Genomic DNA, 54,993 nt, shown 5'->3' with positions numbered 1-54,993 from the left:
CGGCTCCTCCCCCGCGTACAGAGCACGGAGCTCCCCCGCCAGGATCTCCAGCGACCAGCCGTCACCGGCGATGTGGTGCAGGGCCACCAGCAGGACGTGGTCGTCGCCGGCCAGCCGCACGAGCAGGGCGCGCACGGGCGGTTCTGCGGCGAGATCGAAGGGCCTGGCCAGCTCGGCGCTCAGGAGCTCACGGGCCGCCGCCTCGTCCGGGGCGCTCACGCGGCGCAGCTCCACCTGCCCGGTGCCGGCCACCTCGACGCGAGGGCGGCCGTCGGGGTCGGCGCAGAATCGGGTACGCAGGATCTCGTGCCGGTCCACGACCGCTTCGAGTGCTCGGCGCAGCCGTGCGGCGTCGAGGTCCCCGCGCAGGCGCACCACGAGGGGGATGGTGTAGGCGGCCGTGCCGGGGGCGAACTGCTCCATGAACCACAGGCCCTCCTGGGCGTGGGTCAGGGGGATGTCCGCGCCGGCGGGGCGGCGTGGGATCGCGGTCGGCTTGCCGTTCGACCTGCGGCGCAGGCGTTGCTCCAGCAAAGCTCGTTTGGTGTCTGAGAGGTGGGCTCCGCCTGAGGCCGGCTCCGTCGAGGTCGCCAACGACCGCCTCACTTTCAGTGGTGAACGTCACATTAACGGGATTTGCTCACACCGCGCCGGTGAGGTCAAGCGGGTGACGCCATGAGCTGTACGACGCCAGAAAGGTCGCCGCCGCGTCGTCCGGTTGGCAGAATCCCGGCCATGGGTGCTGCCGGGAGCCGCATGGCCGTGCGAGCCTTTCTCCGAGACGTCGATGAGGCCGTGTCCGATCCGCCCCGCCCAGGGCCATGCGGGGAGCGGTTGCTCGCGGCGGCTCAGCGTCAGCTGAAGGCTCTCGGCACGTCGAGGTGGGCGCCTGTCGGCTCGGCCAGTTGCGCGACCAGCGTCGCGGGCTTCAGCGACGTCGACATGCTCGCCGTCTTCGCTGATCCGATCCGTCACGGCGCGGCCGACACGGTCCTGCCGTACTCGATCGAACAGCTCCTGGAGGCCATGGCGGCGGACCGGCCGCCGCCAGGGCCCATCAGGCCGCGGAAAGCCTACGACCTGTTCGCCGACCGCCTGGAGGCCATGGGCCCGATGTCCGGCTTCGGCCCGCTGAGACGCGCCTTCCCCGCGGTCCACTTCCCTTCGCTCACCGCTGAGCCGTCCATGGAACTGGTCCCTGGTTGCGAGGCCGACTTCCTGTGGGACTCTCCGGTGACCGCGCCCAGCTCCGGCCTGGTCGAGGTGGCGTTCCCGGCCACGGAGGATCGCTGGCTGGGCACCTCACCGGCACTGCACGAGCGCACACTCGACGCCAGTCCCGGCGGCGTCGACTACACCTGCAGGGAGGCCATCCGCATCATCAAGCTGATCAAGTACCGGCGGTCGATCCCCGTCCTGTCCTACTTCCTTGAGCTGTTCGCGCTGAGGTGGCTGGAAGGATCGCACGCGTTCGACGCCGAGAGCATCAGCCAGATCGTCGAGCAGGCCGACCTCGGCTGGCACACCAGACTTCCGGTGGGCCACCTGATCGACGACATCCCGGCGCTGCTGTCCGCGCTCGCCGGCCAGTTGGGCCGTGCGGCCGCGCAGGGTCGTCAGCTGCGGATGATCGACCTGACCACCCCGGAGCGGGAAGGGACCGTCGAAGCCTGCGACGCGACCCACGCGGTGGGCGCGGCGGAATCGTTCGAGGCCGCCGCCACGCTGGCGCACCGGGCGCGTGCCGCGGCAGACCGTGGCGACCAGGCGGCCGCGCTGTCCGCATGGAGAGAACTGCTCCGGCAGGGTGGCGTCTCCGCTTCCGAGGACGAGCCCGGTCGTTCCGGGTGAGCGTCACGCCGATGATCCCCCGCTAAGGGCTCGCCGGTTCGGCCAGGCGGCGCCGATGTCCTTCGGCCGTATCCGCGAAGTCCCGTTCGTCGTTGCCGCGGTAGTGCCGGTAGAACCACTCGGGGACGCGGCTGATGTCCTGCCGGGTGCGCAGGATCCCGTCCTGGATGTCGCGGGCCAGTTCACGCAGCCTCCGCCATTCGGCCTCGTCGATCTTCCCGGGACGTGCTTTCCGCAGCTCCGCGGTGACGAGCTTGAGCAGCCGCTCGCGCTCGGTGGCCAGGCGTTCCTGGCTGTACCAGGTTTCCAGGGCCAGTTGGTAAGCGGCCAGGGAGGGGACGAAATAGCTGACGACCACGTCCGTCATCGTGACCCCGGCGACGATCCCGGCCAGGACGCCGATGACGCACCACACGATCGCCGCCGCGAGCACGAGGCGGCCGTAGCGGCGGCGCAGCCGCGCGTCCCAGGCGAGGTTCTGCTCCTGGGCGATCAACACGTCATACGGATGGTGCACGCGATCCGTGGGGTCGTACCAGCCATCGGTGACCCGCCGATCCTTCGTGCTGCCCGGTTTGAGCTTGCGGGCCAGGCGCGAGACGTCGGGATCCGCGATCGGCTCGCCGGCGACCGCGCCGCGCCAGGGCAGGTGGAACAGGGCGGTGTCGAACATCTCCTGCAGCAACGCCCCCTGGTTGGCAAGCGAGGCCACCACCAGCCGCAGCGGGATGACGGAAATGAGAAACCACAGGAATCCGACGATCGCCACAGGGGTACGGCCGATCCCCGTCAGCGTGGTGACCACCCCTCCGGCCGCCATGGCGGCCGCCATCACCGCGCGCAGCGCCTCAGCCAACTGCCCGCGCTGGTGGCTGGCCGCGGCCGCGCGCTGTAGGCGCAACATGTCCTGGTCGAGCTGGCGCTGGTCGATCGCCCGCGCAGGCACGCCCCGCGGCGGGTTCTGGGGGCTGGCGGAAGAGCGCGTCATTCGACCGTCCGATCGCCGGATCCGCCGCGGTGTGGAGCAGGCATGCGCCCATTGTCGGCAACCGGCGAGACGCTTCCAAGTGACGAGGGCATGGCCGCTCTCACCGGTGCGCAGCCGCTCCGGCCGCCCGTGGCGTCGCCCCGTCCATCGCTCAGGGAGGCGATCCGGTGAAGTGCGGCAGGACCAGCTCGGTCAGTGTGGTGACGTCGTCGTCGGCCATCGGCTCGCCGGTCATGCCCATCCTGTGGAGCAGGGTTCCGACGACGACGTCGATGAAGAAAAGGACCCGGTTCTCCGGCTCGCCGAGCGCCTCTTGGAGGGCGATCCTGTAGGGGTCCTGCAGTCGGGTGGACAGGATTGCGCGCAGGGCCGGATCGCTGACGGCGTCGCTGAAGACGCCGGCGAACGCGTCGCCCACGCCGGGTTCGGCGATCTTCGCAGCGATCCAGCGGATGGCCGAGGACATGAGCTCGGCGCGACCGGCGCCTTCCAGTGGAATCGGGCCGAACGCGTCAAGGAGGCAGTCCACGATCAGCGCGCCCTTGGTCGGCCAGCGGCGGTAGATGGTCGTCTTGGCGATGCCGGCCGCGGCGGCGATGCGGTCGACGGTGGCCCGCGCGTAGCCGAGTTCGTGGACGGTGCTCAGCGTGGCGGCGAAGACCACGGCGTGGACGCCGGAGCGTGGGCGACCGGGCGGTCTGGCGGTCATGGCTCCCAGGATAGCCATTTGCGCTACTGTTAGTATCGATACTTCAGGTAGCGAAACACCAAGGAGCTGACATTGAGCGAGATCACCGATACGGAGCGGCCGCCGCTGGGCATCCGGTTGCTGCGTGCGCTGGGGAGGGAGCCGGACTGGCCGGCCATCACGGACGAGGAACTGGTCGCCTACCGCGAGGCGGAGAACCGCAAGCGGGCATCCCGCCTGGCACGGGTGATCACCGGCTTTCCCGACCGTGGCGCCGGCATCCGGTGGCAGGAGGTGGCGCTGCCCGGTCGTGACGTCCCGGTCCGGATCTACCGGCCGGTGGGCGCCGACCGGGCCGACCTGCCCCTGGCGCTCCACGTGCACGGAGGCGGGTTCGTGGGCACGGCGGCGCAGTGCGACTGGGTGAACAGCCACCTTGCCGCGCGCCTGCCCGCGATCGTCGTCTCGGTCGAGCACCGCCTCCTCGACCCGCGGACACCGCTGTCGGCAGCCGTCGACGACGGCTGGGACGTGCTCCGGCACGTGCTGGAGCACGCCGCCCGATGGGGGGTCGACCCGGCGCGGACCGCCGTCTTCGGGGAGAGCACCGGCGCGATGGTCGCCGCCCTGGCCGCGATCCGGGCCCGGGAGTCCGGGCTGGTCCTGAGGGCGCAAGTGCTGGTCAACCCCGCTGTCGACCTGACCTCGACCATGTTCGACCACGCCTCGATCACCCGGCATGCCCACAGCCCGACCCTCAGCCTGCCGCAACTGCGGTTGCTCCACCGGTTCGCCGTTCCGCCGGGAACCGATCCTCGTGCGCTGTCGCCGCTGTACGCCGATGATCTGGGCGGACTGGCCCCAGCGCTCGTGGTGGTGCCGACCCTTGACCCACTGGCCGATCACGGCCGCGCTTACGCCGAAAGACTGCGAGCCGCTGGGACACCCGTGCGGCTCACCGAACATCCCGGGGCGACACACGCGTTCCTCAGCATGCCGGGCGTGGTGCCGCAGGCCAAGGCCGCACGGGCGGAGATCGCCGGGTTCCTCCGGGACTCCCTCGTCCGATGACCGGCACTTGGCAGAGGACGGCCACGCTGGAGCCGGGCCGGCTGGCCTTCACCGGCGACGTCGGAACCACCGAACCGCACGCGCACGCCGCCCTCCAACTCGCCCTCAACGAGGGCCACCGCTTCCACCACCTCAAAGAGGCCGGTGTCGGCGACGTCAACTTGGGGCTGTTCACCCTGGTCTGGGACCACTTGCTCGGCACCTTCTCCTACGACCCCGCCCGCCGCTTCGCCTCCGGCCAGCTCGCCGAACCCTTCCAAGCCTCCGGTGCGTGCCACACCGAACCGTCACCGCCGGAGCGGACGGCGACGTAGGACCGGGGTCCCGGCATCAACCGATCGGTTGATGCCGGAATCCACCATCTCGCTTCCCGTCCGGACGATCCGTCGCCCCGGCCGCCGCGCGATTCTCAATGCATGCCAACACACCAGGAGCCCGCACTCCGCACCGCCGGACTCCGCAAAGTCTTCGGCGACCACGTGGCGGTCGACGACATCGACCTCACCGTCCCGGCCGGCTCCTTCTACGGCCTGGTCGGCCCCAACGGCGCGGGCAAGACCACCACCCTGGCCATGGCCGTCGGCCTGCTCCGTCCCGACGCCGGCAGCGCCGAGATCTTCGGCGTGGACGTGTGGCGTGACACCGTCCAGGCCAAGGCGCTGATCGGCGTGCTGCCCGACGGGAACGCCATGCCGGAACGGCTCACCGGCCGCGAAGCCCTCACCTACCTCGGCCTGCTGCGCGGCCTGCCCCCCGCCGTGGTCGCCGAGCGCACCGACGAGCTCCTCCAGGTCCTCGAACTGGACTCCGCCGAGCGGACGCTGATCATCGAGTACTCGACCGGCATGCGCAAGAAGATCGGCCTGGCCGTCGCCCTGCTGCACGCCCCCCGCCTGCTCGTCCTGGACGAGCCCTTCGAGGCCGTCGACCCCATCTCCGCGGCCACGATCAGGACCATTCTGCGCAGGTTCGCGGGCAACGGCGGCTCAGTGATCATCTCCAGCCACGTGATGGCTCTCGTCGAGCAGATCTGCGACCACGTGGGCGTCATCTCCGACGGCCGGGTCGTCGCCGCCGGGCCGCTCGCCGACGTGCGCGGCGCCGCGACCCTTGAAGACGCCTTCGTCGGCCTCGTCGGCGCCCGCACCGGAGGAACGGAGGGGCTGGCATGGCTCACCTCCTGACCCCCGGCCCGGCCGCCATGGCTCAGCACATGATCCGCATGCGGCTGGCGCTCATGCGCAACTCCCTGCGCGGCGACGACGCCACCAACCTGTACGCCGGCGTCTCGTTCGGGCTGCTCCTGGCCCTCGGAACGATCGCCGTCGCCGTGCTGTGGCCCGCCTACCTGCCCCTCACCCTGGCCGTGTGGCTCTCCGGCTGGATCTTCGGCCCCATCTTCATCGGGGGCGGCAACGAGGCCCTGCGCCCCGAATACTTCTCCATGCTCCCGGCCAAGCCGGGCCGGATCGCCGCCGCCCTGCTCGCCGGCGCTTTCGCGGGCCCCGCGCCCGCGGTCAATCTCATCGCCCTGCTGTCGCTGCCCGTGTACGGGTGGCGCTTCGGCCCGGCCGGAGTGCTCGTCGGCCTGGTGGCGGCGGTCACCACGCTCGTCACGATGGTGATGATCTCCCGCGTCGTCGTGGCGCTCATCGGCCTGTTCGTCAGATCCCGTGCCACCGCGGCCGCCGTCGGCATCGTGACCGGCACCGCCATCGCCCTGTGCAGCAACGGCTGGGCACCCGTCGTAGCCATGGGTGTCACCGACACCGACGCCTGGTCCGAGGTGTTCGTCCGCGTCCTGCCCTCCGGATGGGGCGTGGCCGCCATCGAGGCCTCCTGGCCCCTCGCCATCGCCATCCTGGTCGCCAACGCGGGCGTGATCGCCCTCCTCCTGGCCGCCTGGGCGGTCCTGCTGTCGCGGCGCGTCGTCTCGGCCGCACGCGGCGGTGTGCCGCCCCGCCGCGGCACGCCCCGCCCCTTCCCGGCCACCAGCGGCGCCCGCGCCGTCGCCGCCAAGGAGCTGCGCGCCTGGTGGCGCGACCTCGTCCGCATCCAGCTCCTCGCCACCGCCTTCTCCTACGCCATCGTCACCCCTCTCCTGCTCATCACCATCGACGTCTGGGTCATGGTCCCCTTCGCGGGGCTCATCGCGATCGTGATGGCGGCCGCGTCCTCGGCCAACCTCTACGGCGCCGACGGGACGGCCCTGTGGCTCACCCTCATGACCCCCGGCGCGGAACGCGCCGACGTACGCGGCCGCCAGCTGGCCTGGCTGCTCATCGTCGGCCCGGCCGCCGTCGCCCTCTCCCTGGCCGGAACCCTCGTCAGCGGCGAGACGTGGGCCTGGCCGTGGGTGCTCGGCCTGCTTCCCGCCCTCCTCGGCGGCGGCGCCGGGATCATCGTCCTGCTCGCCGTCACCTCGCTCGTCCCCGGCACCGACCCGCACAAGCGCGGCGGCAACCCGCTCAGCACCGGCGCCGACGAAACCGCCGAGACCAGCCTGGCCTGGCTCGTGCTCTGCGCGGTCCCCGCGACCGCCCTTCCCGCGGCCGGCGCCATCCTCCTCAACCCCTGGGCCGGCGTCGCCACCGGTGTGCTGACCGGAGCCCTCGGCGCCTGGGGACTCGGCAGGATCGCCTACCGCAGACTTGAGAACCACGGGATCGACCTGCTCAACCTCATGAAGCACGGCCCGGCGCCCCAAGCCGACAAACCCACCACCGCGGACCTCCCCATCCAGCACCGCATCGGGGTCATGATCTGCTACACCATCGCCTGGCTCCCCCTGTTCCCCCAGGGACTCGTGCCCATGGTCATGAAGATCTTCGGCATCGACAACCCCGTATGGTTCCTGGCCCTGCATCTCCCGCCGATCTGGCAATGGCCCGTGATCATCTTCATGATCGCCCTGGGGCTGCTCATGTACGGCTACGCCATCCTCATCCCCATGCGCCTAAGCTCGTCCTCGTCGGCCACCAGCAGCTGAGCCGCACCCCGTACGCGAGAGGAGGGCATCGCCCCGGATGAACGACCCCTTCCCGCCCTCCACCTGGGAGCGGCGCTTCGAGCGCGCCGTCGAGGTCATCCCCTACGTCACCCTCGCCGTTTCCCTCGTCATCAGCCTGGCCTCACCCGACCAGCCCGAAGGCGGGATCCCCCGCACCCTCGCGCTCACCGCCCTGGCCCTCGCCTGGATTCTCGGCGTCCGCACCCTCCTTCCCGCCGCCGTGCGCGGACGGAGGGTGGCCGTCACCGTTCACTTCGCCGGCGTCCTGTCCACGGCCGCGCTGCTGGCCTTCCACGACCCCATCTTCGTCATCTACTGCATCTCCGGCTTCTTCCTGGCGGCCAACTTCGCCCCCTCCAAGTGGACCTTCGCCGCCGTCGCCGCCACCTCCGTCGTCCTGTACGGTTCGACGCTCGACTGGACCCAGGCCACCGTCCAGCTCATCGCCTTCCACGTGGCGATCGTCGCCGTGCAGACCGTCGCCATCGGCGGCGGCCACATCCTCGGCATCAGGATCGAGGACCGGCAGCGCAAATACCGCAAAGCAGTCAGCGACCTTCAGACGGCCCTGGAGGAGAACGCCGACCTGCACGCCCAGCTCCTCACCCAGGCCCACCAGGCCGGCATCCTCGACGAACGCCAGCGCATGGCACGCGAGATCCACGACACTCTGGCCCAAGGACTGACTGGCATCATCACCCAGCTGCGCGCCGCCCAGCGCGTCAAGGACTCCGGCACCCACCTCGAACTCGCGCTCGACCTCGCCCAGGACAGCCTCACCGAGGCCCGCCGCTCCGTCGCCGCCCTCCAGCCCCGCCAGCTGGAGGAAGCCCACCTCCCCGAGGCCATGACGACCCTGGCCCGCAACTGGACCCAGACCACCGGCGTCGACCTGCACGTCGAGGTGACCGGCGACCGCGTCCCCCTCAGCCCCGCCATCGAGGTCACCCTCTTCCGCGTCGCCCAGGAAGCCCTCGCCAACGTGGCCAAACACGCGGGCGCCACCCGCGCCGGCCTCACCCTCTCCTACACCGGCCCGGTCGTCCTGCTCGACATCCGCGATGACGGCACCGGCATCCACGACCCCGGCAGCAGAGGATTCGGTCTCAGCAGCATGCGTCAGCGCCTGCGCGGCGTCGGCGGCTCCCTCGAGATCGAGAGCACGCCCGGCGAGGGCACCGCCGTCAGCGCCACCGTCCCCGCGCTCCAAGGAAACGTGCTGTGATCCGCCTCCTGATCGTCGACGACCACCCCATCGTCCGCGACGGCCTGCGCGCCGCCTTCGAAGCCGAGCCCGACATCGAGGTCGCCGGCGAGGCCGCCAACGGCCGCGAGGGCATCGACCGCGCCGCCGCACTCGGGGTCGACATCGTCCTCATGGACCTGCGCATGCCCGAGATGGACGGCGTCACCGCCATCACCGCCCTGCGCCGTTCCCACCCGCACATCAAGACCCTGGTCCTGACGACGTTCGACGGCGACTCCGACGTCCTGCCCGCCATCGAAGCCGGCGCCACCGGCTATCTCCTCAAGGACGCCCCCACCGACGAGCTTCTGCGCGCGGTCCGCGCCACGGCCGCCGGCGAGCCGGTCCTATCGCCCTCCGTCGCGGGCCGTCTGATGGGCCAGGTGCGCAGACCGGTCAAGGCCGCCCTTTCCGACCGCGAACTCCAGGTCCTCGCCCTCGTCGCCGACGGCGCCTCCAATCGCCAGGCGGCCGCCAAGCTCTTCATCAGCGAGGCGAGCATCAAGACCCACCTGCTGCACATCTACGACAAACTCGGCGTCCGCGACCGCGCCGCCGCCGTCGGCGAGGGGTACCGGCGAGGTCTGCTCAGTTAGCGGCGGGCTCAGTCGTCGGTGAAGACGGGAAGCACGGGCGGGGCGTAGCGGGCGCCGGCCTCCGGGTCGCCGGTCGACTGGGTCAGCAGCAGCCGCGTCGTCCCCAGGAGATGATCGCGCATGGCCTGGGCCGCCCCCTGCTCGTCCCGGGCCTGGATGGCCTCGAGAATGCGCTCGTGAACCCGCCAGATGTCCCACAGAGTCCGCGTCTTGGTCGTGGACAGGCCGCGCGCGGCCATCTGCGCCCGCATCGTCGCGACGGACTGGGTCACCCGCGTGTTGCCCGCGGCCTCCAGGATCATCTCGTGGAAGGCCACGTCCTCCTCCTGGAAGAGCCGCTCGTCCCCGCTCTCGCAAGCCTGCCGCATCCGTTCGAGCGCCTTGGAGAAGGACGCCATCTGGTCGTCGGTCATCATGGTCGCGGCGCGGTAGGCCGAGGGGACTTCGAGCAGGTAGCGCAGCGTGTAGATCTCTTCGATGTCGCGCGTGGCTATCTCGAGGATCCGGACGCCCCGGCTCCGCTCGAACCGGACCACGCCGTGCGTGGCGAGCTGCAGCAGGGCCTCACGGACGGGCGTCCGCGAGACCCCCAGCTGGGCGGCGATCTCCACGACGGAGTGCAGCGTGCCAGGTGCCAGCTCACCCGTGACGATGGCCCGGCGGACCGCTTCGAAGGTCTGGGCCGCCAGCGACGTCTGGTCCGTCGAGATCTGCTCCATATGGACATGGCTCCCGGTCAGTCGGTCCGCGCAGCGCCAGAACGCCGTGGTCGGCCGAGACGATATCACTCAGGACGAAGATGTGGCATGCGGCATGCAACGCCGCCGGTCAGAGGAACGACAGGTCCGCTCCCTCGCTGGCCGGCAGGACCGTCTGCGCGTACAGTCTGCGCCACCCCCGTGCGGGCAGCTCGGGCGGGACGAAGTCCGCGCGCCGGCGCTCCAGCTCGTCCTCGTCCACGAGGAGGTCGAGCCGCCGCGCCGCGACGTCCAGCCTGATGAGGTCGCCGTCGCGGACGAGCGCGATCGGTCCTCCGGCGGCGCTCTCCGGGTCGCAGTGCAGCACCACGGTGCCGTAGGAGGTGCCGCTCATCCGCGCGTCGGAGACCCGCACCATGTCCCTGATCCCGGCCTGGGCCAGCTTGGCGGGGATGGGCAGGGCGCCCGCCTCGGGCATGCCCGCCGCGATCGGCCCCGCGTTGCGCAGCACCAGGACGTGGTCCGGGGTGACGTCCAGGTCCGGGTCGTCCAGGATCCGCTGGGCGTCCTGCGCCGAGTCGATGACCAGGGCCGGCCCGGTGTGGTTCATCAGGTGCGGGCTCGCGGCCGCCGACTTGATGACCGCTCCCCTCGGCGCGAGCGTGCCCTGGAGCACCGCCAGGCTGCCCGCCGCGCCGAGCGGGTCCCCCAGCGGGCGGATCGTCGTCTGCCAGTCCTCGCGCGCCGGGCTCTCGTCGATCAGCGAGCCGAGCGGCTTGCCGGAGACGCCGACGGTCTCCCGTTCGAGCAGCGGTTCGAGGACCTTGAGCAGGGCCGGCAGGCCGCCCGACCGGTGGAAGTCCTCCAGGTATCCCGATCCGGCGGGCTTGCAGTCGACCAGGAACGGCACGTCGGCGCCGATCACGTCGAAGTCCTTGAGCGTGAGGTCCACTCCGGCCCGCCGCGCGACGGCGATCAGGTGGACCAGCGCGTTCGTCGATCCACTCATCGCCGAGAGCACCCGGACGGCGTTGCGGAAGGCGGCCGGGGTGAGGATCTCGCGCGGGACGGGGCCTCCCGACCGGGCCAGTTCGACGGCCCGGCGGCCGGTCTCGGCGCCGTGCCGCAGGCGGGCGCCGGTGGCGGCCGGAGGGGTGGCGCCGCCGGGCAGCATCATGCCGAGGGTCTCGGTGAGGCAGGCCATGGTGGACGCGGTGCCCATGACCGCGCACGTGCCCGCGGTCGACACGAGCTCGTTGCGGACGCCGGTGATCTCGGACTCGTCAAGCTCGCCGCCCCGGTGCCGGCCCCAGAAGCGGCGGCAGTCGGTGCAGGCGCCGAGGCGCTCGCCCTGCCAGCTGCCGGTCATCATCGGCCCGACCACTTCGAGCAGGACCGGCTTGTCGGAGGAGGCGGCGGCCATGAGCTGGGCCGGCACCGTCTTGTCGCACCCGCCGAGGAGGACCGCGGCGTCCATCGGCAGGGCGCGGATCATCTCCTCGGTGTCCATCGCGAGCAGGTTGCGGAACAGCATCGTCGTCGGGGAGGTGAGGATCTCCCCGAGAGAGATGGTCGGGAAGTCCATGGGCAGGCCGCCGGCTTCCAGGACGCCGCGTCTGACGGCTTCCAGCAGGGCCGGCATGTCGCGATGGCAGGTGTTGTAGTCGGACTTGGTCACCGCGATGCCGATGATCGGCCGGTCGAGCGCCTCGTCGTCGTACCCGCTGGAGGCCAGGAAAGCACGCCGTAGGTAGGTGCTGAAACCGTCGTCGCCGTAGGACGTACGGCTCCGGTCGATGGCCGACTCAGTCGGTCGGGCGGGCATGGGGACCTCCGGGGGTCTGGCAGGTTCGGGAGAAGGGGGCCGGCAGGGTCACGGGCGCAGCGGCATGGCGAGCGGGCGCATCGGGGCGCCGGTCGCGCCGCGCAGCTTCATGGCGGCGACGACGAAGGCGAACTCGTAGAGCCGTTCGGCCGAGATCTGCTCGCAGTCGACGACCTCCATGATGGGGACGCCCGCCTCCCCCAGGAGATAGGTGTGGACGACCTGCCAGTTCTCCTCGTCCGCGCCGGGCATCTGCTCCAGGGCGAGGGTGTCGCCGCCGATGACGGAGGCGCCCATCCGGGCGAGGAACTCGGCCCCTTCCAGGTTCAGGCCTGGGCTGTTGTCGATGTAGGCGTCGATCGCGGGCCAGGCGCGCATCCGGCCGGTGCGGATCAGCGCCACGTCGCCCGGACGGAACTCGACATTCTGCCGCCGCATGGCCTCGCGCAGGTCGTCCGCGCCGATCCCGTGGTTGTCGGGCAGGATGTCGGTGTCGTACAGGGCGGCGATGTCGAACAGCACCCCGCGGGCGATGATCGGAGGGATCTTCTCCGCGCCGCACTTGGTCCAGTGCCGGGAGCTGATGTGCTCCTCGGCGGAGAACCCGTTCCAGATCTTGCCGTTGTAGCCGAAGTGGTTCAGGGTGTCGATGTGCGTCCCGCAGTGGGTGTACATCGAGATGGCGTCGCCCGAGTAGGAGACCAGCTCGTTCTGCTCGCGGCCCACTCCGGTGATGTCGTCGAGGACCGTGCCGGCGGGGGTGTGCGTCATCCACTGCTGGAAGTTCGGGTCGCCGGCCTTCGTCCACGAGGGCATGCCGACGAAGTAGTCCACCGACAGGTCGATGACGCTGCCGCCGTCCGCCCGGCTCAGCACCTCACGCGACGCCTCGGGGGTGATCAGGTTGAGCATGCCGATCTCGTCGTCGGGACCGAAGGGGCTGCGGGTGACCTCGCGGAACTCCGCACAGTAAGCCGCGATCTTGTTCCTGGTCGCTTCGCTGATGAGCGCTGGTCCACACATGGTGATGTCGGCCTTCCTGTTCGATCCGGTTACTGGCCCGAGGCCATCGGGCGGGTGAGCTCGCCGTACATCTCGGGGCGGCGCCCGGCGAACACCGGCAGCTCGAACTCGCCCGGCTTCTTGATCAGCCGTTTCGTACGGGCGGCCCGGACGTCGATCGACGCCCCGAACAGCCCTTCGTCCTGGCCCGCGTCGGCCAGCACCTCTCCGGAGGGGGCGATGATCTGGCTTCTGCCCATGAAGCGGGTGCCGGCCTCGGCGTCGGCGCGGTCGGCGACCGCGAGATAGACGAGGTTCTCCAGCGCGCGCACCCGCGTCATGTGGTCGGCGAGCATGTCCGACCCCATGGGCCAGTTGGTGGGCATCGCGATGAGGTCGGCGCCCTGGAGCGCGAGCTCGCGGGCCGATTCGGGGAAGCGCAGGTCGAAGCAGATCATCACGCCGACCCGGCCGAAGGGGGTGTCGGCCACCCGGGGCGCGGCGTCGGCGCCCGGGTCGACGAACCGGTCCGCGCCGAGGTAGGGCAGGTGCTGCTTGCGGTAGCGGCCGATGATCCCGGAGGGTCCGAGCACCAGGGCCGAGTTGTAGACCCGCCCGTCCGCCTCCTCCAGCAGGCCCACCACCGCGTGCACGGAGGTCTCCGCGCAGGCGCGCACGATGCGGCCGATCCTGGGGTCGGCGGCGCCGATCGCGGCGGCGCGCGTCTCGGCGCGGGAGTCGAACAGGTAGCCGGTCAGCACGCACTCGGGGAAGACCACGAGCTGGTGCCCGCCCGCCGCGCCGGCCCGCAGGGTCTCGATGACCCGCTCGACGTTGGCGGCCACGTCTGTCCGGTCGACGCTGATCTGAGCGACCCCGACCTGGACGCCGCTTGCGGTAGGTGAGCCGGTCAACGTGCCATCCCTCGGGTCCGGTGGTGAGTGAATACCCGGCAGAGTGGCATGCAGCATGCAGCACGTCAAGTCGTTGACATGCTGCACGCTGCATGCAATGGTGACCCGACGAATCGGACATTCCGTGGGAGAGGGGCTGAGTTGTGCCAGAAGTAGTGATCGTCAGCGGTGCCGGAGGCGGCATCGGCGCCGCCACAGCGCGCGAGTGCGCGGCGGCCGGCGCGTCCGTTCTCCTGACGGATCAACGCGTCGAACCCGTGGAACGGCTCGCCGCCGAACTCCGTTCCAGCGGACACGACGCCCTGGCACACGGGCTGGACGTCACCGACGAGGACGCGGTCGCCGAAGCCTTCAAGATCGCCACCGACCGGTGGGGACGCCTCGACGGCCTGGTCAACTGCGCCGCCACGATCGTGGCCAAACCCCTGGTCGAGACCACCCTCGACGAGTGGAACCGGGTCATGACGGTCAACGCGACCGGCACCTTCCTGCTGTCCAAGCACGCGGTGGCCGCGATGCTCGCCCAGGGGACCCCCGGGTCGATCGTCAACCTCTCCTCGATCTCCGGCACGGTCGGCCTGCCCGGCCAGGCCGCCTACTGCGCCTCCAAGGGAGCGGTGCTGCAGCTGTCGCGCCAGATCGCCGTCGACTACGCCGCCGCCGGGATCCGCTGCAACGTCGTCAGCCCCGGATCGGTCGCCACCGAGCAGCTGGCCACCTACCTCGGCTCCCAGCCCGATCCCGACTCCGCCCGGCAGCGGCTCATCGCCGGCCACCCGATCGCCCGCCTGGCGGACCCCCACGAGGTGGCCAAGGTGGTCACCTTCCTGCTGAGCTCCGCCGCCAGCTTCGTGACCGGCGCGGACGTGGCCGTAGACGGCGGCTACACCGCCATCTGAGCACGGACCCGCGGTCCCTGCAGATTTCCAGAGAGGTACTCGTAAATGTCTCGGCGTACGACCTCGCCGCCGGCCAAGCGCGCCGGACCTGGTGGACTGATCGATCTGCGTCGCCTCAGGGCCGGTCGCTTCTCCTCCATCTGGCTGATCACGCTGCTGCTCTTCGCCGCCAGCCCGCTCATCTCGCCCGGCAGCCTGTCCGGATCCGCGGTGCTGTCCATGCTGCCGTTCGCGGCGGTGATGGCGATCGCCGCGCTCGGTCAGACCCTCGTCGTCGCCCACGGCGGCATCGACCTGTCGGTGCCCGGCGGGATGGCGCTGGCCGCGGTGCTCGCCACCAAACTCCCCGCCGCGTCCGGAGTCCCCGTCTGGGCGGCCGTCGGGCTCGCCCTGGTCGCGGGCGCGCTGGGCGGGCTGATCATCGGTTTCGCCGTGGTCCGGCTGTCCATCGCGGCGTTCGTGGCGTCCCTGGCGGTCAACTCCATCCTCATCGGCGTGGTCCTGCAGGTCTCCAGCGGCTTCCCCGCCTCCGCCAGCGCCGCCCTCAGCGCGTTCGCCGTCGGATCGGTCGCCGGCATCCCGAACCTGCTGCTGGTCGCGGTCGTCGTGGTCGGGCTCGCGCACTGGATCATCCGCCACACGGTGCTCGGCCGGCGCTTCATCGCCGTCGGCGCCGGACGGCCCGCGGCCCGGCTGCTCGGCCTGCCCACCGGCTCCTACGAGATGGGCGCGTACGTGGCGGCGGGCATCTGCTACTCGCTGGCCGGAGTCCTGCTCGCCGGCTACCTGCGCACGCCGGACATCCTGCTCGGCAACACCTACCTGCTCCCCACCATCGCGGCCGTCGTCCTCGGCGGAAGCCTGCTGTCCGGCGGCATCACCAACCTGGCCGCCACCGCCGTCGCCGCGCTCTTCCTCACCCAGCTGGACCAGGTGGTGCTCGCCGCCGGCGCCTCCACCGCCACCCAGCTCCTCGTCCAGGCCGCCGTACTCGCGCTGAGCGTGGTGGCCCGCGGCGTGCCGTGGAGCGCCGTCCGCGCGCGGCTGACCACCCGCGCCCCCGACCCCGCCTCCACGCTGCCATCGCGCTAGCCGACCAGGCACCCCTCACCAGTGTCCCCCAGACAGGAGAACCCCATGACCTCCACCAGAGCCCGCTTCCGGGCCCGCGGCTCGGCCGCCGTCCTGGCCCTCGCCCTCGGCGTGTCGGCCTGCGCCGGCGGGCCGGGCGCCGCGGACAACGCCACCGAGGGCGGCGTCGAGGCCGTCTACGACAACGCGGCCAAGATCGGCGACGTCTCCCAGCTCCGCCCCATGTCCGACTTCTGCGGCACCAAGCCGGTCAAGGTCGCGCTCGCGGACGGCACCGGCGACAACGCCTTCCGCAAGACGGCCCGCGCCGAGTTCGAGGACGAGGCCGCCAAGTGCCCCAACATCACCGTTCTGCCCTACGCCGACGGCCAGAACAACCCGCAGAAGGCGATCAGCGACATCAAGGCCCTGGTCGCCCAGGGCGTCGAAGCCCTCGTGGTCTTCCCCGACGCCGGCGAGGCGCTGCTGCCGACCCTGCGTGAGGCGTACAAGGCCGGCGTGCAAGTGGTGCCCTGGACGGCGAACCCCGGCGGCAAGCCGGGCGTGGACTACACCACGTTCGTCGGCCACAACACGGTCAACGACGGCGTCACCTGGACCCGCTGGATGTGCGACGCCCTCGGCGAGAAGGGCGGCAACGTCGTCTTCCTCGGCGGCACCCCGGGCAACACGCAGAGCATCACCGAGATGATCGGCATCGAGAAGGAGCTCAAGGAGAACTCCGCCTGCGGGAACGTCAAGCTGCTGAACGAGCCGGGCAAGCCGGTCGACACCAACTGGAACCCCGCCCAGATGCAGAAGGTCGTCGCCGGGCTGCTCACCAAGTACCCGACCATCGACGGCGTGATCACCGACTCGGGCGACGCCTCCCTGGGCGGCATCCGCGCCTTCCTCCAGGCCGGCCGGCCGCTGCCGAAGTGGACCGCCAACGACAACAACGGCTTCGCCTGCGCCTGGGAGGAGAACGCCGACAAGCACCCGACCTTCCAGACCGTGACCGTGTCGGCGCGTACCTGGATCATCCGTCTCGCGCTGCGCAAGGCCGTCGCCGCGCACCAGGGGATCGAGAACGACGAGCCGGAGATCATCAACATCCCGATCTTCGAGGACACGCTCGACGAGACGAAGCCCCCGAAGTGTGACCCCGACCTTCCCGCCAGCGCTGTCCTGTCCTCCGAGCTCACGCCGGAGCAGCTCAAGCAGGCCTACAGCTGATCACTTGTCGCCTTCCGCCGGGCACCCGCCCGGCGGAAGCGATGAGCCGAGTGAGGAGTGATCCTTCACATGGTCGATTCGACAGCCGGACTGGTCCTCCGCGGGGTGACCAAACGCTTCCCCGGCGTCGTCGCGCTCGACGCGGTCGACTTCGAGGTGCGCCCCGGCGAGATACACGCCCTGGTGGGAGGTAACGGCGCCGGGAAGTCCACCCTCATGGCGGTGGCGTCCGGAGCGCTGGCACCCGACGCGGGCACCATCGAGATCGCGGGCGAGCCGATGCGGCACCTGTCCCCGATCGCCGCCCGGGAGCAGGGCCTGGCCATCGCCTTCCAGCACCCGGCGCTTCTCCCCGACCTCACCGTCACCGAGAACCTCCTGCTGAGCGTGCCCAAGCGGCTGCGGCCGTCGTTCGGCGACGCTCAGGACTGGGCCAGGGAACGGCTGCTCCCCATGGGCATGGACATCGACCCGGCCGCCGTGGCCGGCCGGTTGACCCTGGCCGAGAAGCAGGCGCTGGAGATCTGCGGGGCCCTGGCCTGCGAGCCCAGCGTCCTGATCCTCGACGAGCCCACCGAGCCGTTCATGGTGGCCGAGATCGACAGGCTGTTCGAGCAGGTACGCAAGGCCGCCGCCGGCGGCATGGCCGTCGTCTACATCAGCCACCGGCTGCCCGACGTGATGGCCCTGTCCGACCGTCTCACCGTGCTGCGCGACGGCCAGATCCGCGGCACCTTCCTCGCCTCGGAGGTGACCGAGGAGGAGATCATCACCCGCATCGCGGGCCGGGAGATCGACGCGCTGTTCCCGCCGCGGCCCTCCTCCGTCGGCGACGTCGTCATGGAAGTACGCGATCTGCGCTCGGACCGGCTCCGCGGGATCACCACCACCCTCGCCCGCAACGAGGTCCTCGGCCTGGCCGGCGTGGAAGGCAACGGCCAGCGCGAGTTCATCCGCGCGCTCGGCGGAGCCGACCCCGTCACCGGCGGCCGCGTCACCGTCGCCGGCCGGCCCGTGGAACTCGGCAGCCCCCGCCGCGCCCGCCGGGCCGGCGTGGTCCTCATGCCCCAGGAACGGCACGTCGAAGGCGTCGCGACCGTCCTGTCGGTCAAGGAGAACCTCGGCGTCGCCGCCACGAACCAGACCGCCTCAGCCGGGGTCGTCAAGGGATCGGCCGAGAACGCCCTGGTGGCCGAGGAGATCCGCCAGCTCGGCATCAAGGTGGCCTCGCCCGACTCCGCCGTGGAGCACCTGTCGGGCGGGAACCAGCAGAAGGTGGTGCTCGGCCGCTCCCTGCTGTCGGACCCCAAAGTGCTGCTGTGCGACGAACCCACCCAGGGGATCGACGTCGGCGTACGGTCCGACATCTACCACCGGCTCCGGTCCACCGCCGAGTCGGGGACACCGGTGGTCGTGCTCAGCTCCGACAACGTCGAACTCGCCGGGCTGTGCGACCGCGTGCTCGTGTTCTCCCGAGGGCGGGTCGTCCGCGAACTGACCGGCGACGAGATCTCCGAGCACGCCATCACCGAGGCGTCCCTCACGGCGGCGACCTCGGCCCAGAGCGAGGAGGCCGCCGGACCGGCCCGGCGCAAGGGCCCGCTCGACAGGTTCCGCCGCCTGCTCTCCAGCGAGCAGGCGCCCAGCCTGTTCCTGGCGGCCGCGATCGTCCTGCTGGCCCTGGTGAGCGCCACCAGGAGCGAGCGCTTCCTGTCCGAGTTCAACATCGCCAGCATGCTCGGCCTGGCGGCGCCCGTGCTCTTCCTCGCCGCCGGACAGCTCATCGTCATGCTCACCGGAGGAATCGACCTGTCGGTCGGCCCCCTGAGCGGGACCCTCGTGGTCATCGCCTCGTTCTACGTCCTCGACGGGTACGGAGCCGGGTGGTGGATCCTCGGATTCGTGCTGATGTTCCTCGCGGCGGCCGCCGTGGGACTGGGCAACGGGATGATGGTCAGATACGCGAGGGTGACACCGGTGGTCGCCACCTTGGTCACCTACACCGCGCTCCAGGGATTCTCCCTGGTCATGCGCGACTCGCCCGGCGGATCGATCTCCAGCACCGTCACCGAGGCGCTCGGGGCGCGCATCGGCCCGATCCCCTACGCGGTCATCGTCGGCGCGGCCGTCCTCATCGCGCTGGAAGTGATGTCCCGGCGTTCGATGATGGGCCTGCGCCTGCGGGGCGCCGGCTCGTCGGAGCACGCCGCGCGCAACCGGGGAATCCCGGTGACCCGCGTCCACCTCGTCGTCTACGTCGCCAGCGCGCTGCTCACCATGCTCGGCGCCCTGCTGCTGATGGCGCAGATCGGCGTGGGCGACCCCACCGCCGGCGTCAGCTACACGATGGCCAGCATCACCGCCGTCGTCCTCGGCGGAGCCTCCATCTTCGGCGGCCGGGGCAGCTTCATCGGCGTCCTGTTCGGCGTCGTACTCCTGCAGGTCATCCAGAACACCACCGTGTTCCTCGGCCTGTCGCAGGCATGGCAGTACTGGATGCTCGGCCTCATGGCGCTGGCCGCCACGGCCATCTACTCCCAGGTCCGAGCCGCCCGAGCGTAAGGAGGATCGTCCCGTTCTCCCCCTTCAGGGGGCTTGCTGACCTGCTTCTCGTGTGACCTCTGAAAGGACGAGTGTGATCATGGCTGGGACTTCGGACGCCGCGCTCCGCGAACGGGCGCGCCGGGTCATTCCAGGCGGGATGTACGGACATCAGCGGGCGGGCCTGTTCCCGGAGAACTTCCCGCAGTACCTCTCCCACGGCGAAGGGGCCCTGATCCGCGACGTCGACGGCCGTGAGTTCGTCGACCTGCTCTGCGGATACGGGCCCATCGTCCTGGGCTACCAGCACGCCGGGGTCGAAGCCGCCGCCGCGGCCCAGCGGCGGCGGGCCGACTGCCAGAACGCCCCCTCGGCCAGAATGGTGGAACTGGCCGAACTGCTGGTGGACGTCGTCGACCACGCCGACTGGGCCTACCTGGCCAAGAACGGCACCGACGCGACGACCACCTGCCTGACCATCGCCCGGGCCGCCACCGGCAGATCCGTCATCCTGGTCGCCCGGGGCAGCTACCACGGAGCCGCCCCCTGGTGCACCCCCGGACTGGCCGGGGTGCTCCCGTCGGACCGCGCCGCCCTGCGGTACTTCGAGTACAACGACCACGCGAGCCTGCGGGCCGCCGTGGACGAGGCGGGCGACGACCTGGCCGGCATCATCGTCACCCCCTTCAAGCACAACGACGGCGAAGACCAGGAACTGGCCGACCCGGCGTTCGCCCGCGAACTCCGCCAGGTGTGCGACTCCAGGAACGCGGTGCTCATCCTGGACGACGTCCGCTGCGGATTCCGGCTGAACTTCGGCGGCAGCTGGGAGTCCCTGGGGATCCAGCCTGACCTCAGCGCCTGGGGAAAGGCGGTCAGCAACGGCTACACCGTCTCGGCGGTCCTCGGCGTCGAAACCCTCCGGGACGCCGCCACCAGCATCTTCAGCACGGGCACCTACTGGTTCGCGGCGGTGCCCATGGCCGCCGCCATCGCCACGATCAACGCCATCCGCGACGAGGACGGCATCGCCAGGATGGAACGCGCGGGCGAACTGCTCAGAAGCGGCATCGTGGAGCAGGCCAAGGCCCACGACCTCGCCATCTCCTACACCGGGCCCGCGCAGATGCCCTACTTCCGGTTCCTGGCCGATCAGGACTTCGAACGGATGATGCACTTCTCCCGCGTCGCCCTCGACAACGGCGTCTACATCCACCCGAGGCACAACTGGTTCGTCAGCGTGTCGCACACCGACGAGATGGTGGCCCGGGCGCTCTCCGGCACCGAGGCCGCCTTCCGCGCGGTCCGCGACCGGTTCGGCGACGGGTGAGCCCTCCGGGGCTCGCGGGCGTCAGGCGGGCCGGCCCGCCTTGCCCGTCTCGCGGAGCATCAGCAGGCCGGTGACGGCCACCAGCGCCGAGGTCAGGCCGTGGATGCCGAACGCGGCGGCCACCGAGCCGTGGTGGGCCAGCACGTTGGCCATGTCGCCGAACGGGATGACGGCCATCGTCAGCAGGACCCAGCCCAGGGCCCGGCGCTGGCCCGTCACCAGCAGGACGCCCAGGACCAGGCCCGACCCGATGTCGCGGATGCCCTTCAGGATCAGGAAGCCGCCGCCGTCGCCCGAAGGCCAGTCCGGCAGGCCGAAGGTCGGGGCGGACGTCTCGGGGGTCAGGACGTAGGACACCCCGATGTAGAGGATGAACAGGGCACCGGCGGCGGCCAGGACGGTGTTGACGTTCTTCAGCGACATGGTTCTTCTCCTTTGACGTGCCGACGCGTCCAGGCTGCTCCCGGGTGTTTGGAGGGTGCTTGGAGCCGGTTTGGAAGCCTCCTCGTACGATGTACGGATCATGGTGTTCATTCGGGTGCTGGGCGAGTTCGCCGCCGAGGTGAACGGTGAGCCCGTCCACCCCGGCGGGCCGCGGCAGCGGGGCGTGCTGGCGCTGCTGGTGGCGGCGCGCGGGCAGGTCGTGCCGGTCGACCGGATGATCGAGGACCTGTGGCGCGGGGAGCCGCCCGCGCGGGCGCTGATGTCCTTGCAGGCGTACGTGTCCAACCTGCGCCGGCTGCTGGAGCCGGGGCGCCCGCCGCGCGCGCCGGCCCGGCTGCTGGTGAGCGCGCCGCCCGGCTACGCGCTGCGGCTGCCGCCGGACTCGGTGGACGCGTGGCGGTTCGAGGACCTGCTCGACCAGGCCCGTACGGTCACCGACCCGCGCGCCGCCCGGGCACGGCTCGCCGAGGCGCTGGAGCTGTGGCGGGGACCGGCGTTCGCCGAGGTCGCCGACGAGCCGTGGGCCGCCGCCGAGACGGCCAGGCTGGACGAGCTGCGCCTGGTCGCCGCCGAACTGCACGTCGCGGCGGGCCTGCGGACCGGCGACCCCGCGACGGTGGTGCCCGAGGCCGAGCGGCTCACCCGCGGCGAGCCCCTGCGCGAGGAGGGCTGGCGGCTGCACGCCCTGGCGCTGTGGAGCAGCGGCCGCCAGGCCGACGCCCTGGCCACCCTCCGCCGCGCCCGCCGCCTGTTCGCCGAGGAGCTCGGACTCGACCCCGGCCCGGACCTGACGGCACTGGAGGAGGCCATCCTCACCGGACGCACCGACGTCCTCCGCGCGACCGTACCCCTGCCACCGCAGTCGCCTCCCCCACCGGAGATGTCTTCGTCACCGCAGATGCTTCCGCCACTGTTGACTGCCCGGCCATTGTTGACCGCTCCGCTTCCGCCGACGGTCACCCTCCCCGGGACGGCCCCTATCGCCGAGGCGTCGTTCGTCGGGCGTGAGGCGGAGCTGTCAGCGCTGGTCACGGCCGCCGAACAGGCCGCAGCCGACGGAGCCCGCGTCGCCCTTGTCACTGGTGAGGCCGGGCTCGGCAAGTCGACGCTCCTGGAACACCTCGGCAGGCGGCTGGAACGTACCGGATGGCTGGTCGCCGCCGGTCACTGCCCCGAGGCCGCCGGCGCGCCGCCCGCGTGGGCCTGGACCGAGGCGCTGAGAGCCGTCGCCGCGGCCACGTCACCGGGCGAGCACGCGGACGACCTCGCGCCGCTGCTCACCGACACCGCGCCGGTGGACGCCGACGCCACCGCCGGCCGGTTCCGCCTGCGCAGGGCCGTGTGGCGATGGCTCGCGGCGGTCGCCGCGAAACGCCCGGTCGCCGTCGTGCTGGACGACCTGCACTGGGCGGACGCCGCCACGCTGGAGCTGCTCGGCGGCGGCCTCGGCACGCGGGCCCCCATCCTGGTCGTCGCGGCCTACCGGGCGGAGGAGAGCGGCCATCTCACCGACCTGCTGGCCGCCCTCGCCCGCGCCGCACCCCTGCGGCTCGCCCTGCCCGGCCTGGACGACGCCGCCGTGGCCCAGCTCGTACGGAACGAGTGCGATGCCGACGACGAGACCGTCGCCGGCATCGCCGAGCGCACCGGCGGCAACCCGTTCTACGTGCGCGAGAGCGCGCGGCTGCTGAACGGAGAAGGCGCGCTGGTCGCCCTCTCGGAGGTCCCGCAAGGCGTACGGGACGTGCTGCGGCGCCGCCTGGCACGGCTGCCCGGGCAAGGCGTGGCCGTGCTGCGGCTGGCCGCGGTCGCGGGCCGGGAAAGCTCGGTGGACATGCTGGTCGACGCCGCCGACAGCGACGCCGACAGCGTGCTGGACGCGCTGGACGCGGGCGTGATCGCCGGACTGCTGAGCGAGCCCGCGCCCGGACGGGTCCGGTTCGTCCACGCCCTCGTCCGCGACACCCTCCTGGCCGACGTCAGCCGCCTGCGGGCGGCCCGCGTGCACGCCCGCGTCGCCGCCGCCCTGGAACCCACCGGCGACATCACGGCGCTCGCGCACCACTACGCCCGTGCCGGATCCCCCAAGGCCGTCGGCTACTGCGTCCGGGCCGCCGAGCTGGCCGAGGCCCGCTACGCCCACGACGTCGCGGCCGATCTCCTCGCCGACGCCGTCGCCAACTCGACCAGTCCGGAGGAACGCGTGGCCCTGCACGGCAGGCTGCTCCGCGCGCAGATCCGGGCCGGCGCCGTGGCCGCCGCCCGGACGACCCGCCGGCAGGCCGTCGAGTACGCGGAGTCCCTGGGACGCGACGACCTGATGATCGCCGCCTTCACCGCCTGGACCGAGCCGACGCCCTGGCAGTCCCGCCCGTACGGCACGGTGGACCGGCCCGTCGTGGACCGGCTGAGCCGCCTGCTCGAACGCACCGACCTCACTGCGGAGGTACGCGGCCGCCTCCTCGTCTCCTACGCCGAGGAACTGGCCGGCGAGGACGACCCCACTGTCACGGCGGCGGCCCGCGAGGCGCTCGGCTTGGCCACCGGGCCCCGCCTGCGGGCGGCGGCGCTCCGGATCCTGACCCGCGGCCACACCGCATCGATCGGCAGCGACGAGCTCTGCCACGAGCTGGTGGCGCTCGGCACCGAGCACGACCTGCCCGTCTACCGCGTCACCGGGCTGCTCAACCACGCCGCCGTCGCCGCAGGGGCCGGCGACCCGGCCACCATGCGCCGGGTGACCGCCGAGGCCCTCGACCTCGCGCGTACCTACCGGATGCCCGAGGCGATCGGCGTCGCCGAGGTGACGCTGGCGACCCTGGCCCTCATCGAGGGCCGGTTCGCCGACGCAGAACGGCTCTACACCGAGGCCGCCGGCGGCATGCGGCGCGCCGGATCGCTGCACGCCCCCGGCTTCCTCGGCCTCGCGCTGGCCGCGACCTGGGTGAACGACGGCACCCTCGGCGAGCACCTGGACGAGGTGCGCGCCCTCCACGAGGCGACCGGCCCGATCGCCGCCGACCTGCTGGCCCTCGCCCTGCACGCCAGCGGCCTGACCGCCGAGGCCCGCCGGGTGCGCGCATCGGACCCGATCCGGCCCGACTACTTCTTCACCTTCCTCACCACCGCCCGCGCGATGGCCGTCATCGCCCTGGACGACCGCGCCGCCGCCGAGGAGATCTACGCGGCGCTGCTCCCTCACCGCGACGGCCCTCCGGCGGGCGTCACGAGCCTGGCGGTGGCGCTGCGTCCGGTCGCCCACACCCTCGGCGAGCTGGCCGTCTTCCTCGGCCGCGATCAGGAGGCCGCCGCCCACTTGGCCCGGGCCGCCGTCATCGCCGACCGGTGGAACGCGCCCCACTGGGCCGCCGAGGCCCGGTCACGCCGGGACATGGCCGCCACGAAAGCGAACCCGCGGGTGTCCTACGTACCTTGAAGTGCCTGCTTCCCCATGGGGAGTTACCTCACCAGACTGGAGCAAGTTTCCGAAAGACTCTTGCTCACCCTTGAAAGGCAGAGGCATGACGACGTTCCCCGCTTCGCTTCCCGGCGGCACCTGGACCCTGGGCGACCTGACCGTCACCCGGTTCGGCTACGGTGCCATGCAGCTCGCCGGTCCCGGGGTGATGGGTCCGCCGGCCGACCGCGACAGCGCACTCGCCGTCCTCCGCGAGGTCGCCGACCTCGGGATCACCCATATCGACACCAGCGACGCCTACGGGCCGCGCGTCACCAACCAGCTGATCCGCGAGGCGCTGCACCCGTACCCCGAAGCGCTGCACATCGTGACCAAGGTCGGCGCGACCCGCGACGAGCAGGGCGGCTGGCCCCCCGCGCGGCGGCCGGAAGACGTGCGCCGCGCCGTCCACGACAACCTCGAAGCCCTCGGTCTCGAGGTGCTCGACCTCGTCAACCTCCGGCTCGGCGACGCCAGCGGACCTCGGCCCGGCTCACTCGCCGAACCGTACGAGGCTCTCGCCGAACTCCAGCGGCAAGGGCTGATCCGGCACCTCGGCGTGAGCAACGCGACGCCGGAACAGGTCGCCGAGGCGCGGACCATCGCGCCCATCGTGTGCGTGCAGAACATGTACAACCTCGCCCACCGGCACGACGACGAACTGATCGACGAGCTCGCCCGGGAGGGCATCGCCTACGTGCCCTTCTTCCCGCTCGGCGGCTTCAGCCCGCTCCAGTCCTCGGCGCTCTCGGCGGTGGCCGCCCGGCTGGAGGCGACGCCGATGTCCGTCGCCCTGGCCTGGTTGCTGCGCCGGTCGCCGAACATCCTGCTCATTCCCGGCACCTCGTCGGTGGCGCACCTGCGCGAGAACGCCGCCGGCGCCGGCCTGCCGCTCTCCGGCGAGGACCTCGCCGAGCTGGACAAGATCGGCCGCTAGGCAGGCCCGCGACCGGCATGGATCAAGGGCTCGGCGGTCGTCCAGACCGTCGACCACGCCCTGCGTTTCCCGCCGGAAGGAGACCTCGCCCACCTGCTTCCGGGGGAGTTCGTGAACATGGCGTGGATGCCCGGGCTGATCGCCGGGACGGGCCTGACCGTGTGGCGCTACGCCGGCCTGCACGCCCTGCGAAGGACGCGTCCGTGACCCACCCCACCGGACGCCTGAGCGACGTCGTCCACCAGCGCCACCGCCTCGGCATCCTCGCCATCGCCGACGAGGCGGCCAAGGTGGAGTTCACCTACCTCCACCAGGTGCTCGAACTGCCCCGGGGAAACCTCAACCGGCACCTCGCCGTCCTGGAAGAAGCCGGCCTGATCGTGCTGGAGAAGGGGTACGACGGGCGGCGCCCGAAGACCTGGGTCGTCATCACCGGCGAAGGCCGGGCCGCCCTGTCGGCCGAACTCGCCGCACTCCAGGAGCTCATCCGCCGCCACGGCGACCGTACGCACCGGTGACGGACCGGCTCAGCTGGTGGCCCCCCAGGTAAGAGAGAGGCCGGTGGCGGCGCGTTCGGTGCGGATCTCCATCATGCTGCCGAGGATCGTGGCATGGTCGGACACCACCGGCGTGGCGTCGAGCGCGTAGGTGATCCGGGAGCTGACGAGCACCGGGCTGCCCTGCGGCTCGTGCAGGTGACGGGCGGCGGCGGCGTCGAGCAGACCGGGCCGGACCACCTCCGCCGCCCGGGAGACCGTCACCCCCGCGTCGGCCAGAGCCGTGTAGAGGGAGACTGCGGTGAAGTCGCGGTCGCGGATCCGGTCGGCCACCGGCCGGCGGACCCAGGACACCTGGTGCACGGCGGGACGCCCGGCGAACTCACGGACCCGCTCCAGCCGCAGGGCGGTGTCGCCGGGACGCAGCCGCAGCTCCGCGGCGATCCGCGCCGGGGCCCGGCGCACCGCCCGCCCGGCCACCGCGGTCCGCACGTCATGGCCCTGTTCACGCAGGTCGTCGGCCAGGCTGCGGAGCGAGTCGAGCTGGTACGCCAGGTGCGGCGGGGCGACGAACGTGCCCCTGCCGGGCCGCTGCACGATCAGCCTCTCGTCGCTCAGCTCCCGCAACGCCTGGCGCAACGTCATGAGCGTCACCCCGTAGGAGGCGCTCAGCTCCCGCTGCGGCGGCAGCGCCTCACCGGGGGCGTAACGCCCCGACCGGATCTTCGCGGCGAGGTCGGCGGCGATGGCGCGGTATCTCGCCTCGTGCCCGGCGTCGGAGGTCATCGTGGTCGGTCACACTCCTGGTCGAGGGCCAGGCGCAGGGTCGCCAGGAAGGCCCGCAGGTCGTCCGGCCCGGCCCCGTCGAGCACCCGCCGCATGACCGCGGCGCCGACCACCACGCCGTCGGCGTGCCGGCGGGCTTCGCGTGCCTGGTCCGGGGTGGAAATGCCAAATCCTAGCAAGACCGGCCGGTCGGTGACGCGCCTGATCCGCCCGGTGAGCTCCGCCGCCGAAGCGGCGAGGGCGGTCCGCTCGCCGGTGGTGCCCATCAGCGACACCGCGTACACGAACCCGCGGCTGCGGCCCGCGATCTCCGCCAGCCGCGGCTGCGGCGTCGCCGGCGAGGCCAGCAGGGCCGGCTCGATCCCGGCGGCTTCGGCCGCGTCCGTCAGCTCGTCCGCCTCGTGCACCGGCAGGTCGGGCACGATCAGGCCGCCGGCGCCGGCCCGGCGCAGCGCGGCGCAGAACGCCTCCGGGCCGTCGTTCAGCACCAGGTTGTAGTAGGTGCTGACGACCAGCGGCACGCCCAGGTCACCGACCTCGGCCAGGTCGGCGAGGATCCGGCGGGTGCTCGCCCCCCGGGCCAGCGCCGTGTCACTGGCCTGCTGGATGGTGACGCCGTCCATCGTGGGATCGGAGAAGGGCAGCCCGACCTCGATCGCGTCCGCCCCGGCGGCGGCGAACGCCCGCAGGTAGTCCGTCCAGCCGGGCGTGATCCCCCCGGTGACGTACGGCATGAGCAGGCCGCGGCCGGCGTCCCGGCGGGCACGCAGGTGGCGTTCGACCGCGCCGGCGGTCAGGGCGTTCGTCACAGCAGCTCCTTCAGGGTCGAGACGTCCTTGTCGCCCCGGCCGGACAACGTCATCAGCACCGTCGACCCCGCGGGCAGGTCGCCGTCGCCCGCCGCGCGGATCACCCATGCCAGGGCGTGCGCCGACTCGAGCGCCGGGACGATCCCCTCGGTGCGTGCCAGCCGCAGCGCCGCGCCGACCGCCTCGCCGTCGGTCACCGTGACGTACCGGGCCCGGCCCAGGTCGCGCAGATGGGCGTGCTCCGGGCCGACGCCCGGGTAGTCGAGCCCGGCCGCGATGGAGTGCGCCTGGATGATCTGCCCGTCGTCGTCCTGCAGGAACAGCGAACGGCAGCCGTGCAGGACACCCAGCCGGCCGCGGGCCGCCCCCGCGCCGCCGTCCGCCTCCACGCCGACCAGACGCGCCGGGGTGTCGGCGAACCCGGCGAACGTGCCGGCCGCGTTCGAGCCGCCGCCGACGCACGCCACCACATGGTCCGGGACGCCCGTCCGCAGCTCGGCGGCGCACTGCCCGCGCGCCTCGTCGCCGATGACCCGCTGGAACTCCCTGACCATCCACGGGTACGGATCCGGCCCGACGACCGAGCCGACGCAGTAGTGGGAGTCGCCGGTCGCGCCCACCCAGTGCCGCATGGCCTCGCTGGTCGCGTCCTTGAGCGTACGGCTGCCCGTGGTCACCGGGACCACCTCGGCGCCCAGCATGCGCATCCGGAAGACGTTCAGCGCCTGCCGCTCGATGTCGCGCTCGCCCATGAACACGGTGGCCTCCAGCCCGAGCAGCGCGGCGGCGGTCGCGGTGGCCACCCCGTGCTGGCCCGCCCCCGTCTCGGCGATCAGCCTGCGCCGCCCCATCCGGATGGCCAGCAGAGCCTGGCCCAGCACATTGTTGATCTTGTGGGATCCGGTGTGGGTGAGATCCTCCCGCTTGAGATACAGCTCCACACCCAGCGCCTCCGACAGCCGGCGGGCCGGCGTGAGCGGCGTCGGCCGCCCGGCGTGCACGGCCAGCAGCCGCGCCAGCGCGCCGCGGAACCCCGGATCCGCCCACGCCTCCCGGAACGCCTCCTCCACCTCGCGGCACGCCTCCACCAGCGACTCCGGCGCGTACCGCCCGCCATACCCGCCGAACCGGCCCCGCGCCCGGGGCTCGCCCATCGTCCCGTCCGGCGCGACCGCCTCACGCCACGGCAGCACGTCTCGCATGCCACCCTCCCATCGTTCTATAACTCTTCTGAGAGTTCTATAACAGTGAGTGTGGCACAGGCAGCACGGACACGCCACCACCCCCGGGCACGGCCGACCGCATCAGTCGAGTGACAGCCCCGCGACCGGAGCCACCCGGGCGGCGCCACCGAGAGCCCGCTCCACGAACGTCTCGCAACCCACCCAGGTGAACCCGCCGGAAGAGGCGCGGACCCAGACGGCATGCGGCTCAGAGGAACCAGTCAACGGCGCCGACGTCTCCGGCGCGACCACCCCCACCGGGCCCGTACCGACAGCGACCCGCAACCGGGCCCACCGATCACCGGAACGCACCGTGACCCAGTCACCGGCCCGCACTCCGAAAGCCCCCGTATCAGTCCTGATCCTCCCCTTTGTCCCGAGAGCCCCTTCCCATGCGATCAAGCGAGCGACCGACCGAAGTACCCGCCGGCCGCCACCGCCAGGAGGAGAAAGGCCACCGGGAAGCCGAGGTTGTGAAACACGCGCGCACGGACATGGGCGAGGACGGCTCCGACGAAGAACAGCACGAGCCCCAAGGCAGCGGCCAGCCCGAAGAGCGGCCGGCCGAGCAGCCCGAGCACGAGCCCTACGACCCCGGAGCCCTCAACGACCGCGAGGTAGGGGATCCACCGCGGATCGAGGCCGACCTCGGCAGAGTTACGCACCACGAACCGAGCCGAGACCACCTTCGCGACCACCTCGAAGGCGTTGGCCAGGATGCAGGCGAGAGTCGCGATGAACAGCCCGACGTCGAGTGCCGCGGTCAACGGGCATACCGCCCCAGCAGCGTCACTGGTCGCGGAGGTACCGGCGCGCCGGCCCACTCCGCGACCTTGGCCCTGAACGCGAGGGCCTCCTGAATGTTCAGGAGCGGATTGAGGTCCGCGTCGGCAAGGTGGAGGATCAGCAGGAACTCCGTGCCGTCCGCCACCCGCATGGCTGTGTAGTCAAGGCCGGTCGGTGCTGCTTCCTCGATCGCGGCGAACAACGTCTTGATGGCCGCTTCCGCTTCCGGAGCCTGCTCGGATGTGGTGTTGAATCGGACAATCTGTACGCTCATATGTGTCTCCTCAACGAGGTGTGCTCGTCAGGTAGCTGGTCACTCACCCCTCCTGACGTTGAGCACACTCGAAAGGTGACCTCACCCATGAAACTCGTCGAACACTTCGAGGCGTCTCGCCCCCGGCTGATGTCGCTGGCCCACCGGATCGTGGGCTCGTATCACGACGCGGAGGACGCGGTCCAGACCGCCTGGACGCGGATCCAGACGGCCGGGGCGGCCGACGTCGCCAACCTGGACGGCTGGTTCACCACGGTGACCGCGCGTCTGTGCCTGGACCTGCTGCGGGCACGTGAGCGACGTGGCGAACTCCCCTTGCGCTCCGACGACATCGCCGGCGCAAGGATCAGCGCCGACGAGACGTTCCTTCGCCGTGAAGAAGTCTCCAGAGCCCTGCTGGTGCTCCTCGACGAACTCTCGCCCAGGCAGCGGGTGGCGTACGTGATGCACGACCTCTTCGCCATCCCGTTCGATCAGGTCGCCGCGACGCTCGGCACCAACGCGGTCTCGGCGAAGAAGCTGGCCAGCCGTGCGCGCGCACGGCTGCGCGACGTGCGACCTGTCATACGTCGCCACGACGCGGAAGAAAACGAGATCATCGAGGCGTTCCTGGCAGCCGCACGCGGCGGCGACATCGCACGACTCGTCACCCTGATGGCTCCCGACGTTGTCCGTACCGCTGACCTTTCCCTGCTCCCGGCAGGCTCCGCAACGGAAGTCCGGGGGGCAGCGGCGGTCGCGGAAGAGACGAGGATCTTCGCCGACCGCATCGCCGTCGCGGCTCCGGTCCTCATCGCAGGGCGGCCCGGCGCGGTCATCGCACCCGGCGGCCACGCGTACGCGCTCATCCGCTTCCACATCGACGCCGGTCTCATCACGAAGATCGAGATCACTCCGTACGCGACCGGCACGATGTCGCTGCGCGACCAGCCACGAGATTCCGTCCTTACCGGCCAGAGCAGTACGGGGCCGCGATCACCATCGGCATGACTTCGGTCATGTGCCGGGCTCGACGACCCCGTGCTCGTACGCGTAGATGACCGCCTGCACACGGTCACGGCAGCCGATCTTGGGCAGAAGGTTCGCCACATGGGTCTTGACCGTCGAGACGCTGACCGTCAAGGCTTCGGCGATCTCCATGTTGGACCGGCCTCTGGCGATGAGCTCCAGCGTGTCGCGCTCTCGCGCCGTCAGCTCCGGCAGCGGCTCCACGGTCCGAGGCCGTTTCGAGGTACGGGCGAACTCCGCGATCAGCCGCCGCGTGACACCCGGCGCGACCAGGCCCTGGCCCGAGGCGACCACCCGGACCGCCTCCACCAGGTCGTCGGGTTCGACATCCTTCAGCAGGAAGCCGCGCGCTCCGCCACGCAAGGCGGCGAAGACGTACTCGTCGAGGTCGAACGTCGTCACGACGAGCACGGCGACGGGCTGCTCGACCCCCGGCCCCGCAAGTCGCTCGGTGGCGGCCAGCCCATCGAGCACGGGCATCCGGACGTCCATGAGCACCAGGTCAGGCCGCAGCCGCCTGGCGAGGCGGACGGCCTCTTCCCCGTCGGCGGCCTCCCCCACGATCCGGAGATCGGGCTCCGACTCCAGGATTGCGCGGAAGCCGGTGCGCACGACCGCTTGGTCGTCGGCGATCACGATGTCGACGGTCATGGGCGCTCCAGGGGAAATGTGGCGCTGACCAGCCAGCCGCCGTCGGGTTGTGGTCCGATGGTGAGCTCACCACCCGCGTGGTTCACGCGCTCGCGCATGCCGAGCAGGCCGTGTCCGCCGTTCGGCTCCGCGGGAGGCGGGGTGCGGGCGGGGCTCGAGTTGCGTACCGCGACTACGAACTCGGCGTCGCCGAAGGCCGTGGTCACGCTGACCGATGCTCCCGGGGAGTGCCGCCTGGCGTTGACCAGCGCCTCGCGTACGAGGCGCGAAGCGGCCAGATCGACGGTGACGGGCAGCGGGCGAGGCTCGCCCTTGGCACGCAACTCGACGTCCATGCCTGTGGTACAGGAACGGCGGACGGTCTCCTCCAGACCCGCCAAGGTCGGCGCCCTGCCACCGGCGGAGTCGAGGTCCGTCCCGGTCTCGCTCTCGCGCATGATCCCCACCAGAGCACGCATCGACACCAGCGTGTCACGCCCCTGTGCCCTGATCGCGCGCAGCGTGGCCCTGGCCGCGGCCGGGTCGCGATCGAGCAGACGGTCGGCCGCACCCGCCTGGACGACGATCGCCGACAGATCGTGGGCCGCGATATCGTGCAGCTCCCTGGCGATTCTGGCGCGCTCCTCCGCGACGGCGGCCCTCGCGCGTTCCTCCTGCTCGCCCGCGATGCGCTCGGCCTCCCTGACCTTCGCGGCGCGCCTGGACCGAACGGAGAACCCCAAGGTGGCCGGCAGCAGGTAAGCCACGGTCACAGCCGCGGCCATGCCCGGCACGTCGCCCCGCGCCACTCCCCAGAACGTGAGCAGCCCGCCGTGGTCGGCGCCGGCGACGCTCAGGAGCAGACCGCCGAGCATGTGGCCCGCCGCGCAGGCGGAGACCACGACGGTGGCCCTGACCTGCGGCAGGCGGCTCGCCACCGTGTAGGAGCAGATCAGCACACCTACCCCGATCAGCGCGGAGCGGGTCGGCAGCAGCATGCTCACCAGCGGGATCACGGTGGCGGCCACGAGAGCGGGCACGGCATGGCTGCGCCGGAAGGCTATGGTGGCGAGGTCGGCGAGGGCCAGCAGATGACTGACACCGAACGCCCAGCCCGGCAGCCCGGCCATCCGGGCATCGTCGAGGACGAACGCCAGCCGCGCCGTGACGACGACGGCCAGCACCGCCGCCACCAGGACGTCCCAGCCCTCGGGCAGACCGGCCCCGGGCCGCTCCGTCGCCATGCCCTTCCTGCTCACCCTCGCTTCGCCGGCCCTTCCCGTCATCCCGCTTCGCCGACCTGTCCCGTAGCGCGAGCCCGGCTCGCGCCACCACGGATCGGCAGCCGCTGCCAGTACGTCGCACACCGCCACGCCCACTCCAACGGACCGTAACCGAAGCGGCGCAACCACAGGTTACTCACCACGGCCTGGACGAGCAGGATGCCGACGCCGAGGAGCGCCGCGGCCGACCACCGCTCCGAACCGGGCAGGCCCATCGTCGTGCCCACAGGAACGAAGATCAGAGCGGCGCTGAAGTAGTTCGTCAGCGCCATCCTGCCCATCGGGGCCAGCACCCACGACAGCACGGCGCCCACCGGCGTACGCAGCAGGAGCAGGAACACCGCGATGTAGCAGCAAGCGGTCGCCAGCGACACCGTCAACCCCACCCGGATCTGCGCAAGCTCGGGCAAGGGCAGGGTGACGAGCCAGACCCCCAGCCCCCACACGGCCACGGCAGCGACGCCCATGACCACCAGACGGCCTGGACGGTCCCCGAGGGACTCGTGCACTCGCCACTCCGCCGCGGCGAACCCGAGCGCGAACAGCCCGGGCAGCATCCCCAGCCCGCCCACCCCTGCCAAGATCCCCGCCGCGGTCAGCGTGACGGCCACGGCGAGGAGCGCCCGGCGCGGGAGGCGGCTGAGTGGCAGGAGCACCAGCAGACCGGTGACGGCGAACGGCAGCAGCACCTCGCCGGGTTGGAGAAGGTGGAGCACTCCACCCAGGACGCCCAGCGCGACGAGCCTCCGCACGAGCAACACCCTCGGACGGCTCGTGCGTCTGGCGGCCGAGGCGAGGAAGATGCCGAACCCCACACCGAACAGCAGGTAGAAGATGGGGTAGAAGCGGCCGTAGAACAGCAGAAGGAGCGGGGTGGGCAGCTCGCCCGCGTACGCGAACATCTCCATGGTCTGGGGAATGTTGATGAAGATGATGCCGCACAGGGCGAAGCCGCGCAGCGCGTCGAGGGCGGCGATCCGCCTGAGCGGGCGATCCGGGCCAAGTGGAAGCATGCGACCAGGATGACGAGCGGGGGACCGCGTCCGCTTCGGGCGCGTGGCCATTTCCTTCTCGTTCCCGTGGCCGATCCCGCTTCCTCCTCAGGACCCCGCGGAGCGGCGATCATCTGACGCAGCGGGCCGGCCCTCCCGTGCCGGAGCACCGTCCCGCCTGAGGGCTTCCCCCTCCGCGAGCGCGTTCCTGGATACTCAGGCCCGCGGCACCGGACTTGGCTTTGGTGGTATAGCGCCTTGAACAAGCAAGGGCCGGGCTCATCACCGGGCGGTGGAGTCCACGGGCATGCGCAGTGTCGCCGCTGTCGCGACCAGCAGCGCCAGGAGCAGGACGATCGCCATGAAGACCTGCCCGTGCAGGCCGAGGACGAAGACAGTCCGATCGGCGAACGCCGGGTCGTAGGTGGCGGTGCCGGGGAACAGGAGCGCACCGATCATGCCGAGCCACGGGGTGGCCAGGATGGCGGCGGCGTGCAGCAGCGTGTTCCGCCCTGACCGTAGCGCGAGGGCCAGGCCGGTGAGGCCGAGGAGCACGGTCATCACCATGTACTGGGCGTCGTGGAACTTGGCGTGGGGTGGCCAGGCCGGGTTGAAGGAGTGCTGTGCCGCCAGGTCGGGGATGACGAGGTCGGCGAGCACGGCGCCGACCGTTGTGATCGCTGCGACGGCAATGATCAGGATTCGTGGGAGGGACATCAGATCGTCCAGGTATAGGCGGGGGTGAGTGAGCGGTCGAAGAGCACGTTCGGGAGGAGAGGAAGAACCGCGTCTCGCAGAGTGGTCATCGGCGTGGAGGTCCAGTGCGCGGCGGCTCCGGCCTGGCGGGAACGGCGGACGATCAGTTGGGTGCGCGGCCTGCGGGCGCGGTCATAGGCTTCCAGGCCCGCGCGTACGCCGAGGGTGTCCACCGCGTGCGCGAGCGTGACCGCGTCCTCGAGCGCCTGGCAGGCGCCCTGTCCCAGGTTGGGGGTCATGGCGTGGGCAGCGTCGCCGAGGACGGCGACGTTTCCGGAAACGTACGTGGGCAGCCTCGGCAGTTCGTACGTGTCGTGTTGCAGCACCGCCTCCTCTTGCGCGGAGTCGAGCAGCGCGGGGATGGGCCGGTGCCAGCGTGCGAAGCGTTCGCGCAGCTCATCCAGGCCGACGTGGGAGCCCGCCGGGGCGTTGGCCATGACGTAGCAGTAGATGCGGCCGTCGGGCATCGGCACGTGCCCGAACCGTTCGCCCCTGCCCCACGTTTCCGCGCTCCCCTCGACGGGCTGAGGGGGGACGATGAGGCGCCAGGTGGTATAGCCGACGTAGCGCGGCCCAGGGAGGCCAGGCCAGAGGGAGCGCCGGGTCACGCTGTGCACGCCGTCGGCGCCCACCACGAGATCCGCGGTGGAGGTGCCGCCGCCATGGCGGACCGTGCCGTCGGGCTGCACGTGCTGTACGTCGATGCCGGGCCGCAGAGCCCCGGGCGGCACGGCTGCTCTCAGCAGGTCGACCAGTGCGGCCCGGTGCACGGTCACCCACGGGCCGAAACGACGCTTGAGGCTGTCGACGTCGTTGCGGACCAGCCAGTCCCCCCGGCTGCTGCGGATGCCCGCGAGCGGGTCGGCCAGCCCGCCGACGCGCAGACGCTCGCCCAGGCCGAGGGCGTCCAGCGCGCGCAGACCGTTGGGCTGGATGGTCAGCCCGGCGCCCACCTCGGTGAACTCAGCAGCGCGTTCAAGGACCTCCACCTGCAGGCCACGCTGGTGGAAGGCGACGGCCGCGGCGAGTCCGCCGATGCCGCCTCCCACGATGATCACTTTCATGTCCGAATCTCCTTGACGGTCAGTGCAGGCCACGCTTGGCCGGGGCCCAGAACGGCTTGGTCTTGATCGAGGCCCGCGCCCAGTTGCGCTCACGCACCAGGAAGTCGCGCACCATCTGGCAGGTTCTGGCCTCGCCGGCCACATAAGCGGCTCCCGCGTTGCCCGGCAGATCGAGTTCGGCCACGGCCCCGAGCAGCACCCGGGAGGCGACGGCGGAGGTGCCGTGCCGGTGGACACGGCGCAGCGGCGGCGTCCCGGGCAGGGGCAGGTCGTGCTCGGGGGTCTCGCTCTCCAGGACGCCGAACACCTCGGCCGAGGCTCCCAACGCTCTGATCATCGGGCCGAACGCGGCGCTGGCGGTCTCCTCCCCGATGAACACGTGATAGGCCGCCTCGCGGGTGAAGAAGTCGCCTTGCGGCCACCAGAAGGTCACCCGATCTCCGGGCCGGGCCGCCCGCGCCCACCTCAGGCCGATGCCGTCGCCCGCATACAGGTGGACGCGCAGTTCGATAGCCGTCCTGCCGGCGTCGAGGCCCCAGATCGTGTACGTGCGCAGCGTCTCGGACGGACGCAGGATGCCCGACACCGACAGCGGATCCTTCAACTCGATCCTGATGTGCTGGCCGGGGGTGTACGGGAAGGCGGCGGGCTGGTCGGTTTCCAGCCGGATCCGGCGCATGGCCGGGTTGACCTGTTCGGCGACGGTGATGGTCGCCTCCATGGCGTACTTGCCGAACAAGCGGTCGCGCAGCGTCCGGGCCATGTCAGGACTCCTTGCGCCGCCGGACGTGGGCGGATCTGGACATCCGCCACCACACGGCCGCCACGAACACCAGCGCCGCGAGAAGGATCCACAGAAGCTCCACAGCTACTCCTTAGTGCTTCTAGATTTCTTAGATGCACTAAGGAAACATACTTGCCCTAAGATGTCAACGCCGACCGAGGAAACGACGCGAGAGGTGACGATGTCCGCAAACACCAGCCGACGGCAGAGGTTGCGCCAGGCCACCCTGGAGGAGATCCACACGGCCGCGCGCAAGCTGCTGGTCGAGCAGGGATCGGCCGCGGTCACCATCAACGCGGTCGCCCGGCAGGTCGGCATGAGCGGCCCAGCCCTCTACCACTACTACGCCAGCCACGACGAACTGGTCGGCGCAGTGACCGCCGACTTCTTCCGCGAACTGGCCACCGCGATGGAACAGGCCCGCGACGGCCACGCCGGCGCGTCGCTCGGCGAGCGGATACTGGCCGTCTGCCGCGCCATGCGCGCCTGGAGCACCGCCCACCCGGCCGAGTTCGGCTGGATATTCGCGAGCCCGATCACCCCGCAGAACCGGCGGCCGGACTCGGTGCGCCACCAGGCCGCCCTGCGGTTCGAGCAGGTCCTCCTCGACCTGATGGTCGAACTGTGGCGGACACGACCGTTCCCGGTGCCCGACCTGGCCGACCTGCCCGCATCCCTGCGCGAGCAACTGACCGCCTACTCCGCCACCCTCGACGGACGGCTCCCGCCCGAGGCCGCCCACGTCTTCCTGTCGTGCTGGACCAGGTTGTACGGGCTTCTGTGCATGGAAGTCCTGCACCAACTGGACTTCGCCTACACCGACATGGAGCCCGTCTACGAACAGTGCCTGCGCGACCTGGCCGCCACCCTCGGCCTCGACAGCCACGCGCCGGCATGACGCCCGACACCGGCTGCTGATCTCACTCCCGTCATGGGGCGAGCTGGCGGAACGCGTTGACCACCGTGATCGAGAACCGATAGTTCTCCACCAGTACCTTGCCGCTTGCAGTGGGGTTGGTTGTCAGCTGTTATTGATCTTCAACAAGCCAGCGCCTTTACAATGTAGATTACTAGTTCAGTCGAGAGCAGAGCTGGGACCAGGGATGACAGGCGGACCTCACCCAGTCCGGCCTCTCGGTTGCGCGGACCACGATCGGTCCTCCCCTCTCCCGGATGCCGAGCCGACCGAGTACGGGCCACTCCCCCACTTCAGGTCCGCACGCACGCCCGCAGGCCGCCGTCACTGGCTGCCGGACAGCTCCCCCGACAAGGTGGCGTGCATGCGGGCGCTGGGCTGGTTCAGCCCGATGATCCGTACGGTCTTGCCGCGGGCGGCGTACTTGGCCTCGACAGCGTCCAGGGCGGCGACGGAGGAGGCGTCCCAGATGTGGGCGTCGGTCAGGTCGATGACCACGTCGTCAGGGTCGGCGGCATAGTCGAACTGGGAGACCAGGTCGTTGCTGGAGGCGAAGAACAGCTCGCCGGTCACGGCGTAGACCACCTGCCCGCCGTCGGGATCGACGACGGCGGAGACCTCGGCCAGGTGCGCCACCCGGCGCGCGAAGATGACCAGCCCGGTCAGCGAACCGACGACGACGCCGATGGCCAGGTTGTGCGTGACGACCACGACCGCGACCGTGATGACCATGACGCCGATCTCACCGGCGGGCATGCGCCTGAGGGTGGCCGGGGCGATGGAGTGCCAGTCGAAGGTGCCGACCGAAACCAGGATCATCACGGCGACCAGCGCGGCCATCGGAATCTGGGAGACCAGCGGACCGAAGACGATGCACAGGACCATGAGCAGGACACCGGCGGTGAAGGTGGACAGCCGGGTGCGGGCGCCGTTCTTGACGTTGATCATGGTCTGGCCGATCATGGCGCAACCGCCCATACCGCCGAAGAAGCCGGTGACGATGTTGGCGACGCCCTGGCCGATGGACTCGCGCGTCTTGGAGGAGCGGGTGTCGGTGAGGTCGTCGACCAGCTTGGCGGTCATCAGCGACTCCATCAGCCCGACGAGGGCGAAGCCGAACGCGTACGGCGCGATGAGGGTGAGGGTGTCCAGCGTGAAAGCCACGTCGGGCAGACCGGGCACGGGCAGCGAGGACGGCAGCGTGCCACGATCGCCGACCGTGGGCACGGCCAGCCCGGCGCCGATCGTGAGGGCGGTGAGCGCGGCGATGGAGATCAGCGGAGCCGGGACCACCTTGGTCAGGCGGGGCAGGAACACCATCAGCGCCAGCGCGCTGCCGACCAGCGGATAGACGACCCAGGGCACGTCCACGAGCTCGGGCACCTGCGCCATGAAGATCAAGATGGCCAGGGCGTTGACGAAGCCCACCATGACACTGCGAGGCACGAAGCGCATCAGCTTCGCCACGCCGAGCGCGCCGAGCGCGACCTGGATGAGCCCGCCGAGAATGACGGTCGCGACCAGGTAGCCGAGGCCGTGCTCGCGGGCCAGCGGGGCGACGACCAGAGCGATGGCTCCGGTCGCGGCGGAGATCATGGCGGGGCGGCCGCCGGCGATGGCGATGACCACGGCCATGGTGAAGGAGGCGAACAGACCGACGCTGGGATCGACCCCGGCGATGATGGAGAACGAGATCGCCTCAGGGATCAGGGCAAGCGCGACGACCAAGCCGGACAGGATCTCGGTACGGGCCACCGAGGGCTTCAGCCATTCGGGGCGGCCAGGCCGCATGCGAGCAGGCAGGGTCAGAGGCGGGCGGGAAGGCACGGATGAGCTAGGCAATAGGAGTCCTTAAGGATGGAACAGCCCCGGAGGGCAGCGTCGCACCGGCCGGAGGCAGGGGCACGCTCGCGGGCGCGGAAAGGCGGCAGGCCGGACGGCGCTACCGCGGGCAGGTCACGGCGGGCAGCAGGCGGCGGTGATCAAAGGCATGCGCGCGTCGGTGTTCCTTACCTCGGGTGAGGGCGGCGCTCGGCGGCCCGGTGCGTGGGTGGCGGGATGTCCGGTCGGTACGGCGACGCCCCGACGCGGTCTGGCCAGCGGCAACTCTACCTTAACGTTAGGGTAGAGATCTGGCAGGGCTCGATGCGGCCGCCCTACCGGCTGACCAGTGAGGTTCTACAGAAGATGGACAGATCAGCGCCTTCCACCCCCGCGGGCGAGGCCCCGGCTCCGGCGGGCAGTGGCGGAGATCACAGCACAGGTCACCTGCACATCGGGCAGGTGGCCGCGCGCACGGAGCTGTCACTGCGGACCATCCGGCACTATGACGAGGTCGGCCTGGTCCGGCCCTCGGCGCGCAGCCAGGGCGGCTTCCGCCTCTATACCGAGGCCGACGTGGCCCGTCTGATGGTGATCCGCAGGATGAAGCCGCTCGGCTTCACCCTGGCGGAGATGGGCGAACTGCTGGCCATCACCGACCGGCTCGACGACCCCGGTGCGGCGGCGGAGCTGGAGACGGCCGAGCGTGAGCAGTTCCTGGCCAAACTGAGCTGGTTCGAGCAGGCCACCCGCGAACGCTGCGAGGCGCTCCGCACCCAGCTGAGCCGAGCCGAGGAGTTCGCCACCGACCTGCGGCGGCACGCCGACCGACTGACCGCCGGCCCCACCTGACCAGTGGCACCGCCCCGATGCATCAGGCCCGTGGCGTGCGTGGGTGAAGGCGACGTCGAAGGAGCATCATGACGCCCCCTCCCATGCCGCGCTCTTCGACAGAGATCCGCGCCTACCTCAAAGACCAGCTCAACCAGGCGCTTCGCCGGCCCGGCATGTTCGGCGGCGAGACGGCCCTGCGCCTCCTGTTCGACCATCTGGTCTACGCGGAACACCGGGAACAGGAGTGGGCGCAAACGATGCGGACCCTGGAATCGCGGGGCGCCTTCAACTCGCTCGGCGTGACGGGAGCGTTCAGAACCGTCCTGCCTGATGCCGGCGAGGACGGCGTCGCCTCGGTCTATGCCGAATTGGCCCACGATCGCGGATGGCTACTGGCCGACAGAACCCTGACCGCCGGAGAATACGGCTCCCTGCGCCGGGAGCTCATCGCTTGGACCGCTCACGACCGAACACTCACCGAAGTGCAGGAAGCGCTCGGCCCGCCTTCCGTTCTTCTCGGCGGCACCAACCCCTTCTACGGCAAGACGCTCGCCTACATGTCCGCACAGGCGACCGAACCGATCATCTTCCTACACCTCTGGAACGGGACCTCCGGGTCGAGGGAAACGACCTGGCATCCCATCTACGACGAACCCGTTCTCTTGGCCATCCGATTCGGGAAGGGAGCGTTCGCGGACACCTTCACGTTCACACCGGAGGGAAGCAGACGCCGCCCAGGGGGAACAGCCGCATGAGGTCACGTCCACCTCAGCCGATCGGCCAGCAGGGCCTGCTGGGCCGGGTTGGCGGTCAGCTCCAGCGCCCGCTCGTCGGCCCGCCGCGCCTGCCCACGGCGGTCCAGGTCACGCAGCAGCTCAGCCCGGGTGGCGTGGAAGAGCGGGTAACGCTCCAGCACCCGGCCGAGTGGCTCCAGCTCGGCCAGCGCCGCCTCGGGGCCTTTGACATGGCGCAGGGCGACGGCCCGGTGCAGCCGGGTGACGGGCGAGGGCGCCAGGTGCAGCAGCATGTCGTACAGCACCAGGATCTGCGCCCAGTCCGTGTCGGCGAAGGTCCCGGCCTCCGCGTGGCAGGCCACGATCGCCGCCTGGACCTGGTACGGCCCCGGCCGGCGGTGGGCGCGGGCGGTCCGCGTCAGCAGCGCCGTGGCCTGCTCGATGGCCTGCCGGTCCCAGAGGCCGCGGTCCTGATCGGCCAGCAGCACCAGCCGCCCGGCCGGGTCGAAGCGGGCCGCGCCCCGGGCCCGGTGCAGCCGGATCAGCGCCAGCAGCCCGGCCGCCTCCGGCTCCTTCGGCATCAGGTTCACCAGCAGCGCGGCCAGCCACTCGGCCTCCTCCACCAGGTCGCGCGCCTGCGCCCGCTCGGCCGTGCTCGACAGGTAGCCCTCGTTGAACAACAGATAGACGACCGCCAGCACCTCGCCGACGCGCCGCGGCAGCTCCTCCTCGGCGGGAATGCGGTACGGGATGCCGGCCTCGCCGATCTTCCGTTTGGCGCGGGTGATCCGCTGCGCCACAGTGGCCTCCGGCACGACGAAGGCCGCGGCGATCTGCGCCACCGACAGCCCGCACACCGCCCGCAACGTGAGCGCGATCTGCGCGGCGCGTGACAGCGCCGGATGGCAGCAGGTGAACACCAGCCGCAGCCGGTCGTCGCGCGGGGCGGGGTCCGGCCTGGTGAGCCCGGCGAGCTTGGCCCGGTAGTTCGACTCCCGGCGCAGCACGTCCAGGCCACGCCGCCGGGCCACGGTGAACAACCACGCGTCGGGCCGCTCCGGCACCCCCTCGACCGGCCAGCGCCGCAGCGCGGTCTCGACCGCGTCCTGCACCAGGTCCTCGGCGGCGGAGAAGTCGCCCAGCAACGACACCAGGGACGCGGCCAGCCGGCCCGCGTGCTCGCGCACCACCCCGGCCAGCACCTCCTCGTGCACCGGCCCGCTCATGAAAGGGGGCGGATCTCCACGATCGGGCAGGCCGGCCACGAGCGGGCGACCTTCAACGCCTCGTCCAGGTCGGCCACCTCGAGCTCGGCGAACCCGCTGACCACCTCCTTGCCCTCCACGAACGGCCCGTCGGTGACGACCGGCTCGCCCTGGTCCAGGCGCACCGTGGTGGCGGTGTGCACCGGCGCCAGATGCGCATGGTGGGTGATCTTGTCAGCGTGGTCGGCGAACCACTGCCCCACCGCCGCGTAGGCGGCTTCGCGCTCCAGTTCCCCCATCGCCTCCAGCTGGTGGGCGAACTCCTCGGTCTCGATGAACATCAGCACGTACTTCATGACGACTCCCCTTCAGCTCGCCGGGAGGGCGGCGTACAGGTCGACACCGTTCCCGTCCGGGTCGGCCACCGTGGCGTAGCGCATCCCCCAGAACGCGTCGAACGGCTCGGCGATCCCCCGGTGGCCCGCCTCGACGAGCTCGGCGTACCTGGCGTCCACCCCGGCCGGGGTCTCGAACTCGAAACACAGCAGAGTACGCGGCCCGCCGGTCGGCGCGCTCCAGCCGGGCAGGAACGGCGTGCGGAAACCCTCGGTGTCCAGCATCACATGCAGCCCGTTCGGCAGGTCGCAGCCGGCGTGTCCGGGCGAGTGCTCGTCCACCTTGAACTCGAGCCCGAGCCGGGCATAGAAGGCGATCGAGGCGTCCAGGTCGGACACCACGATGTCGATCGTGTTCAGCGTGGGATTCATGATGCGCTCCTTCGGGCTGGGTCGGCGAGGTTCCCCGGCTGTCCGCGCGATGCCCCATGCTCGCGTCACGTGTCCGCGACCCGACATCCCCGCTGACAGCCTGGCTCTTATCTCACAGACGATCGGCCGAGGCCCCGATACGACAGGTGCTGCTGATTACTTCACTGATCGGACGCCTTTACACTGTAGATTTTTAACCGAGGCACCGAGCCGCGAGGATCTGTTCCCGGAGGATGTCGGCATGGCCGAGGTGCTGGGCGAGCTCGCGCAGCATGTGCAGGTGGATCTGCCACAGGAAGCGCTCGCCGCGTCCCGTGACGACGGCGTCGAGGTCCAGGGAGGCCGTGTTCCTGCGGGACGTCTCGCAGATGTCCCGGTAGGCGGCCCGGACGGACGCGATCGTGTCGTCCCGCCCCAGGGCGAAGGAACGATCCGGCGTGGAGGCGATCCCGATCTCCTCGTACGAACGGCCGGTGATCGCCTGGTCGAACCAGACGCCTTCGACGTAGGTGACATGCTTGACGAGCCCCAGCGGGGTCGTCCTCGACGGTACGAGACGCCTTCGAGCCTCGTCCTCGGTGAGCCCTTCGAGGCTGTCGTGCAACCGGGAGCGGTACTCGTCCAGGAAGGCGTCCAGTTGGGCGCGCACGGCGCTGGCGGACATCATCCGTTCTCCTCAATCTGGAAAGGTCCGGGAGCAAGCAAGGATCCGCGCGGCCATGCGGGATTTGCAAAGGACGTTGCGGATCCGCAAAATCGGGGCATGGCCGAACCTCGGAGCGACGTGCCGGCCGGTGTCGGGCCGCGGCTGAAGGCGCTGCGCCTGGCGCGCGGGGCGACCCTGGCCGAGCTGGCGGAGCTGACCGGCCTGACGCCCAGCACGCTCTCGCGCCTGGAGAACGGGCGGCTCCGCCCGACCCTGGAGCAGTTGCTCCCGCTGGCCCGGACGCACGGCGTGACCCTCGACGAACTGGTCGACGCGCCGCCCACCGGCGACCCGCGCGTCCACATGCCGCCCGTCCACCGGTACGGGCTGACGTTCATACCGCTGACCCGGCGCGCCGGCGGCATCCAGGCGTTCAAGGTGATCCATCCGCCCGCCGGCGCCGACCTCACGCCGAGCCCGCGGGGGCACGAAGGCTACGAGTGGTTCTACGTCATGTCCGGGCACGTCCGGCTCGTCGTCGGCGACCGCGACCTGCGGCTCGGCCCCGGCGAGGCGGCCGAGTTCGACACCAGGCTGCCGCACTGGATCGGCAACACCGCCGACAAGCCCGCGGAGCTGCTCATGCTCTTCGGCGCCCAGGGAGAACGCGCCCACCTCTCGGTCTCCACGCCATGACCCCGATGAGTTTCCGCGCCGCCGGCGGTCATCACCGTCATGACGACCTTCGCGCTCATCCACGGCGGCGGCGGGAGCGCCTTCGACTGGCACCTGCTCGAAGCCGAGCTGCGCGGCCGCGGGCATGACACGGTCGCGGTGGACCTGCCCATGTCCGATCCGAGGGCAGGGCTGTGGGACTACGCCGACGCCGTCGTCCGGGCGGTCGGCGAGCGCCGCGACCTCGTCGTGGTCGCGCATTCGTGGGGCGGCTTCGTGGGCCCGCTCGTCTGCGCGCGGGTGGAGGCCGCCGCGCTCGTGCTGGTCACCGCCATGATCCCGAGCCCCGGCGAGACGCCGGACGACTGGTGGGAACGGAGCGGCCGGCCCCCGTCCGGCATCGACGACGAGTACGAGCTCTACCTGCAGGACGTACCCCGTGAGCTGGCCGAGCGGGTGCTGGCCCACGACGCCGCGCTCGCCGGGGACGTGAGCATGGACCGGGCCGGTCGCGAGCCCTGGCCGCTGGCCGCCTGGCCGGACGTGCCCACGAGATACCTGCTCTGCCGCGACGACCGCTGCTTCACGCCCGGATTCGTGCGCCGCCACGTGAAGGAGCGGCTCGGCATCGTCCCCGACGAGATGCCCGGCGGCCACATGGTGATGCTGTCGCGGCCGGGCGAGCTGGCCGGCTACCTGGTGGGGCTCCTGCCGTGACGGCCCCGGGCCGGGTCAGGCGCGCAGCCGCGCGTTGAGCCGTGCGGCCTGCCGCGTGAGGTGGTCGCGTTCGGGGAGGCTGGACGCCGACCGGGCGGCCTCGGCGTAGAGCCGTGCCGCGGTGACCAGGTCGCCGTCACGCTCGCGCAGGTACGCCGCGACGGCGGTGTGGCGGGGCAGGCCGGGGTCGAGCTCCGCCAGGGCGGCCAGGCCGGCCCGCGGGCCGTCGGCCTCGCCGACGGCGACGGCCCGGTTGAGCCGGGCCACCGGGCTGCCGGTGAGGCGCACCAGCTCGTCGTACCACTCGACGATCTGCACCCAGTCGGTCTCCTCGGCCGTCTGGGCGTCGGCATGGAGCGCGGCGACGGCAGCCTGGGCCTGGAACTCGCCCAGGCGGTCGCGGGCGAGTGCCGCCTGCAGCACGTCGACGCCCTCGGCGATCAGGCGGGTGTCCCACAGGCCGCGGTCCTGCTCGGCGAGCGGCACGAGCCTGCCGTCCGAGCCGGTCCGCGCCGGGCGCCGGGCGTGGTGCAGCAGCATGAGCGCGAGCAGGCCCGCGACCTCCTCGTGGTCGATCCTGGCCGCCAGCTGGCGGGTGAGCCTGATCGCCTCGGCGGCGAGGTCGACGTCACCGGAGTAGCCCTCGTTGAAGACCAGGTAGAGCACGCGCAGCACGGTGGCGACGTCACCGGGCTGGTTGAACCGGACGCCCGCGACGGTCCGCTTGGCCCTGCTGATCCGCTGGGCCATGGTCGCCTCCGGCACGAGGTACGCCTGCGCGATCTGACGCGTGGTCAGGCCGCCGACCGCGCGCAGCGTGAGCGCTACGGCCGAAGCCGGTGTCAGGGACGGGTGCGCGCACAGGAAGTACAGCTGGAGCGTGTCGTCCACCTCCTCCCCCGCCCCGGGCACGGGCTCACCCTCGGCGCGCTCCTCGCGGTGCCGCCTGGCGGTGTCGGCGCGGGCGGCGTCGAGGAACTTGCGCCACGCCACGGTGACCAGCCAGCCCTTCGGGTCCCGTGGCGGGTCGTCCGGCCACACGCGTACGGCCTCGACCAGGGCGTCCTGCACGGCGTCCTCGGCCGCCGCGAAGTCCGCTCCGCGGCGGACGAGAACGCCGATCACGGTGGGGGTGAGGGTCCGCAGGAGGGACTCATCCACCGTTCGTCACTCCGTGATGGTCGGGTGCGCGGTCAGGAACGGGCGCAGTTCGAGCCACTCGTGGATCGGTTCCCCGCCCGCGCCCGGAGCCGCGGACAGCTCGGCGGCCAGTTCGAGCGCCCGCTCGTAGCTGTCGACGTCGATCACCATCCAGCCGGCGATCAGGTCCTTCGTCTCCGCGAACGGGCCGTCGGTGACCGGCGGCCGCCCCTCGCCGTCGTAGCGGACGAACGTGCCCTCCGGGGAGAGCGCCTGACCGTCGACGAACTCGCCGGTGCCTTCGAGCCGGGCGGCGAAGTCGTCCATGTACTTCACGTGGGCCGTGACCTCCTCCGGCGTCCACTTGTCCATCGGCACGTCGTTGACCGCTGCCGGGGCGCCCCGGTAGTGCTTGAGCAGCAGGTACTTGGCCATGATGTCCTCCTTGGTGCGGTACGGCCATGGTGGCCGTGCTCGACTCTGGGACGGAGCCGCCCACGCGTTCTCGACATCCCACCGCGACATTTTTCCTGAAGCCTCCGCCGTGAGTGAGGCAGAGGTAGACCCAGCACTACCGTGCCCGCGCACCCGGATCGGTTAGCGTCGTGGGGTGCTCGCCCCCACCGCCCTGGCCGCCGTGACCCGCCGGCCGTCGGCGTTCCTCCGCTCGTCGTGGCCCTGGCGGTCGCTGGCCTACCTGCTGGGCAGCGCGATCCACGCGGTGGCGGCGTGCGTGGCGATCTACGCGGCCTACGCCTACGGCGTCGGGGTCGCGGCGGGGGGCGCGCTGCTCGCGCTGGCCGTGCTCTCCCTGCCGGCGGCGGCGTTCGAGCGGTGGCGGCTCCGGCTGGTGGACCGCGCGCCCGTCGACGACCCGCACGTCAGGCCGCCGCGGCCCGGTCCGCGCGCCTGGCTCGCCACCCGCCTGCGCGAGCAGGCGACCTGGCGGGAGCTGGGATTCACCGTCATCGCGGTGTCCGTGATGTGGTGGATGGACCTGGGATTCGTCTCGTCGGCGATCTGGCTGCCGCTGATGCTGCTGTCGGCGCCGTTCCAGCCGAGCCTGCACCTGGTGGAGAGCCTGCCGCTGATCGCCGCCGGGCTGCTGCTGTCGCCGCTCTTCGCGTACATGATGACCGCGTGGGCCGGCACCCGCGCGTTGCTCGTACGGGCTGTCCTGGCGCCGCGCGACGCGGAGATCATCCGCTCGCGCGCCCGGCTGGTCGACGCGTTCGAGGTCGAACGCCGCCGGATCGAGCGTGACCTGCACGACGGCGCCCAGCAGCGGCTGGTGGCCCTCAGCATGAAGCTCGGGCTGGCCCGGCTCGACCTGCCCCCGGGTTCGCCCGCCGAGGCGCAGCTCGCCGAGGCGCACGAGGAGGCCGGACGCGCCCTGGCCGAGCTGCGCGAGCTGATCAGGGGCGTCCACCCCCAGGTGCTCACCGACCGGGGGCTCGGCGCGGCCGTGCGCGACGTGGCGGGCCGCTCCCCCGTTCCCGTCGACGTCGACGTCTCGCTGCCCGGCCGGTTGCCGCCGTCGATCGAGGTGACCGCCTACTACGTCGTGTCGGAGGCTATGGCCAACCTCGCCAAGCACAGCGGGGCACGGCGCGGTTTCGTGCGCGCCCGGCTCCGCGACGGCGTGCTGGTGCTGGAGGTGGGCGACGACGGGGTGGGGGGCGCCGACCCGGCGGCCGGGTCCGGGCTGGCCGGGCTCGCGGACCGCGTGGCCGTCACCGACGGCCTGATGACCCTGTCCAGCCCGCCGGGCGGGCCGACGTCGCTGCGTGTGGAGATCCCATGCCCCGTCTCCGGGTAGCCCTCGCCGAGGACGGTGTGCTGCTCCGTGAGGGGCTCGCCGGGCTCCTCGACCGGTTCGGCCACGAGGTCGTCGCCTCGGTCGGCGACGGAGCGGCGCTGATCGCCGCCGTGGCCGAGCACGAGCCCGACATCGTCGTCGCCGACGTCCGCATGCCGCCCGGCTTCACCGACGAAGGGCTCCGCGCCGCGCTCACGCTGCGCGCCTCCCACCCGGGGCTCGCCGTGCTGGTGCTCAGCCAGTACGTCGAGCAGACGTACGCGGCCGAACTCCTCGACTCGGACGGCGGCTCCGGCATCGGCTACCTGCTGAAGGACCGGATCGGCGACGTGCGGGAGTTCGTGGACGCGGTGGAGCGGGTCGCCGCGGGGCGCACGGTCGTGGACCCGGAGGTGGTGCGGCAGTTGCTGAGCCGCCGCCGCGCGCCGCTGTCCCGGCTGACCTCGCGCGAGCGTGAGGTGCTCGGACTGGTCGCGGAGGGCCGCTCCAACGCCGCCGTCGCCCGCGCGCTGGTGGTCTCCGAGGCGGCGGTGTCCAAGCACATCGCCGGCATCCTGGCCAAGCTCGACCTGCCCCCGGCGGGGGACGACCACCGCCGCGTCCTCGCCGTCCTCGCCTACCTCCGGGGCCGGCCGGGCGGGCCGGAGGAGCGGCGCTGATCCGGCCGCACCTCAGCCGTCGAGCTTGCGGGCGATGGCTTCCAGGGCGGAGAGGTCCGCGGGTGAGAGCCGGTCGATGACGTGGCGGCGGACCGACTCCAGGTGGGCGGGGGCGGCGTCCTCCAGCGTCTCCAGGCCGCGTTCGGTGAGGACGAGATAGCAGCCCCGGCCGTCGGCCGGATCGGGCTCGCGCCGCAGCAGACCCCGGGCCTCCATGCGGGTGGCGTGCCGGGACAGGCGGCTGCGTGACCAGCCCATCTTGGCCGCCTGCTCGTGCAGCGTGCTGGTGCGGCCCGGACGCTCGGAGAGCGTGCTCAGCACTTCGTAGTCGGGATCGGACAGGCCGATCGCGGCCAGGTCGTGCGCGGTGCGCGACTGGACGGCGATCATCATGCGGCGCAGGGCGCGCCAGGCCCGTTCCTCGTCCGGGTCGAGCCAGCGGACCGTCCCCGGCGGTTTCTTTGACATGTAAACAAGTTACCAGCTACGTTCGTTTCCATGTCAACGAAAACTGTGCGGGTCCTCGTCCTGATGTGCAGCTCCCGTCCCGGCGCCCGGGGCCCGGCGGTGGCGGAGTGGCTGGCCGAGACGGTCGCGCCCCGCGCCGCGGAGCTCGGCGTGGAGCTCGTGCCGGTGGCCCTGCGCGACCTCGGCCTGCCGTTCCTGGACGAGGAGGACGAGCCCGCGTCCGGCGTCTACCGGCACGAGCACACCAAGCGGTGGAGCGCGACGGTGGACGCGGCCGACGGCTTCATCGCGGTCACCCCCGAGTACAACTACGGCATGCCCGCCATCCTCAAGAACGCCCTCGACTACCTCGGCCGCGAGTGGGCGTGGAAGCCGATGGGGTTCGTCAGCTACGGCAACACCTCGGCCGGCACCCGGTCGGTCCAGCACGCCAAGCAGGTGGTGACCACGCTGCGGCTGGTGCCCCTGGGCGCCACGCTCGCCCTGCGCATCGGCGACACCATGGAGAACGGGCGGGTCCGCCCCGACGCCGGCCGCGCCGCGATCGCCGTGGGGGTCCTGGACGAGCTGGTCCGGGTCGCCCGCGCCCTCCGGCCGCTGCGCGAGCAGGCCCGGTCGCAGCCGGGGCCGCTGCCGGGCTCGTACGTGAGAGAGCTGACCCCCGGCGACGCCGGGGAGGTCCTGGTGCTGCAGCGCTGCTGCTGGATGGAGGAGGCGCTGGCCAACGACACGCTGGCCGTCCCCGCTCTCGGCGAGTCGCTGGAGCGGGTGGGCGCATGGCTGGCCACCTGGCACACCACGGGCCTGTGGCAGGACGGCCGGCTCCTGGGCATGGTACGGGCGCGCCGTGTGGACGACGACTGGCACGTGGGCCGGCTCGGCGTCGTCCCCGACCTGCGCGGCCGGGGCGTGGGGCGCTGGCTGCTGGGCCGGGCCGAAGCCGCGGCCGAGGCCGGCTGCCGCCGCTTCGTGCTGCGCACCGGCGCCGAGAGCCGACGCAACCTCGCCCTCTACCACGCCCAGGGCTACCGGACGGAGTCGTCCGACGGCGCGACGGCCTTCCTCACCAAGCCGGTGCCCGCGCACGAGCCCGTCCCGGCGGCGGGTCAGCCGCCCGTGGTGGCATAGGTAGCGATGATCGCGCCCGTGCCGGTCACCTGGCTGTCGGCCAGCCGCAGCGACCGGAGCGCGCCGTCGTCACGGAAGAGACGCTTGCCGCCGCCCACCACCAGCGGGTCGATCATGAGCCGGAGCTCGTCCAGCAGGCCCAGGGCCAGCAGGGTCTGGACGAGTCCCGGGCTGCCGATCACATGCAGGTCGCCGCCTTCCTCCGTTTTCAGCGCTCGCACGGCCGCGCCGGCATCGTCCCCCAGCAGCCTCGCGTTCCGCCAGCCGAGCGGCTCGGCGAGGGTGGTCGAGGCGACGTACTTCGGCAACGCGTTCAGGGGCTCGGCGAGCACCTGCTGGTCCTGCGGCGCGTCCGGCCAGTGGGCGGCGAAGATCTCGTACGTGCCGCGCCCCAGCAGGTAGCCGCCCGCGCCGCGGACGTTGTCGATCACCCACTTCATCGACAGGTCGTCGAAGTAGCGGGCGTGCCAGCCGCCGTGCGTGAAGCCGCCGGCCGCGTCCTCGTCGGCGTAGCTGGGTGACTGCACCACCCCGTCCAGCGTCATCCACTCGTTCGCGATCACTTTCCGCATTCCGGCCTCCTGGCAGTCGTGGAGCCTGTCATCCGCGAGGACGGAGCCGGGCGCCCGTTCTCGACATGGCGGGCTTAACCGGCATGTCACAGGCGGGAGCCGCTGTCTCGTCTACGGGGTAGAGGCAATCTTCGATTGAGGGATGGACGATGAATCTCGCGCTGTGGATCGCTGCCGGACTGCTGGCCGCGGTTGCCCTGCTCGGCGGCATCACCAAGACTTTCGTGCCGAGGGAGAAACTGGCCGCGGCCCACGGCGGAGGATGGACCGGTGACGTCAGCGCGGGCTTCGTCAAGACCCTGGGCGTTCTCGAACTCCTGGCCGCGCTGGGCCTGATCCTGCCCGCCGTGCTCGGCATCGCGCCGGTTCTGGTGCCGGTGACCGCCGTGTGCTGGGTCCTGCTGATGATCGGGGCGATGATCACGCACGGCCGCCGCGGCGAGTACTCTCTCTCGGCGCTGAACCTGGTATATCTCGCCATCGCCGCGTTCATCGCGTGGGGCCGCTTCGGCCCCGAGTCCTTCGTCGGCTGACCGGCGGGGAGGAGCCGTCATGAGCAGGACCGAGGAGTTCGAGGAGCTGCGGCCGCTGCTGTTCTCGATCGCGTACCGGATCCTGGGCAGTGTGAGCGAGGCCGAGGACGCGGTCCAGGAGACCTGGCTGCGCTTCCAGGCCTCCCCCGCCCGGCCCAGGTCGGTCAGGGCTTTCCTGTCGGCCACGGTCACCAGGATCGCGATCGACGTGCTGCGCTCGGCCCGCGTCCGGCGGGAGGAGTACCTCGGGCCGTGGCTTCCGGAGCCGCTGCTCGCCGACCCCTACGAGGATCCGGAGCGGTCGGCGGAGCTGGCCGACTCGGTGTCGACGGCGGCCCTGCTGCTGCTGGAGCGGCTCAGCCCGCTGGAGCGGGCGGTCTTCGTGCTGCGGGAGGTGTTCGGCTTCGGCTTCCCCGAGGTAGCGGCGGCCGTCGGACGTTCGGAGGCGGCGTGCCGCCAGCTCGCCGTGCGGGCGCGGCGCCACATGACCGAGGGACGGCCCCGCTTCGAAGCGGATCGCAGGGAGCGGGAGGCCCTGGCGTCGCGGTTCTTCGACGCGCTGCGCGAAGGCGACGTCGCCGGCCTCCAGGAGTTGCTCGCGGCCGACGTGTCGATGGTCGGCGACGGCGGCGGCAAGGCCCCGCAACTGGCCAGGGCCGTCGCCGGCGCCGGGAACGTGGCCAGGCTGCTCGCCTCCGTCTTCCCCCGGATGGCCCTGATCGACGTGGCGTTCGAGCCGCACGACGTCAACGGCGAGCCGGGCGCGATCTTCCGCGACCGGGACGGGAAGGTGCTCCACACCCTCGCGCTGGACGTCCTCGACGGGCGGATCCAGACGATCCGCGCGGTGATCAACCCCGACAAGCTCGGGCACGTGGGCCCGGTGGCGGACGCCTGGGCGATCGACCGCGAGGCACGGCGGGCGCGGTGACAACCCGGGTTGGTTCCCGGATGTGAGGCGCTCCGGCGAGGACGAGTGCCTGATGGCGCTCGTCCTCGCCCGAGACGTGCCGTCCGGCTCCGAGCCCGGGTCAGACCTCTTCCACGCTGCTCGGCTCACGCCGGGACAGGTCGATGCCGAGCTCCTCCGCGGCGCGGAAGACGTCCTCGTCGGTGTCGCGCATCTCGATGGACATGCCATCGGTGGAGAGCACCTCGACGTTGAGGCAGAGCGACTGCATCTCCTTGATCAGCACCTTGAAGGACTCCGGGATGCCGGGCTCGGGGATGTTCTCGCCCTTGACGATGGCCTCGTAGACCTTCACCCGGCCGAGAACGTCGTCGGACTTGATGGTCAGCAGCTCCTGCAGGGCGTAGGCGGCGCCGTAGGCCTCCAGCGCCCACACCTCCATCTCACCGAAGCGCTGGCCGCCGAACTGGGCCTTACCGCCGAGCGGCTGCTGGGTGATCATGGAGTACGGGCCGGTCGACCGCGCGTGGATCTTGTCGTCGACCAGGTGGTGGAGCTTCAGGATGTAGATGTAGCCCACGGCGATGGGGTGCGGGAACGGCTCGCCGGAACGACCGTCGAACAGCCGGGCCTTCCCGCTGCGCTCCACCAGCCGGTCGCCGTCGCGGTTGGGGACGGTGTTGTCGAGCAGACCGATGATCTCCTCTTCGTGGGCGCCGTCGAAGACGGGCGTGGCGACGTTGGTGCCGGGCTCGACGCGTTCGAAGCCCTTCTCGCGCAGCCGCTCGGCCCACGCCTCCTGGATGCCGGTGATGTCCCAGCCCCGGGCGGCGATCCACCCCAGATGGGTCTCCAGCACCTGGCCCACGTTCATCCGGCCGGGCACGCCCAGCGGGTTGAGGATGATGTCGACCGGCGTGCCGTCCTCCAGGAACGGCATGTCCTCCACCGGCAGGATCTTCGAGATGACGCCCTTGTTGCCGTGACGGCCGGCCAGCTTGTCACCATCGGTGATCTTACGCTTCTGCGCCACGTACACGCGCACCAGCTCGTTGACCCCCGGCGGCAGCTCGTCGCCCTCCTCACGGGAGAACACCCGAACCCCGATGACCTTGCCCTGCTCACCGTGCGGCACCTTCAGCGAGGTGTCACGCACCTCACGCGCCTTCTCACCGAAGATCGCCCGCAGCAGCCGCTCCTCCGGAGTCAGCTCGGTCTCACCCTTCGGCGTGACCTTGCCGACCAGGATGTCGCCGGGAACCACCTCGGCGCCGATCCGGATGATGCCGCGCTCGTCGAGATCAGCCAGCACCTCCTCGGAGACGTTCGGGATGTCCCGGGTGATCTCCTCAGGGCCCAGCTTCGTGTCACGGGCGTCGACCTCGTGCTCCTCGATGTGGATCGAGGACAGCACGTCGTCCTGCACCAGCCGCTGGGACAGGATGATCGCGTCTTCGTAGTTGTGGCCCTCCCACGGCATGAACGCCACCAGGAGGTTCTTGCCCAGCGCCATCTCGCCGTTCTCGGTGCAGGGACCGTCGGCGATGACCTGGTTGACCTCGATCCGGTCACCCTCGGCCACGATCGGCTTCTGGTTGAACGAGGTGCCCTGGTTGGACCGCTTGAACTTGGCCACCCGGTAAGTGGTGCGGGTGCCGTCGTCGTTGGCCACGGTGATGTAATCCGCCGAGACCTCCTCGGCCACCCCTGCCTTCTCCGCGATCACCATGTCGCCGGGATCGGTCGCGGCACGGTATTCCATGCCGGTGCCGACCAGCGGCGCCTCGCTCTTGAGCAGCGGCACCGACTGGCGCATCATGTTGGCGCCCATGAGCGCCCGGTTGGCGTCGTCGTGCTCCAGGAACGGGATCATCGCGGTGGCGACCGACACCATCTGGCGCGGCGACACGTCCATGTAATGCACGTCGTCGGAGCGTACGTACTCGAACTCGCCGCCCTTGGTGCGGACCAGCACGCGCCGTTCGGCGAACCCGCCGTCGGCCGACAGCGGGGAGTTGGCCTGGGCGATGACGTAGCGGTCTTCCTCGTCGGCGGTGAGGTACACGATCTGGTCGGTCACCTTGCTGTCGACGACCTTGCGGTAGGGCGTCTCGATGAAGCCGAACGGGTTGAGCCTGGCGAAGGAGGCGAGCGAGCCGATCAGGCCGATGTTGGGGCCTTCGGGAGTCTCGATCGGGCACATCCGGCCGTAGTGGGACGGGTGCACGTCGCGGACCTCCATGCCCGCCCGCTCACGCGACAGGCCGCCGGGGCCGAGCGCGTTCAGCCGCCGCTTGTGCGTCAGGCCGGCCAGCGGGTTGGTGTGGTCCATGAACTGGGACAGCTGGGAGGTGCCGAAGAACTCCTTGATCGACGCCACCACCGGGCGGATGTTGATCAGGGTCTGCGGCGTGATCGCCTCGACGTCCTGCGTGGTCATCCGCTCGCGGACGACGCGCTCCATGCGGGCCAGGCCCAGGCGGACCTGGTTCTGGATGAGCTCGCCGACGCTGCGGATGCGGCGGTTGCCGAAGTGGTCGATGTCGTCGACCTCCACGACGGCCTCACCCATCGAGGTCTCGCCGGCGTGCAGCCGCACCAGGTATTCGATGATCGAGACGATGTCTTCCTCGGTCAGCGTGCCCTGGGAGATGTCGGCGCCGACGCCGAGCTTCTTGTTGATCTTGTAGCGGCCGACCTTCGCCAGGTCGTAACGCTTCGGGTTGAAATACAGGTTCTCCAGCAGGGTCTGC

Annotated in this window: 55 protein-coding genes (1 of these 55 only partly in view); 26 read left to right on the top strand and 29 right to left on the bottom strand. The window is 71.3% G+C overall.

Annotated features, from left to right (window positions below; all coding sequences use genetic code 11):
* A protein-coding gene (locus ACIBF7_RS42810) for an amino acid adenylation domain-containing protein (protein WP_397199682.1) crosses the window boundary here: on the bottom strand, positions 1-534 show its start. It extends 5,709 nt beyond the left edge of the window; only the first 534 of its 6,243 coding nucleotides appear in the window; its start codon is at positions 532-534; its stop codon lies beyond the left edge, outside the window.
* 408 nt (positions 535-942) lie between these two features.
* Here ACIBF7_RS42810 and ACIBF7_RS42805 point away from each other — a divergent pair, with 408 nt between their 5' ends.
* A complete protein-coding gene (locus tag ACIBF7_RS42805) occupies positions 943-1,851 on the top strand; it encodes a hypothetical protein (RefSeq protein ID WP_397199681.1) in 909 nt (302 codons plus the stop codon).
* Positions 1,852-1,873: 22 nt separating this feature from the next.
* Here the strand turns inward: ACIBF7_RS42805 and ACIBF7_RS42800 are convergent, their stop codons facing one another.
* Positions 1,874-2,839 carry an S-4TM family putative pore-forming effector gene (locus tag ACIBF7_RS42800; RefSeq protein WP_364235801.1) on the bottom strand — a complete coding sequence of 322 codons (966 nt, stop codon included), beginning with the start codon at positions 2,837-2,839 and terminating at the stop codon, positions 1,874-1,876.
* A 151-nt stretch (positions 2,840-2,990) separates the two neighbouring features.
* The gene (locus ACIBF7_RS42795; protein WP_222708951.1) at positions 2,991-3,548 is read right to left on the bottom strand and encodes a TetR/AcrR family transcriptional regulator; all 558 of its coding nucleotides are present in this window, start codon (positions 3,546-3,548) and stop codon (positions 2,991-2,993) included.
* A gap of 72 nt (positions 3,549-3,620) precedes the next feature.
* Between ACIBF7_RS42795 and ACIBF7_RS42790 the strand changes: the two genes are divergently transcribed.
* From ACIBF7_RS42790 to ACIBF7_RS42765, 6 genes are all read left to right on the top strand, one after another.
* Complete coding sequence (locus ACIBF7_RS42790; protein ID WP_397199680.1) at positions 3,621-4,598, top strand: alpha/beta hydrolase; 978 nt, start codon at positions 3,621-3,623, stop codon at positions 4,596-4,598.
* Positions 4,595-4,912, top strand: coding sequence for a sterol desaturase family protein (locus ACIBF7_RS42785; RefSeq protein WP_397199679.1), 318 nt, complete (start codon positions 4,595-4,597; stop codon positions 4,910-4,912). The genes ACIBF7_RS42790 and ACIBF7_RS42785 overlap by 4 nt, the downstream gene beginning before the upstream one ends.
* A gap of 102 nt (positions 4,913-5,014) precedes the next feature.
* Positions 5,015-5,782, top strand: a complete 768-nt coding sequence (locus ACIBF7_RS42780) for an ABC transporter ATP-binding protein (RefSeq protein WP_148031734.1) — start codon at positions 5,015-5,017, stop codon at positions 5,780-5,782.
* A complete protein-coding gene (locus tag ACIBF7_RS42775; protein WP_397199678.1) occupies positions 5,767-7,587 on the top strand; it encodes a hypothetical protein in 1,821 nt (606 codons plus the stop codon). Before ACIBF7_RS42780 ends, ACIBF7_RS42775 begins: the two co-directional genes overlap by 16 nt.
* A gap of 37 nt (positions 7,588-7,624) precedes the next feature.
* Complete coding sequence (locus ACIBF7_RS42770) at positions 7,625-8,833, top strand: sensor histidine kinase (protein ID WP_397199677.1); 1,209 nt, start codon at positions 7,625-7,627, stop codon at positions 8,831-8,833.
* The gene (locus ACIBF7_RS42765; protein ID WP_148031737.1) at positions 8,830-9,450 is read left to right on the top strand and encodes a response regulator transcription factor; all 621 of its coding nucleotides are present in this window, start codon (positions 8,830-8,832) and stop codon (positions 9,448-9,450) included. Before ACIBF7_RS42770 ends, ACIBF7_RS42765 begins: the two co-directional genes overlap by 4 nt.
* Before the next feature lie 8 nt (positions 9,451-9,458).
* Here the strand turns inward: ACIBF7_RS42765 and ACIBF7_RS42760 are convergent, their stop codons facing one another.
* From ACIBF7_RS42760 to ACIBF7_RS42745, 4 genes are all read right to left on the bottom strand, one after another.
* The gene (locus ACIBF7_RS42760) at positions 9,459-10,169 is read right to left on the bottom strand and encodes a GntR family transcriptional regulator (RefSeq protein ID WP_397199676.1); all 711 of its coding nucleotides are present in this window, start codon (positions 10,167-10,169) and stop codon (positions 9,459-9,461) included.
* A gap of 109 nt (positions 10,170-10,278) precedes the next feature.
* On the bottom strand, positions 10,279-11,973 hold the full coding sequence (locus ACIBF7_RS42755) for a dihydroxy-acid dehydratase (RefSeq protein WP_397199675.1): 1,695 nt from the start codon (positions 11,971-11,973) through the stop codon (positions 10,279-10,281).
* A gap of 48 nt (positions 11,974-12,021) precedes the next feature.
* Positions 12,022-12,996 (bottom strand): cyclase family protein, encoded by a 975-nt coding sequence (locus ACIBF7_RS42750; RefSeq protein ID WP_397199674.1) that lies wholly within the window; start codon positions 12,994-12,996, stop codon positions 12,022-12,024.
* 29 nt (positions 12,997-13,025) lie between these two features.
* Entirely contained in the window at positions 13,026-13,889 is an 864-nt protein-coding gene (locus ACIBF7_RS42745; RefSeq protein ID WP_271276746.1) for a carbon-nitrogen hydrolase family protein, read from the bottom strand.
* Between the two features lie 143 nt (positions 13,890-14,032).
* Between ACIBF7_RS42745 and ACIBF7_RS42740 the strand changes: the two genes are divergently transcribed.
* The 5 genes from ACIBF7_RS42740 to ACIBF7_RS42720 all read left to right on the top strand — a co-directional run bounded on the left by ACIBF7_RS42740 (position 14,033) and on the right by ACIBF7_RS42720 (position 20,966).
* Positions 14,033-14,788 (top strand): SDR family NAD(P)-dependent oxidoreductase, encoded by a 756-nt coding sequence (locus ACIBF7_RS42740; RefSeq protein ID WP_271276745.1) that lies wholly within the window; start codon positions 14,033-14,035, stop codon positions 14,786-14,788.
* Positions 14,789-14,833: 45 nt separating this feature from the next.
* A complete protein-coding gene (locus ACIBF7_RS42735; protein WP_148031743.1) occupies positions 14,834-15,880 on the top strand; it encodes an ABC transporter permease in 1,047 nt (348 codons plus the stop codon).
* Between the two features lie 45 nt (positions 15,881-15,925).
* Entirely contained in the window at positions 15,926-17,095 is a 1,170-nt protein-coding gene (locus ACIBF7_RS42730; protein WP_271276744.1) for a substrate-binding domain-containing protein, read from the top strand.
* Positions 17,096-17,164: 69 nt separating this feature from the next.
* On the top strand, positions 17,165-19,657 hold the full coding sequence (locus tag ACIBF7_RS42725; RefSeq protein ID WP_271276743.1) for an ATP-binding cassette domain-containing protein: 2,493 nt from the start codon (positions 17,165-17,167) through the stop codon (positions 19,655-19,657).
* Between the two features lie 79 nt (positions 19,658-19,736).
* Positions 19,737-20,966: an aminotransferase class III-fold pyridoxal phosphate-dependent enzyme gene (locus ACIBF7_RS42720; protein WP_271276742.1), complete on the top strand. Its 1,230-nt coding sequence runs from the start codon at positions 19,737-19,739 to the stop codon at positions 20,964-20,966.
* Between the two features lie 21 nt (positions 20,967-20,987).
* Here the strand turns inward: ACIBF7_RS42720 and ACIBF7_RS42715 are convergent, their stop codons facing one another.
* Positions 20,988-21,389: a DUF4267 domain-containing protein gene (locus ACIBF7_RS42715; protein ID WP_148031747.1), complete on the bottom strand. Its 402-nt coding sequence runs from the start codon at positions 21,387-21,389 to the stop codon at positions 20,988-20,990.
* Between the two features lie 100 nt (positions 21,390-21,489).
* On the opposite strand from ACIBF7_RS42715, the gene ACIBF7_RS42710 reads away from it, so the two are divergent.
* From ACIBF7_RS42710 to ACIBF7_RS42700, 3 genes are all read left to right on the top strand, one after another.
* Positions 21,490-24,846 (top strand): BTAD domain-containing putative transcriptional regulator, encoded by a 3,357-nt coding sequence (locus ACIBF7_RS42710; protein WP_397199673.1) that lies wholly within the window; start codon positions 21,490-21,492, stop codon positions 24,844-24,846.
* Positions 24,847-24,931: 85 nt separating this feature from the next.
* Entirely contained in the window at positions 24,932-25,804 is an 873-nt protein-coding gene (locus ACIBF7_RS42705) for an aldo/keto reductase family oxidoreductase (RefSeq protein WP_397199672.1), read from the top strand.
* Between the two features lie 203 nt (positions 25,805-26,007).
* Positions 26,008-26,322 (top strand): transcriptional regulator, encoded by a 315-nt coding sequence (locus ACIBF7_RS42700; RefSeq protein WP_397199671.1) that lies wholly within the window; start codon positions 26,008-26,010, stop codon positions 26,320-26,322.
* A 9-nt stretch (positions 26,323-26,331) separates the two neighbouring features.
* Here the strand turns inward: ACIBF7_RS42700 and ACIBF7_RS42695 are convergent, their stop codons facing one another.
* The 5 genes from ACIBF7_RS42695 to ACIBF7_RS42675 form a co-directional block, all read right to left on the bottom strand.
* Positions 26,332-27,087, bottom strand: coding sequence for a GntR family transcriptional regulator (locus tag ACIBF7_RS42695; RefSeq protein ID WP_397199670.1), 756 nt, complete (start codon positions 27,085-27,087; stop codon positions 26,332-26,334).
* On the bottom strand, positions 27,084-27,896 hold the full coding sequence (gene trpA, locus ACIBF7_RS42690; RefSeq protein ID WP_397199669.1) for a tryptophan synthase subunit alpha: 813 nt from the start codon (positions 27,894-27,896) through the stop codon (positions 27,084-27,086). The genes ACIBF7_RS42695 and trpA overlap by 4 nt, the downstream gene beginning before the upstream one ends.
* Positions 27,893-29,098, bottom strand: coding sequence for a tryptophan synthase subunit beta (trpB, locus tag ACIBF7_RS42685; RefSeq protein WP_261808573.1), 1,206 nt, complete (start codon positions 29,096-29,098; stop codon positions 27,893-27,895). Before trpB ends, trpA begins: the two co-directional genes overlap by 4 nt.
* Positions 29,099-29,517: 419 nt before the next feature.
* Positions 29,518-29,886, bottom strand: coding sequence for a DoxX family protein (locus ACIBF7_RS42680; RefSeq protein ID WP_397199668.1), 369 nt, complete (start codon positions 29,884-29,886; stop codon positions 29,518-29,520).
* Positions 29,883-30,179 carry a hypothetical protein gene (locus ACIBF7_RS42675; RefSeq protein ID WP_397199667.1) on the bottom strand — a complete coding sequence of 99 codons (297 nt, stop codon included), beginning with the start codon at positions 30,177-30,179 and terminating at the stop codon, positions 29,883-29,885. Before ACIBF7_RS42675 ends, ACIBF7_RS42680 begins: the two co-directional genes overlap by 4 nt.
* Before the next feature lie 87 nt (positions 30,180-30,266).
* Between ACIBF7_RS42675 and ACIBF7_RS42670 the strand changes: the two genes are divergently transcribed.
* Positions 30,267-31,169, top strand: a complete 903-nt coding sequence (locus tag ACIBF7_RS42670) for a sigma-70 family RNA polymerase sigma factor (RefSeq protein ID WP_397199666.1) — start codon at positions 30,267-30,269, stop codon at positions 31,167-31,169.
* 6 nt (positions 31,170-31,175) lie between these two features.
* Here ACIBF7_RS42670 and ACIBF7_RS42665 read toward each other — a convergent pair whose 3' ends face one another.
* From ACIBF7_RS42665 to ACIBF7_RS42640, 6 genes are all read right to left on the bottom strand, one after another.
* On the bottom strand, positions 31,176-31,838 hold the full coding sequence (locus ACIBF7_RS42665; RefSeq protein ID WP_148031756.1) for a response regulator transcription factor: 663 nt from the start codon (positions 31,836-31,838) through the stop codon (positions 31,176-31,178).
* Positions 31,835-33,061 (bottom strand): sensor histidine kinase, encoded by a 1,227-nt coding sequence (locus tag ACIBF7_RS42660; RefSeq protein ID WP_397199665.1) that lies wholly within the window; start codon positions 33,059-33,061, stop codon positions 31,835-31,837. The genes ACIBF7_RS42665 and ACIBF7_RS42660 overlap by 4 nt, the downstream gene beginning before the upstream one ends.
* Before the next feature lie 38 nt (positions 33,062-33,099).
* Positions 33,100-34,113 carry a DUF418 domain-containing protein gene (locus ACIBF7_RS42655; protein WP_397199664.1) on the bottom strand — a complete coding sequence of 338 codons (1,014 nt, stop codon included), beginning with the start codon at positions 34,111-34,113 and terminating at the stop codon, positions 33,100-33,102.
* Positions 34,114-34,374: 261 nt separating this feature from the next.
* The gene (locus ACIBF7_RS42650; protein ID WP_364235777.1) at positions 34,375-34,809 is read right to left on the bottom strand and encodes a DUF6640 family protein; all 435 of its coding nucleotides are present in this window, start codon (positions 34,807-34,809) and stop codon (positions 34,375-34,377) included.
* On the bottom strand, positions 34,809-35,912 hold the full coding sequence (locus tag ACIBF7_RS42645; protein ID WP_364235775.1) for an FAD-dependent monooxygenase: 1,104 nt from the start codon (positions 35,910-35,912) through the stop codon (positions 34,809-34,811). The genes ACIBF7_RS42650 and ACIBF7_RS42645 overlap by 1 nt, the downstream gene beginning before the upstream one ends.
* 19 nt (positions 35,913-35,931) lie before the next feature.
* Entirely contained in the window at positions 35,932-36,675 is a 744-nt protein-coding gene (locus tag ACIBF7_RS42640; protein ID WP_397199663.1) for a siderophore-interacting protein, read from the bottom strand.
* 202 nt (positions 36,676-36,877) lie between these two features.
* Between ACIBF7_RS42640 and ACIBF7_RS42635 the strand changes: the two genes are divergently transcribed.
* Positions 36,878-37,594, top strand: a complete 717-nt coding sequence (locus ACIBF7_RS42635) for a TetR/AcrR family transcriptional regulator (protein WP_397199662.1) — start codon at positions 36,878-36,880, stop codon at positions 37,592-37,594.
* A 342-nt stretch (positions 37,595-37,936) separates the two neighbouring features.
* Here ACIBF7_RS42635 and ACIBF7_RS42630 read toward each other — a convergent pair whose 3' ends face one another.
* Positions 37,937-39,403 carry a SulP family inorganic anion transporter gene (locus ACIBF7_RS42630; RefSeq protein ID WP_397199661.1) on the bottom strand — a complete coding sequence of 489 codons (1,467 nt, stop codon included), beginning with the start codon at positions 39,401-39,403 and terminating at the stop codon, positions 37,937-37,939.
* A 396-nt stretch (positions 39,404-39,799) separates the two neighbouring features.
* Between ACIBF7_RS42630 and ACIBF7_RS42625 the strand changes: the two genes are divergently transcribed.
* Together ACIBF7_RS42625 and ACIBF7_RS42620 are read left to right on the top strand one after the other, a co-directional pair.
* Complete coding sequence (locus tag ACIBF7_RS42625) at positions 39,800-40,285, top strand: MerR family transcriptional regulator (protein ID WP_148031764.1); 486 nt, start codon at positions 39,800-39,802, stop codon at positions 40,283-40,285.
* Between the two features lie 68 nt (positions 40,286-40,353).
* Entirely contained in the window at positions 40,354-41,022 is a 669-nt protein-coding gene (locus ACIBF7_RS42620) for a hypothetical protein (protein ID WP_397199660.1), read from the top strand.
* Between the two features lie 2 nt (positions 41,023-41,024).
* On the opposite strand, the gene ACIBF7_RS42615 is transcribed toward ACIBF7_RS42620, so the two are convergent.
* From ACIBF7_RS42615 to ACIBF7_RS42600, 4 genes are all read right to left on the bottom strand, one after another.
* Positions 41,025-42,227: an RNA polymerase sigma factor gene (locus ACIBF7_RS42615; protein WP_397199659.1), complete on the bottom strand. Its 1,203-nt coding sequence runs from the start codon at positions 42,225-42,227 to the stop codon at positions 41,025-41,027.
* Positions 42,224-42,562 carry a YciI family protein gene (locus ACIBF7_RS42610; RefSeq protein WP_187281172.1) on the bottom strand — a complete coding sequence of 113 codons (339 nt, stop codon included), beginning with the start codon at positions 42,560-42,562 and terminating at the stop codon, positions 42,224-42,226. Before ACIBF7_RS42610 ends, ACIBF7_RS42615 begins: the two co-directional genes overlap by 4 nt.
* 12 nt (positions 42,563-42,574) lie before the next feature.
* Positions 42,575-42,973 (bottom strand): VOC family protein, encoded by a 399-nt coding sequence (locus ACIBF7_RS42605; protein ID WP_187281173.1) that lies wholly within the window; start codon positions 42,971-42,973, stop codon positions 42,575-42,577.
* A 193-nt stretch (positions 42,974-43,166) separates the two neighbouring features.
* On the bottom strand, positions 43,167-43,640 hold the full coding sequence (locus ACIBF7_RS42600) for a DinB family protein (protein ID WP_397199658.1): 474 nt from the start codon (positions 43,638-43,640) through the stop codon (positions 43,167-43,169).
* Between the two features lie 96 nt (positions 43,641-43,736).
* Here ACIBF7_RS42600 and ACIBF7_RS42595 point away from each other — a divergent pair, with 96 nt between their 5' ends.
* Together ACIBF7_RS42595 and ACIBF7_RS42590 are read left to right on the top strand one after the other, a co-directional pair.
* Entirely contained in the window at positions 43,737-44,315 is a 579-nt protein-coding gene (locus ACIBF7_RS42595) for a helix-turn-helix domain-containing protein (protein WP_397199657.1), read from the top strand.
* 39 nt (positions 44,316-44,354) lie between these two features.
* Positions 44,355-45,011: an alpha/beta fold hydrolase gene (locus tag ACIBF7_RS42590; RefSeq protein ID WP_148031770.1), complete on the top strand. Its 657-nt coding sequence runs from the start codon at positions 44,355-44,357 to the stop codon at positions 45,009-45,011.
* A 15-nt stretch (positions 45,012-45,026) separates the two neighbouring features.
* Here ACIBF7_RS42590 and ACIBF7_RS42585 read toward each other — a convergent pair whose 3' ends face one another.
* The gene (locus tag ACIBF7_RS42585; protein WP_397199656.1) at positions 45,027-46,172 is read right to left on the bottom strand and encodes an RNA polymerase sigma factor; all 1,146 of its coding nucleotides are present in this window, start codon (positions 46,170-46,172) and stop codon (positions 45,027-45,029) included.
* Positions 46,173-46,178: 6 nt separating this feature from the next.
* Complete coding sequence (locus tag ACIBF7_RS42580; protein ID WP_148031772.1) at positions 46,179-46,586, bottom strand: YciI family protein; 408 nt, start codon at positions 46,584-46,586, stop codon at positions 46,179-46,181.
* Positions 46,587-46,761: 175 nt separating this feature from the next.
* On the opposite strand from ACIBF7_RS42580, the gene ACIBF7_RS42575 reads away from it, so the two are divergent.
* Together ACIBF7_RS42575 and ACIBF7_RS42570 are read left to right on the top strand one after the other, a co-directional pair.
* A complete protein-coding gene (locus ACIBF7_RS42575; protein ID WP_397199655.1) occupies positions 46,762-47,970 on the top strand; it encodes a sensor histidine kinase in 1,209 nt (402 codons plus the stop codon).
* Positions 47,952-48,629 (top strand): response regulator, encoded by a 678-nt coding sequence (locus ACIBF7_RS42570; protein ID WP_397199654.1) that lies wholly within the window; start codon positions 47,952-47,954, stop codon positions 48,627-48,629. Before ACIBF7_RS42575 ends, ACIBF7_RS42570 begins: the two co-directional genes overlap by 19 nt.
* Before the next feature lie 12 nt (positions 48,630-48,641).
* On the opposite strand, the gene ACIBF7_RS42565 is transcribed toward ACIBF7_RS42570, so the two are convergent.
* On the bottom strand, positions 48,642-49,097 hold the full coding sequence (locus tag ACIBF7_RS42565) for a MarR family winged helix-turn-helix transcriptional regulator (RefSeq protein ID WP_397199653.1): 456 nt from the start codon (positions 49,095-49,097) through the stop codon (positions 48,642-48,644).
* 30 nt (positions 49,098-49,127) lie between these two features.
* On the opposite strand from ACIBF7_RS42565, the gene ACIBF7_RS42560 reads away from it, so the two are divergent.
* Positions 49,128-50,225, top strand: coding sequence for a GNAT family N-acetyltransferase (locus ACIBF7_RS42560; protein WP_397199652.1), 1,098 nt, complete (start codon positions 49,128-49,130; stop codon positions 50,223-50,225).
* Here the strand turns inward: ACIBF7_RS42560 and ACIBF7_RS42555 are convergent.
* Complete coding sequence (locus ACIBF7_RS42555) at positions 50,204-50,797, bottom strand: dihydrofolate reductase family protein (RefSeq protein WP_397199651.1); 594 nt, start codon at positions 50,795-50,797, stop codon at positions 50,204-50,206. The genes ACIBF7_RS42560 and ACIBF7_RS42555 overlap by 22 nt on opposite strands.
* A 149-nt stretch (positions 50,798-50,946) precedes the next feature.
* Here ACIBF7_RS42555 and ACIBF7_RS42550 point away from each other — a divergent pair, with 149 nt between their 5' ends.
* Both ACIBF7_RS42550 and ACIBF7_RS42545 read left to right on the top strand, forming a co-directional pair.
* Entirely contained in the window at positions 50,947-51,330 is a 384-nt protein-coding gene (locus ACIBF7_RS42550; protein WP_219547490.1) for a DoxX family protein, read from the top strand.
* Positions 51,331-51,349: 19 nt separating this feature from the next.
* Positions 51,350-52,261: an RNA polymerase sigma-70 factor gene (locus tag ACIBF7_RS42545; protein ID WP_397199650.1), complete on the top strand. Its 912-nt coding sequence runs from the start codon at positions 51,350-51,352 to the stop codon at positions 52,259-52,261.
* A gap of 100 nt (positions 52,262-52,361) precedes the next feature.
* Here ACIBF7_RS42545 and rpoB read toward each other — a convergent pair.
* Positions 52,362-54,993, bottom strand: a 2,632-nt coding sequence (gene rpoB, locus ACIBF7_RS42540) for a DNA-directed RNA polymerase subunit beta (RefSeq protein WP_397199649.1), incomplete at its 5' end; no start/stop codon positions are given.

Source organism: Nonomuraea sp. NPDC050478, assembly GCF_044458265.1.
In the GTDB taxonomy this organism is placed as follows: Bacteria; Actinomycetota; Actinomycetes; order Streptosporangiales; family Streptosporangiaceae; genus Nonomuraea; species Nonomuraea ferruginea.
The sequence above is the reverse complement of the archived record's forward strand: the minus strand, read 5'-3'. Positions and strand labels throughout refer to the sequence as shown.

Excerpts from the sequence above, each read along its gene's own strand:
- ACIBF7_RS42805 (WP_397199681.1), top strand. The coding sequence starts at position 943 with ATGCTCGCCGTCTTCGCTGATCCGATCCGTCACGGCGCGGCCGACACG.
- ACIBF7_RS42800 (WP_364235801.1), bottom strand. The coding sequence starts at position 2,839 with ATGACGCGCTCTTCCGCCAGCCCCCAGAACCCGCCGCGGGGCGTGCCT.
- ACIBF7_RS42795 (WP_222708951.1), bottom strand. The coding sequence starts at position 3,548 with ATGACCGCCAGACCGCCCGGTCGCCCACGCTCCGGCGTCCACGCCGTG.
- ACIBF7_RS42785 (WP_397199679.1), top strand. The coding sequence starts at position 4,595 with ATGACCGGCACTTGGCAGAGGACGGCCACGCTGGAGCCGGGCCGGCTG.
- ACIBF7_RS42780 (WP_148031734.1), top strand. The coding sequence starts at position 5,015 with ATGCCAACACACCAGGAGCCCGCACTCCGCACCGCCGGACTCCGCAAA.
- ACIBF7_RS42775 (WP_397199678.1), top strand. The coding sequence starts at position 5,767 with ATGGCTCACCTCCTGACCCCCGGCCCGGCCGCCATGGCTCAGCACATG.
- ACIBF7_RS42770 (WP_397199677.1), top strand. The coding sequence starts at position 7,625 with ATGAACGACCCCTTCCCGCCCTCCACCTGGGAGCGGCGCTTCGAGCGC.
- ACIBF7_RS42760 (WP_397199676.1), bottom strand. The coding sequence starts at position 10,169 with ATGGAGCAGATCTCGACGGACCAGACGTCGCTGGCGGCCCAGACCTTC.
- ACIBF7_RS42755 (WP_397199675.1), bottom strand. The coding sequence starts at position 11,973 with ATGCCCGCCCGACCGACTGAGTCGGCCATCGACCGGAGCCGTACGTCC.
- ACIBF7_RS42750 (WP_397199674.1), bottom strand. The coding sequence starts at position 12,996 with ATGTGTGGACCAGCGCTCATCAGCGAAGCGACCAGGAACAAGATCGCG.
- ACIBF7_RS42735 (WP_148031743.1), top strand. The coding sequence starts at position 14,834 with ATGTCTCGGCGTACGACCTCGCCGCCGGCCAAGCGCGCCGGACCTGGT.
- ACIBF7_RS42730 (WP_271276744.1), top strand. The coding sequence starts at position 15,926 with ATGACCTCCACCAGAGCCCGCTTCCGGGCCCGCGGCTCGGCCGCCGTC.
- ACIBF7_RS42725 (WP_271276743.1), top strand. The coding sequence starts at position 17,165 with ATGGTCGATTCGACAGCCGGACTGGTCCTCCGCGGGGTGACCAAACGC.
- ACIBF7_RS42720 (WP_271276742.1), top strand. The coding sequence starts at position 19,737 with ATGGCTGGGACTTCGGACGCCGCGCTCCGCGAACGGGCGCGCCGGGTC.
- ACIBF7_RS42715 (WP_148031747.1), bottom strand. The coding sequence starts at position 21,389 with ATGTCGCTGAAGAACGTCAACACCGTCCTGGCCGCCGCCGGTGCCCTG.
- ACIBF7_RS42710 (WP_397199673.1), top strand. The coding sequence starts at position 21,490 with ATGGTGTTCATTCGGGTGCTGGGCGAGTTCGCCGCCGAGGTGAACGGT.
- ACIBF7_RS42705 (WP_397199672.1), top strand. The coding sequence starts at position 24,932 with ATGACGACGTTCCCCGCTTCGCTTCCCGGCGGCACCTGGACCCTGGGC.
- ACIBF7_RS42695 (WP_397199670.1), bottom strand. The coding sequence starts at position 27,087 with ATGACCTCCGACGCCGGGCACGAGGCGAGATACCGCGCCATCGCCGCC.
- trpB (WP_261808573.1), bottom strand. The coding sequence starts at position 29,098 with ATGCGAGACGTGCTGCCGTGGCGTGAGGCGGTCGCGCCGGACGGGACG.
- ACIBF7_RS42675 (WP_397199667.1), bottom strand. The coding sequence starts at position 30,179 with ATGAGCGTACAGATTGTCCGATTCAACACCACATCCGAGCAGGCTCCG.
- ACIBF7_RS42670 (WP_397199666.1), top strand. The coding sequence starts at position 30,267 with ATGAAACTCGTCGAACACTTCGAGGCGTCTCGCCCCCGGCTGATGTCG.
- ACIBF7_RS42665 (WP_148031756.1), bottom strand. The coding sequence starts at position 31,838 with ATGACCGTCGACATCGTGATCGCCGACGACCAAGCGGTCGTGCGCACC.
- ACIBF7_RS42660 (WP_397199665.1), bottom strand. The coding sequence starts at position 33,061 with ATGGCGACGGAGCGGCCCGGGGCCGGTCTGCCCGAGGGCTGGGACGTC.
- ACIBF7_RS42655 (WP_397199664.1), bottom strand. The coding sequence starts at position 34,113 with ATGCTTCCACTTGGCCCGGATCGCCCGCTCAGGCGGATCGCCGCCCTC.
- ACIBF7_RS42650 (WP_364235777.1), bottom strand. The coding sequence starts at position 34,809 with ATGTCCCTCCCACGAATCCTGATCATTGCCGTCGCAGCGATCACAACG.
- ACIBF7_RS42645 (WP_364235775.1), bottom strand. The coding sequence starts at position 35,912 with ATGAAAGTGATCATCGTGGGAGGCGGCATCGGCGGACTCGCCGCGGCC.
- ACIBF7_RS42640 (WP_397199663.1), bottom strand. The coding sequence starts at position 36,675 with ATGGCCCGGACGCTGCGCGACCGCTTGTTCGGCAAGTACGCCATGGAG.
- ACIBF7_RS42635 (WP_397199662.1), top strand. The coding sequence starts at position 36,878 with ATGTCCGCAAACACCAGCCGACGGCAGAGGTTGCGCCAGGCCACCCTG.
- ACIBF7_RS42630 (WP_397199661.1), bottom strand. The coding sequence starts at position 39,403 with ATGCGGCCTGGCCGCCCCGAATGGCTGAAGCCCTCGGTGGCCCGTACC.
- ACIBF7_RS42625 (WP_148031764.1), top strand. The coding sequence starts at position 39,800 with ATGGACAGATCAGCGCCTTCCACCCCCGCGGGCGAGGCCCCGGCTCCG.
- ACIBF7_RS42620 (WP_397199660.1), top strand. The coding sequence starts at position 40,354 with ATGACGCCCCCTCCCATGCCGCGCTCTTCGACAGAGATCCGCGCCTAC.
- ACIBF7_RS42615 (WP_397199659.1), bottom strand. The coding sequence starts at position 42,227 with ATGAGCGGGCCGGTGCACGAGGAGGTGCTGGCCGGGGTGGTGCGCGAG.
- ACIBF7_RS42610 (WP_187281172.1), bottom strand. The coding sequence starts at position 42,562 with ATGAAGTACGTGCTGATGTTCATCGAGACCGAGGAGTTCGCCCACCAG.
- ACIBF7_RS42605 (WP_187281173.1), bottom strand. The coding sequence starts at position 42,973 with ATGAATCCCACGCTGAACACGATCGACATCGTGGTGTCCGACCTGGAC.
- ACIBF7_RS42600 (WP_397199658.1), bottom strand. The coding sequence starts at position 43,640 with ATGATGTCCGCCAGCGCCGTGCGCGCCCAACTGGACGCCTTCCTGGAC.
- ACIBF7_RS42595 (WP_397199657.1), top strand. The coding sequence starts at position 43,737 with ATGGCCGAACCTCGGAGCGACGTGCCGGCCGGTGTCGGGCCGCGGCTG.
- ACIBF7_RS42590 (WP_148031770.1), top strand. The coding sequence starts at position 44,355 with ATGACGACCTTCGCGCTCATCCACGGCGGCGGCGGGAGCGCCTTCGAC.
- ACIBF7_RS42580 (WP_148031772.1), bottom strand. The coding sequence starts at position 46,586 with ATGGCCAAGTACCTGCTGCTCAAGCACTACCGGGGCGCCCCGGCAGCG.
- ACIBF7_RS42570 (WP_397199654.1), top strand. The coding sequence starts at position 47,952 with ATGCCCCGTCTCCGGGTAGCCCTCGCCGAGGACGGTGTGCTGCTCCGT.
- ACIBF7_RS42565 (WP_397199653.1), bottom strand. The coding sequence starts at position 49,097 with ATGTCAAAGAAACCGCCGGGGACGGTCCGCTGGCTCGACCCGGACGAG.
- ACIBF7_RS42560 (WP_397199652.1), top strand. The coding sequence starts at position 49,128 with ATGTCAACGAAAACTGTGCGGGTCCTCGTCCTGATGTGCAGCTCCCGT.
- ACIBF7_RS42555 (WP_397199651.1), bottom strand. The coding sequence starts at position 50,797 with ATGCGGAAAGTGATCGCGAACGAGTGGATGACGCTGGACGGGGTGGTG.
- ACIBF7_RS42550 (WP_219547490.1), top strand. The coding sequence starts at position 50,947 with ATGAATCTCGCGCTGTGGATCGCTGCCGGACTGCTGGCCGCGGTTGCC.
- ACIBF7_RS42545 (WP_397199650.1), top strand. The coding sequence starts at position 51,350 with ATGAGCAGGACCGAGGAGTTCGAGGAGCTGCGGCCGCTGCTGTTCTCG.